The following is a 57671-nucleotide window of genomic DNA, read 5'->3' on the forward strand; positions in this document are numbered from 1 at the left end:
CTATGGGGCTGAATTTCTGATGAAGGCCATCTGTGCACCGCTGCCGGAGAAAGGAGGGGAGCATGCTCTTAAATCTACATAGCTATTATAGCCTGCGTTTTGGCACCCTCAGCCTGCAGGATCTTGTCTCGGGCATGCTTGCTGGCGGTTATGATACCGCCGTGCTTACCGATATTAATAATAGTTCGGGTTCGCTGGACTTCATTAAACTGGGCCGCGCTGCCGGACTGAATCTACTCGCGGGAATGGAATTCCGCGCTGGCGAACAGATTTGTTTTGTCGCTATTGCCAAAAACGAACAGGGCTTTCGTGAGATCAATGAATACCGCACCAAACTCAATCTAGAAAATCGCGCTACACCAGAGCGTGCGCCCGAATTTGAGCATGTCTTTGTCATCTATCCCTTTAGCAAGCTCAATGGTTTTCCATTGCGGGATTTCGAATACATCGGTATCAGACCCAGCGAGCGTAAACGGGCCCAGCTGATGGACCGTAAGGTTCTCGATCGCTGTGTAATACTCGCACCAGTCAGTTTCCGAAAGGCCGATTATACCTTACATCGACAGTTGAGGGCGATTGATAACAACTTGCTGATCTCGCAGCTCGGCGATGAGCAGATAGCTGCCGAGGACGAGGTATTCATTACTCGTGTGAAGCTGATGCGCTTATTTTCCGACTTGCCCCAATTGCTGGCCAACACCAACTGTATACTAGGCCAATGTTCATTCAGCTTTGATTTTACCAGTGTCAAGAATAAAGCAACCTTTACCGGTAACCGCTACAACGATAAGCAGCTTTTGCACAAGTACTGCATGGATGGCTTTACCAGGCGCTATGGTCGCAATGACCGGGTCGCAACCGAACGCATCCAGCGCGAGCTCGAAATTATCGAAAACCTGCGTTTCTCCAGTTATTTCCTCATTACCGACGATATCTGCCGCTATGCACGGGGCCGCAATTTTCACTATGTAGGCCGTGGGTCGGGGGCCAATTCTGCTGTTGCTTATTGCTTAGGGATCACCGATGTAGACCCCATAGCACTCAAGCTTCCCTTTGAGCGTTTTCTCAATCCCAAGCGCAAGAGTCCGCCCGATTTTGATGTGGACTTTAGCTGGAATGAGCGCGACGAGATGTACGATTATATCTTTAACCGTTATCAGACAGGACATACGGCATTGATGGGAGCCATGAGCACCTTTCGCTCCCGGAGTATCTTGCGCGAGCTGGGTAAGGTGTATGGACTGCCCAAGGCCGAGATCGATCGTCTCGTGCATGAGCCCGAGCATATGCTCAACAAAAATGAAGTGACCAATACCATTCTGAGCGTTTACAACCGCATGGCCGATTTTCCCAATCAGCGCACCATCCATGCCAGCGGCGTGCTGATCTCAGAGGAACCATTGACCTGTTATTCGGCGATGGACAATCCGCCCAAAGGATTGCCTACTATGCAATTTGATATGTATGTGGCCGAAGATATCGGTTTTGAAAAGTTTGATATCCTTTCGCAGCGTGGTATTGGCCATATCAAAGATTGCCGTACCATTGTACGGGAAAACTTGGGGGTGGTCATTGATACCGATAACCCCAAGCGTTTCTTTCAGGATGCCCATATCGCAGCGCAATTAAAATCGGCCAATACCATCGGCTGTTTCTATATCGAGAGCCCAGCCATGCGGCAGTTGCTCACTAAGTTACGTTGCGATGATTATCTGACTTTGGTGGCCGCTTCATCCATTATTCGGCCAGGCGTGGCCAGTTCGGGCATGATGGGCGAGTATATCCGTCGGCACCACGACCCCACTACAGTCGTCTATCCGCATCCCGTATTTAAGGAGCAGCTCGAAGAGACCTACGGTGTGATGGTTTATCAGGAAGATGTGATGAAGATCGCCAATGCCTACGGCGGGCTCGATATGGCCGATGCCGATGTGCTCCGACGGATGATGTCGGGCAAATATCGCAGCAAAGACCATCTGATTGAAATTGAGGATAAGTTCTTTTCCAACTGTAAGGAGAAGGGCTACGACGAAAAGATTAGCCGCGAGATCTGGCGGCAGATGGAGAGTTTTGCTGGCTATTCGTTTAACAAGGCACATTCAGCATCTTTTGCCGTAGAGAGTTATCAGAGTCTTTTCCTCAAGACCTACTATCCTTTGGAGTTTATGGTTGCGGTGCTCAACAATTATGGCGGGTTTTACAATCGTAAGGTCTATGTGAATGAAGCGCGAATTTCAGGTGGCAATATCTGCCTGCCCTGTGTCAATCAGTCGGTCTTTAATACGTCCATTCAGGGTAAGGATATTTACCTGGGTTTTGACTGCCTGCTCAATTTGGACGGTAAACTGGCCCATCGCATTATTGAGGAGCGTGAAGCCAATGGCAAGTACACCAGTCTAGAAAACTTTGTCAAACGGACACAGACGGGTATTGAGCAGGTCGTTATCCTAATTCGTGTGGGTGCCTTGCGTTTTACGGGGACGGGGAAAAAGCAATTGCTGTGGGCTGCTCATCTGATGATGAGCAAGCATAAGCCTGTCGCAGCAGGTATGGCGCTCTTTGAGACCGAAAGCCGCAAGCCTATTCTTCCGCCTTTGGAAGAAGATATCTTGGAGGATTATTACGACGAGATGGAGCTGATTGGCTTTTGCGTAACGGGTACGCTATTTGATCTTACCAAAAGCGATTACCGGGGCGATATGCCCGCTCGGGAACTCCATCTGCATGAAGGAAAGATAGTCCGCGTGGTGGGGGATTTTGTTTGTGAGAAATTTGTGAAGACCAAGCGTGGCGACCTGATGAAATTCGGAACCTTCCTTGATGCCGAGGGACGCTTTTTTGATACCGTCCATTTCCCGCAGAGCCTAGCCAAATATCCGCTCCGTGGGGCCGGAATCTATTTGGTTGAAGGCAAAGTTGTTCTGGAATACGGTTGCCCTTCCGTTGAGGTGATCCGCTGTGCCAAGATGCCACTAAAACCCGATCCGAGGAGTGAATAGGACGGAAATGATCTTCATCGGGGAACTTGTTTTAATTCATATACATACTAATATTTTTATGCTAAAAATATTAGTATTTAAATGTTTATTTACTTATATTTGCATTGTTAACCAATTTAAAAACAATGTATTATGAGTGAGTTGAAACAATCGAAATATATCGATATTACAACAGATTATGGATTTAAAAAAGTTTTCGGATCAGATACCAATAAAGATCTTCTGATCGCTTTCTTAAACGAACTGTTTAGAGGCCGCAAAATTATTGCCGACCTGTATTATAACAAAAATGAGCATGTCGGGGATACAGAGGATATCGGTACCGTTATTTTTGATCTGACCTGTACGGCAGACAATGGCGAACGTTTTATTATTGAAGTGCAGCGCACGGCGCAGGATAATTTGAAAAAGCGCATGCTTTATTACAGCAGTAAATTGATAGCGGATCAGGCACCCAAAGGCAACCGAAGGGCTTGGAATTATGCAATTAGTGAAGTTTATATCATTGTACTGATGGATGGATTTGCAATGCCTGATGCGGGGGATGAGAAGTGTTTTCTGCACGATATTTGTTTATGTTATCGAGATCATGGTAAAATATTTTATGATGATCTAGGCTTTATATATGTGGAATTGGTTAACTTTGTTAAAGCTGAGGCAGAGTTAGTTAATGATTTAGATCGTTGGCTTTATGTACTCAAAAATATGTCTTCGCTAAATGGACTTTCCACTTATTTGCGTAAGCCTATTTTTGAGAAGTTATTTCAGTTAGCAGAGTATAGCAAACTAAAACCGGAGGAACGAGAGATGTACAACGTAAGTTTAAGGAATAAATGGGATGCCGAGAGTATCCGAAGTAGTCAGGAGGATCAATTGAAACGAGCGAGCGAAAAAGCAATGGCTGAGGGAAAAGCTGAAGGAAAAGCCGAAGGAAAGGCGGAAGTAATAAAAAATCTTTTGTCTTCGAATAAGTTTTCGATATCGGAGATAGCCGAATTAGCGGACGTCACTGTAGAGTTTGTAAAGCAGATCGAGGCAGAGAAGGCTAAAGGAAAATAAAACAGATTACAATATAAGATTCTAAGGCCACTGAGATAATGTCTAAGTGGCCTTTTTCTTTTTTATAGGTTAAGTTGGTCTTAGACAATACCATTTTGAATAAGCTCTCATTTAAATAAAATAATTGTAAGGTCGAAGAGACGAACTCAACCTTTTTATAAAAAGATCAAACGAATTTTATATTTCTGTTGTTCTTTAGTCGAAAAATGAGAAGATTGCTTTTGCTGGCTTGATTTGCACTTGTTAGGCCAGCTTTTTTTTGAAACCGACTATCCCATTATTGGGATCATAACTATATATATCAGGGTTGGTTTATTCCGGCCTTTTTTAGGATATAAATCCTATCTTAGTCCTATGCTGTACAATCCCTTTGAACAAGTCACCAAAAGTTCGTTTCGCGAGCTCGTCGAGTCGGGCTACGCCGACTTTGTGCTGCAGCGCTTTGAGTGGCCCGATGTCAAGGAAAAGACAGGTTTTCTGCTCACGCCGTATGATGATAAAGAAGCCGCCGATCAGCATGCACATCAACTGGGGGCAAAGGAGGGAAGGGCTTTGCAGCTGCCGCAGGATGCCGATAAGATCGAAAGCTTGTTGGAAACAGGATCAGGCTATCGGATCTTCCTCAATCGCATCAAGGAGGAGAATTGGGATAAGCGTATGCTTAAGCTCTACGAGAAAAATATTGTCAATTACCTGCGTACCAAGACCAGGTTTCAGCGCAAGAATCCCATTGATATTTTATTCTCCCTAGAATATGGTCGGGTAGTGGCTACCATTAGCGATGGGCAGACCCAAAAGAAAGTATTTGCTATCGAGATCCTTCGCTAATCAGATCCGGTCCGAACCAAAAAGCAGCCATTTTCTTGTCGTAGGGCAATCCGTATTTAAAGTACAAATTGCGTATATTCGTATCAAAGCCAAACAAAAAAGGATACCATTATGTGCTGGGATATTAGCCTCCATACCGATATTGAGATTATCAAAAAGACCTTTCCGCAATTGCGGGACGAGCGTTGTCAATTGGATTACAACTATGATTACCTAGAAAACGTCCAGGCCATTACCTTTCCCAAATATCCGATCCTGTATAAGGACAAGGATTCAAGCCAGCTGGCGTTGACCGAGATGGAGTGGGGAGTATTGCCTACCTATATTGACGATCCCAAGCTGCAGGCCGATCGCAGGCGCAATATGATCAATGTGCGTAGCGAGCGTATCCTGGAGGATAAAAAATCCTATTGGTATCGCTTGCGCAAGCAACGTTGCCTTATTCCTGTGAGTGGTACCTTTGAGCATCGTGCGGTAAAGGGCTGGAAAAAGAAAGTCCCTTATTTCATCGGTGAAGCGGGGAGAGAGCTATTCTATTTACCAGGTCTGTACCAGTGGCATGAGACGGTGGATGAAGATGGCGTGGTTGAACGTGTTGGATCTTTTGGTATGCTTACACGGGCAGCCAATGAAGTGATGGCCAATATCCATAATGACGGGCCCAATAAACATCGTATGCCTTTGTTCTTGCCGGAGGACCTCGAGCGTCAATGGATCGAGGATATTAACGAAGAAGATATGCCACCGATTTTCCGGTTTGAAATGCCAAATGAAAAGTTGAAACATTATCCCGTTTATACGTTGAGAGGATATCCAAATCGCCCCGACGGTAAGCATCGTTATGAGCAATTTGATTGGGAAGGATTACCACCATTAGGGAGTGATACAGCGCAGACTTCGTTGTTTTAAATCAGTGTCCAATGGGAACCCCATTTTATGATAATGGACATACTTGGAAATATGATTTTGACATAACATATAGTCGGAAGTAGAAATGAGAAAAAGCTAACTATAGCATGAAGTAAAAACAGGGGGGCAGAATGCTACTGTGGAAAGTGCGCTTCCTTCTCTTTATACAAAAATTGCAAAATGTTATGAAGAACTGGGTAACATTTCAAAGGCAAACGAAAACTATAAGCTAGCGATTTCGTTCAAAAATAACCCCTCAGATAAAGGTCCATTTTATCACGGAACTAAAGCAGATTTACAAATTGGCGATTTACTCATCCCGGGAGGAAATTCAAACTATAAATCTGATTTTAAAATGAATCATATTTATTTCACTGCACTTCTTAATGGAGCCGGTCTTGCTGCTGCATTAGCGAAAGGTGAAAGTAAAGAACGGGTGTATATTATTGAACCTACAGGACACTTTGAAAACGATCCAAATCTTACGGACAAAAAATTCCCAGGCAACCCCACTCGTTCATATCGTTCAGATGCCCCTTTGAAAATTATTGGTGAAGTAGCAGATTGGATAAGGCCAAAGCCAGAAGACCTTCAAAAATTTTGTGAAAAATTGGAAAATAGAAAAGGAGATATTATCAATTGATGTTGACAAACATAAATACGAGCGCTTATCTATTGCGTATCATACTTGCGCGCTATAGTAAATACAAAGCAGCGAAAAGAGGATCGTTTGACTACTACCAGGAGAATTTAGCGGGTTAAATCCTGGAGATATAATCACAAGTGCACTAAATAGTAGGGTACCCATCCAGTGCTTAAAAATATAAGACCATCGTAGACTGTGCAACATAATCGATTTAGGTAACTCGAAAACTAAAAAAAACTTTCGAGTTTGTGTTAATTATTAAAATTACCAAATTTCTTTTATAAAAGTTTCTAAATATTTTTTTACAGCTATCTCATAGAGCGGTTGTGCTTTTAATATGTTAATTTAATATTTAATTAACATAATTTTAATCTAATTTACACTGCTTAATATTCATTAACACAAGTTGTTGTTAGCTTTGAAACAATTAAAAAGCAAACTTATGTTAAGGAAAGTAATATTTTATGGAATGGTCCTGATGGTGGGTATGTCCATAGCTTCATGTTCAAAAGATGAAAAAACAGAATCGGATGCAGGGGAGGTTATTGAAACTGGTACAGCGATAAATATTAGTTCGACATCAAAAAGCGGTCCGGTTGAAGGGAGCCAGGATACTGGAGCCGACGATGATGATCTCGTTGCAAACTCCACATTCAACAGTACCGTAAAGATAAACTTCGATGGCAATTCGGCTACTATCGAAAATGCAGTTTCAGGGGTTACTGTTACCCAATCTGGAGCTGATGTTGTTGTAAACTCTTCAGCCAGCGGTGTTGCCTATGAGCTTACAGGATCAACAACAATTGGGTCATTCAAGATCTATTCAGATAAGAAATTCAAGGTCACTTTAAATGGGGTCTCTATTACAAATAACGAGGGGCCTGCAATCAATATTCAGTCCGGAAAAAGAGCATTTATAGTACTTGCGGACGGGACAGAAAACAAGCTTACAGATGCGGCTACGTATGCCACATCTACCGAAGATCAAAAAGGCACAATTTTCAGTGAGGGGCAATTGATATTTTCTGGGACGGGGGCACTTACTGTTTCTGGCAAAACTAAGCATGCCATAGCCAGCGACGATTATATACGGATTGTGGACGGTACTATTCAAGTTTCCGATGCTATTTCGGATGGCTTACACAGTAACGACGGTATTTATATTGATGGCGGGAAAATAAATATCGTGGCAAGTTCCGATGGTATTGAAGCTGAAAAAGGAAGGATTATTGTCAATGGAGGAGAAATCACCTTAAAAGTTGCTGACGATGGGATTGTTGCTTCTTACGAAGATGGTGACGAGACTATAATACCTGATGTAATTATAAATGGCGGAAAAATAAATATCGAAACCACTGGATCAGGAGGGGAGGGGATTGAAAGCAAGGCGAGCCTTAGCATCAATAATGGTGAAATTTACATCAAAGCTATTGATGATGCGATCAACGCTGGCAAAGCAATTTATATCAATGGAGGGACAATCGTTGCCTATAGTACCACAAACGATGGTATAGATTCCAATGGAACGATGACTATTACAGGAGGGCATATTTTTGCTATCGGTGCAAAGAGTCCAGAAGAAGGATTCGATTGCGATAACAACACCTTTAGGATTACCGGCGGACTGATGGTCGGAGTGGGGGGAGCCACAAGTTCTCCAACTGCAGGTGTCTCTACACAGCCTTCGGCTATTTTGAGTGGCGGTACCGCCAACCAGATCTACAGTATTCTTGACAAGGATAATAATGAGGTATTAACATTTAAATCGCCTGTTTCTTTTTCAACGTTACTGGTCTCCAATGGAAGTTTTTCAGTAGGAGCCTCCTACAAGCTCGTAAGTGTATCTTCAGTTGACGATGCCAATGCGTTTAACGGACTATACTTGAGTGGAAAATTTAGCAATCCAACGGTTACTTCAACGTTTACATTATCAACTATGGTGAGTAGTTTGGGCGGAAGTATTGGCCCAGGTGGCGGTGGCGGTGGCGGTAGATAGAAAAAATTGATGCTCAAAAGGCTGTCCAAGGTCCCGTCCAAAGAGAAATTGACGGGATCTTGTAATTTAAATTTTTAATAGATGGCGATTCCGCTATGTTGTTGCTGTTACTGGCCACTGGGGATTAAAAAGAGTAAATCAGCATGCAATAGACTGTCGCGTATTTCTACATCATTATTTTTGATGGCGCCGTAACGTGTGTTCTGGAGATTTAAAATTTCATCCTTCGTTATCATTTCTTATCCATTATTAATAATCATTAAACTTTTTCTTGAGTTGATTTCCTATCGTAGGTGTTGTATAAATTTTCAGGAATTTCTGCGAGAGTCGATTCATGTACTTTATTACCAAGTGTGTAAAACTCCTGAAAACTCATAATAAGAGGTTTCCATTTATCTGGATCAACCCGGTTTGGATGATTATCCATCGTAATTGATTTATCCAAAAATACCCTGTTTATCTTTAGTTCAAATGTGATAATCTTTCCCTGTTGTAACGGTTCGTCTTCGGCCAATTTATGTATGTCCATAACAACGGCTTCCATTTGTACAGGGCACTCGTTAATCCGGGAGGCATTGATGGTTTCGGCTGGGATTCCCGTCAATCCGGCTATTTCAAATTTATTTTTTTCAAAACGATAGCCCTTTAGTATTTTAGACGGAGGAACAGGATTAGACCCCGTGGTTTTAGCCAGTAAGTTCACTACCTTTGCTTCGTTTACCGATGGTAGGTTTAATACGGCCTCTTTGGTTACCAAAAGGTTTTTGGCCGTTTGAGATGAAGCCCCAAGCCCAATCATGCACCTCCAACCCAACCAGAAAATCGAAGATATAGGCGCAAGATTCGATGTACCATCTGGATTTTTAGTACTGATAAGTACTACCGGCGTGCCGAAGTATAGAATGGAGGGATAACTTTTAATATGCATGAGTAGTACCTTTTAATATTTTACTGATTTTTTATCTTTCTTTTAAAATTAACCACATCCGACATTTATTAAAATCCGTTTCTTGCGTAATTCACTCGTTACACTTACTCCACGACGACCTGATAAATATCCCTTTCCATCGTAATCCCATTTTGCTCTAAAAAGGTAGGCATATTAATCCTTGCCTTTTGCATCTCCGCCCGTATAACCAATCTGGCATTATCCATGTACTGCCGGTCTGACCAGGTGGCAACGGTAATTACCCGAAGGTCACCACGATCCCCTGTCTGTTGAAAAATTTCATATTTTACAAAGCCGGGCTGCTGCCTTAGTGTATTCCTGATGAAAATCGATTTTTCGGAATATGCCGCAATAGCTTTTTTAGGAATGCTGATTTTGTCAATGACGGCCACCTGTTCTTTGACAGTGCGATCTTCGCTGTTATTCTGTTCCATTTTGAATTGATTTTTATGTTGACCAAAAGTTTTCATCACCAAAAGCATAAGCATGATGATTTTTAATGTTTGTTTCATAAGATTTGTATTCATTGTTTCCAATTCAGTTTACCGCTTTTGTCAAACATTTCGATAGATGGGTTGCCTAGGCTATCAACTTTTAAAATAATCCTGGGTATTTCGTTGTTATCCTTCATAACTAAGGCCGCATTTCCATTTTCCGTAAGCAGGTTGATACGATTGATGTTATGGCCAGGTTTACCGGACAGGTCTTTGTCGTTAATCAATAGCCCGGCTCTGAAATAGTTGTCGTTTTTATTGTCCTGCGCGAGTATACCGATAGCATCGGCATTCTGATAGTCAAATGCGAGTGCGTTCAGGTTGGTATCCTCATTATCAGTTATGGCAAGACCGCCTCTTTCGTCACCGTTCCTGTCATAGAATATAAGACCTGCTGGTGCGTAAGCTCTTTTATAGGTTTTTCCAGCAATAATAGGTTGCGGAATATGGTCTGTGTTTGCAATAACAACACGATTTTTACCCGAGGCATCATTAATATTTATTCTTTTTGCGTTAAAATTTTGCCTGTTGTCCAAGTATAAGTACACTATACAAGCCATAAAAACAATATTGGAAAGTATAAGGGCGGATAATAATATCCTTAGCGGTTTAGAAATTGTTTGCATAATTTAGTCTCATTTTTCAGTTTATTATTCTTTTAATATACTGTTTTTCTGGCGCTTATTACAATTCGGTTCCATGCATTTATGGTAACAACTGCCATAATGATCTGTGCAATTTGATTTTCATCAAAAAATTGTTTGGCCAGTCTGTACGTTTGCTCGCTTAAACCGTTTTGACTGATTAAGGTTACTTCTTCAGTCATGGCTAAAATTGTTTTCTCTTCCTCAGTAAATAATCCGGTATCTTTCCAGGCGTTTAGTAGGAAAATTCGCTGTGCGGTTTCGCCTTGTTTTAATGCATCCGAAGCGTGCATATTGATACAAAAAGCACAACCGTTGATTTGTGATGCACGAATCTTAATTAGATAGAAATGCGTTTTAGAAAGCCGCGAATTTTGCAGGTAATTTTCCAGAGCGAACATTGCTTTGAATGCATCGGGCTCCAGCTGTTGTATATCAATTCTCTTTTCCATATTTAATTTATTCTTTTTTCTTTATTTAGCTTTTGAAAGTCTCATTTTTTATTACCAAAAAAAACAATTTACTGGACATGAATTATTATTAAGCCAAGCATACTCTGCGCTCCATGTGCAAACATAACGATGCCTATCGTCAGACGAATAACCAGACCTGTATAATCATTGTGTGTTTTTAAAAAATTCTGTTCCATGATTTCTTAATTATTTGATGATACAATTGTTCAAAATACTTTTCTCACGAAAAGTCCAAAGTTGCTGTAGTTTGTAGCAAGAGTTCCGTACTGATCAAAGTTTGCGGCCAGTCCAAATTGTATGCCTCGGGTATCGATCCCTGCTCTTGTATATTGATAGCTCCGGCTATGTCCGTTCTGATTCCATGTGGTCATATATTGAAATCGGGCATATAGATTTACAGGTCTGTTTACGGCTCCCTGATATTCAATAAAACCCATAAGTTCGAAATTGGGCACAGACCATGTATCCATCCTTGGGTAAATCAGCACAGATGTTGTTTTCCCTTTATGAAAATACTGGAAAAATACAGATGGTCTTACTCGGTTGACGGGAGTGAAGATAGTTCCAACTCCTGCTGTCCATCGTTTGCTCATTGTATAGGAAAGGTAAGACTGGCTCATAATTTCATTTCCACGGTTTTTATCATAAGGTATCAGAACAGAAGAGGTGTGAAAGAACCCGAGGGATTTTCCCGGATTGAACCTCGTAGCAAACGAATGCTGATAATAATATCCGGCATGTCCCGCACTGATTTCAACAGGTATTTGCGCCGGGCTATGCCAGTACCATATGCTAAAAAACAGGCAGGTTAGCACGTATTTTATCGTCGTTGTTTCTTTCATCGTTCCCTTCAGATTTCATTTTTTAAGCTATGCCTAGAAATGGTTGCAGCCAACCACTTTTTAAGTATTGATACATGAGATGCTGAAAACGTGACAACCTATTTAGGATATTTCGTTGCATAGCAGATTTGTCCTATCTTTTCGGAACGAAAGACACACTTATAAGCTGCTAAGCGGGCATTTGTGATAACATTTATCATCCCGCTGGAACAATCGTACCTAAACTTCGTCTTACGTTTTTTGTAACACGATACGAATATAGGAAGTAGAATGGCCGTCAATACCGTAAGTATGGCGGTAAAAAATGTAGTTTTTTCTGTTTTTGATGTAGAACCTGCGATTAGGTAGGATTTTCAACCGTATTTTTGAACTCAGTGGGGAGCTGACCTTCGTAGCTTCTGAATGCACGGGAAAAATGAGAAGAGTCTGTGTAGCCAAGTTGATAGGACACCTCCTTGACAGACATATTCAAAAAGCTCAACAGGTACTTTGCTTCCTGCATGACATGAAACTCAATCCATTTTTTCGCCGAAAGCCCGGTGTATTCAACTAATATTTCGCTCAGGTATTTTGGTGAAATATGCAACTGTTCCGCATAAAAAGCAACATCTTTATACTGCGAGAAATTCTTTGAAACTAATTCTCTAAACTTTACAACGATGTGTTCTTTACCGTTGAGTTCCTTTTTATTGCCCCGATAGAGGTTCCAGAAATATTTCTGTGAAATAATGAGGATTGAATATAGTATTCCCGATACTGCTTCGGGCTTATCAGCGATTGCCCGAAGTGTGTTGAAAAGCTGTTGCATTTCCTCAAATTGCCTATCGGTGAGTTGCATGACACTCTTTTCATCGGGGCAAAAAAATTCGAGGGAATAGAAAAATAACCTGTTGAAATTATTTACAAAAATGTCATCATAAAAAAATAACGTATCATTTGAAGGGAAGCTCGTATTGAGCCATTGGCAGGTCATTCCTGGGCCGATCGTCAACAGGCTTCCCCGTTTTAAATCATAATCGGTAGTGCCTATCCTGATGCAGGCTCCTTCACCATAATATAAACCGATCGTATAAAAGTAGTTTTTAAAAGGCTTTGTGATTTTCAAGTATTCAAGACACGCTTTTGATGCTAAATAATAAGGCACTATATTGCCATCTTTTTTTTGAGACCTTAAATATCTGAGCAAATCAAAGTTGTCTGAATGTTTTTGTTTCATAAAGGAGATGTTTAAAATTAGTATATTCCTGGGAATGCTTCTCTGTCCAAAACCCGTTTTTCAAGAATGATGATATCGCCTTCATTACTGATCTCCTGAAAACCCAATTTTTCAGCAAATTTCAGTGCTTTAAGATTCGTTATTTCCGTCTTTGCTACCAACACATTTGCCTGATACTTTTCTTTTGCCACTGCTATCAACAACTTAAAAGCTGCAGACATTATTCCTTTCCCCCAATATTCGGGCAGTAGAGAACCACCTATCTCAATTTTCTTTTCTTCCTGATTCCAGTGATGTAAGGCGCAGTCTCCAATGACTGTATGCTCATTTTCTACGGTTCGTATACTGTAGAGTTCCTCACAGAGGGATAGAATATGTTCTGTAAACTGTATCGGATTCATTTGCTCCTTACCAGTTGTCTGAGCCTGAATGTTTGGTTCATCTCCACGATACAATCTGTAAAATGACTCAGCGTCCTTTACAGAAATTTCTTTCAATATGATTTTTATATGGTCTCCATCCGATTTCATGACCTGCATAAATTATAATTTTTATGTTTATTTGTCAATAACTGCTGATCGCAGATCTTTCTGTTCCCTCAAAACGATATTCATAGAGTTTCACTGGCTGTAAAGGTATTTCATTTATCAGAAATTTTTTGACATACTATAGTCTACCGCGGTTATCAGCTTATCCGCTATGAAATCTCTGCTTCACCAATAGTCTGGAGCCTTCATGTAGCCACCATTTACGGCCTTTTGTTAAAACTGCTTTGCTGTAAATTGGGATTCGATTTGATATATAAATTTAGTAAAAACTTATCGTTTTAATGATAAGAACATGAGGTTGACCGATTTTAGAACAGCGGTATTGGTTGTCTGTCCGACATGTCGAAGGCAGGCTGTAGCAATCGTTGATTATTTCTCTAAAAAGCAAAATTGAAATAAATTCCCTCCAATAGAAAAAGGTTACAGCGATGAAATAATCACTGTAACCAGGGTATTCCGATTATCCTTCAGACATTGCTAAGGTGAGGTTAGCCGTAAATTCAAGCCCTGTGGTTGTCAGTGCCTTTACGCTTACCCTATAGCTGCCAGCTTTCAAACGATCACTTTTTTTTACGGAAACTATACCTGTTTGGGCATTTACGCTAAACAGCTTTTCGCTATCTGTAAATGCCTGTCCATCTTTTTGTATTGAAACCAGTTCAAATGCAGATTTATATTTTTCCGGATATAGTGTTGGTGCCGCAGAGACATAACCGTTTGAAAGACCGATATGTATCAGGCTAAAGTCGATTGTCAGGTTTAGATCGGGATAATATTGTCCAAACAAGAACTTAATTTGTGGAATCAGAATCACCCTAAAAGTCGTTGAAGCGACAGGGAAACCATCTTTCCTAAGTTCGGGAGTCAGCTCGAAAGACCTTTCAGCTTTTTTTTCCGGATCGCCGGCATCTTTTGATAACTTGATATGTGTATCTGCTATTGAAGCAATATTTTCCTGGCCATCCTTTTTTGCCAAGTGAAAACTAGCGCCAGTAATCGGTAGGCCAAGAGGATCTATTTCAAAATCAGAAGATTGGTCGCCGTACAATACATAGGAATAAGGTAACTCGCCGCCGCTTTTTAGACCTTTGATAGCGATTGTTCCAGCCGTTATCTTGATTGAAAAATTTTCTTTCCCTACCACTGTGCCATGCGATTCTTTGGCTATCACGGTGACTTTATAATCATCGGGAATGCGTGCGCTGCTCGATTGGGCTCCGTTTGGATAGAGTAGGGCACTGTTAATCTCTATGCTTTGTTTTTCGCTATCGTATTTGATGGCTTGGTTCAGTTTGTCACTGAGTTTACTACCGTTGCCCAAATTGATGTCTGCAGTCTGGGAAAAGTCAAAACTGAATGTCAGTCCTGTACTTGCAGGTAGGTCCTTCGGCAGATTAATTTCCTGTGATTCGCCGTAGCGAAGACTGACCTGCGATGGTAACGAAAGTGAGATTTCAGTGGGCGTAGGCGCTGTTTCCTTTTTACAGGATGATGCAGCTCCGAGCATCAGAATCAGCGCGCCCGCTAGAGCGATTTTTGTGTTGATGTACTTCATATGGTGTAAAATTTTGACGAAGGTAGTAATTGTAAATTATTAATGCAACATGATTGCATTTGTTGTTATCTTTTTTAATTTTGCAGCTCAAACAGAAATAGGCTACACAATGATACGGTATCAGAAAGAAGTTTTTTTAGCATCTCTAATGCTATTATCTAGCGCAAAAACTGCACATGCGCAGCGTAAACCATCCGTGGATACATTGCGAAGCTATACGCTTCCGACCGCGGAGACTACTGGCTTTGTACCGGGCCATGGGCAAAAAACGAGGCTGGATCGAAAGCAGCTGGATCGTATACAGGCACAAACCCTTGGTGAAACATTGAGCCATATCGCTGGGATACAAAATGCTTCTTTTGGTCCCAATTCTGGCATGCCCATGATCCGCAGTCTAAGTGGTAGTAGGGTAGGTGTTCTTTCCAATGGTCTTTCGGTCAATGATTTGTCGGGAATCAGTCCTAACCTAAATCCCAATTTCGATATGGACAATCTACGCGAAATAGAATTGTACAAGGGTGCTGCTACTGTGTTATTCGGAGGAAAAGCCATTGGTGGAGCGGTCAATCTTAAAGACAACACCATTCCTACGACCCGTCTACCCAATAAGATTGCAGGCCAGGCCAGTGCGGAGTTAGGAACCAATAGTGGCAATAGCCAGTCGCTGGCCTTCAATACAAACATTGGAAAGTACTGGGTGGGGCATATTGGTGCAATGAGGCTCAGGCACGGAAACCTAAGGATTCCGGGCAATACAAAGGCGGCTATTGCTTATGATCCTAAGATCGATCATTTGACCGCCGCCATGGCACAGGTAAATGTCGATCGCGAGACGATTCGAAATCTGACGCTATATCCCTATTTAAGCCAGTTTGTGCTCAATAATATGGGCGATCCAAAGTGGGGTTTATCGGAGGCCGACCTCTATACCTTTGAAGATTATTCTTTTATCAATGGAGCAAAAGTCCTAAACCCTTTAAATGACAAATATATCGCCGGACAGGATCCCAACACAGCATTGTACACCGAAGTCGTACATGGAATTACAGATTACGCACCGGTCAAGCGTGGCGTGATGCCCAATAGTCATGCCGAGAGAAGCGCTATCAATGCAGGAGCTAGCTATATAAGAGACAACTTTCGAGTAGGTCTAGGGCTTTATGCGCTTGAAAGCTATTATGGTATTCCCGGTTTTGCACAGCGCAACAAGCCTGTCCATAGCCACAGCACAGTTTGGACTCCCATATATGAGCCGATCAATACGCGCACTTATTCATATGCCTGGCAGTTAGAATCTGCTTTCAAGCCAAAAACACAATTGATCTCGGAGATTAAATTTAATTATAGAGGTGAGTTGTCGGACGACCGGGAGCTCTTGGGCAGGTATCGTGTCAATAAGTTCGATAGTGAGCGTCATGCGTTTCGATCGGAGATAACGCAGCAGTTTACCCGTTTTTGGTCTGGGACGAGTGGATTTGATTTTTCATTTGTGGCCTTAAAGGGCGAGGGTGATCGGCGGTATATCCCCAATAATCTGAGTCGGGAAGGAGGAATATTTACGTTGCAAACAATAGCACTTAATCCAGTTGCCCTTCATATGGGCTACCGGCATGACTGGGTTGCCCGACGTGCTTTGAGCGATCCTACCTACCAGCGGAGCCGGGGGATGGCCGGAGGTGATCTTTCGGCCCGGGATTTTAGCTTAAACCACTTTTCGGGAGATATCGTTTATTCGATTTTTGACATTGCCTATTTGCAGGCTACATTTTCACACGCAGAACGAGCACCGGGGGTCAATGAACTTTATGCTGGGAACGACCATTTTGCGATCCTGGTGGAAGAAAATGGAGATGATCGACTGAACAAGGAAAGCTCAAATTCCTATGAGTTATCCGGAGGGATAAAATATGGTGGATTAAAACTGTCAGCGACGCATTACCGCAGCCTCTTTAAAAATTATCTTTATTTGGCCCATACAGGTATTTCCCGTTCTGGTGGTTTTTTAGTCAAGGAATGGCGTGCTTCAGACACCAAGATCCAGGGTTGGGAGTTGGAAGGAGGTTATACCTATGCATGGGCACCCGATTGTCATTTCGCATTAAATGCGTTCGCTGATCTTGTCAAAAATATAAATACATCAGATGATAGTATGCGCAAATGGGCAGAAGGTGACTTTATGCCCAATCTACCGACCAGTAGATATGGAATATCCGCGTTACTTCAATATAAAAAGTTTTTTGGGAACGCCAATTTTGATCGGTATCTGAAACAGCGTTATTTAGGTAAAAATATCAATATTGAACTACCTATGCCGGCCTATTCCTTGCTATCTGGTCAATTAGGTTACAAGATGAATCAAAAAAAATATGAATTTGTCTATTTTATTTCCGGAAATAATTTATTGAATGTTGAAGCACGTCCGCAAAATTCCATACTCAAATATCTGGCCCCACTACCGGGGCGCAATATTTCTATTGGATTAAAGCTATTGCTCTAATGAAGAAAGGTGAGGATCTATTCATTTAAGTCATTTACATCCCGACATGTTTGGAAATAGGGATGAAACAAACTCCAAAAATTCTCTTGGTTTTAATAAGGGTAGAGGTACAATAACAGTACCGCAGACTAGCCAACTAATCTTGCGAACTATGATTTAGATCGAAGCCCAAAGCCGGTTAACATTAAGGTATGAATATTCCCAACCGCAGTGCTTTAGCATGTTAATTTACTATTTATTTAACATAATTTTTATCTAACTTACACTCCTTAATATTTATTAACACGAGTTGTTGTTAGCTTTGAATTGATAAAAAAAGTAGACTTATGTTAAGGAAAGTAATATTTTATGGAATGGTCCTGATGGTGGGAGCTCCATAACTTCATGTTCAAAAGATGAAAAAACACAATCGGAGTCAGGTGGAGATTTCGATTCTGTTGATCATCCGAATTCGAAAATTCATGACCATTTAATTTGGGAAATTTTCACCATTAAAATATTATGCTGAGAAGTTTAAAATCTATTTTATTTATTTTTATGGTCCTGTTTATAGTGGTCAATTTGCGTCGGAATCGCATGGTCCCGATGTCCGAAATCTCCAAGTTATTAAGAAAGATGGTTCTTGCTAAATCAGCCTAATTCACCAAAATTGATGAAGAACAAATTTACTCCGGAATATGCATTTGCTAATTTACCATTAAATTTTTAGTTAGATTGTTCCAAATACGTCTAAAAATAGACCTATCTTCTGTGATGATTTTTCCATTACCAAATAGTCCTGGTTTAAGCTGGATCAATGGATTAAGATTGGTAGTGTCAAGAGAAATAGTCGTAAAAAAAACACTATCCTGAATCGGAATATCTGAAATATAATTCACCTTTCCATGTAGATAACCATATTCTTCGTAGGGATAGCCGTTCACTTTAATCAATACTTTTTGACCTTTCTTTACCTTAGCCGAAGCAATTTGGGGCAATAAAACTTCTCCATAGTATTTTTCGCTCTTAGGATTGATATAAAACAATTTTTGTCCGATTGTAACCTGTTGATTCGTTTGTAAGAATTCACCATAAATTAACTTTCCACCAACAGGACTAGTCATGACATATTGTTTCTTCCAATTTTCCGCTTCACTAATAAAGCTATTTAAGGCTTGAACAAATTTTTTATGTTCTTCTTCGATCTGGTTTTCTATTTCAGCGAGTTCTTTATTTTTTGACAGAATATTTCCTTCATAATTTATTAAGCTATTTTCCATTTGCGGAATCATCTGACGCTTAGCAAGCAACAAAGATTCCTTCTGCTGCAGCTCAGACGGACTGATCACTTTCTTTTGCGCCAAAAGCTTATATTTTTCATATTCGCGCTCAGCAAGTTCAAGTTGTTTCTTTTGTAACTCGTAAGATTCGCTATTCTTTTTAAACTGTTCATTGACGTTTGTAACCTCTTGATTAATGACGGACTTGCGCTTTTGATAGATTCCTTGATCACGCGCTGAAATATAACTTAAGTATGAAAGATAGAAATTCTGATAGGCTCCCTGTAGTTCTCCGAGATTGAGTTTATTGGGTTCGATCAATTCTTCTAAGTTATAGGTAGCATTGGGTTTTTGGCGTATTTGTTGCAACTTATTTAAGAGAATAATAATCTGATCGTGGTCTGCAGTGCTCTCGAGATAAGCAAGTGTGCTTCCTTCTTCCGCCCATTCACCCTCTTTCTTTAATATTTTAATCAGGCTGCCATTTACTTTAGCAGAAATAACTTTGGGAGCATCAGTAGTATTAAATTTAATCTTAGTTTCGACAGTTTCAGGGTAACGGATAAAGACAGACATACCCAAAATAATTAATACGGTCAATAAAATAAAAGTTATTCCCCATCGCAATAGCCATGAAGGTGGTTTTGCGATAATATCCTGTAAATCTTCTGAATGGATGTCTGATTCTATAATTAATGATTCTTTCATAAACGTGTCAATTTCCCAATTCCAGTTGGTTTTTTACTAGTTCGAAGTATTTTCCTTTTGATGCCGTGAGTTCTTGATGCGTTCCCTGTTCAACGACATCCCCCTTTTCCAATACAATAATATTATCCGCATTTTTGACAGTGCTCAATCTGTGAGCTACAACAATTACAGTTCTTTGCTGAAAGAAACGGTTAAGATTTTCGATAATAACTTTTTCATTATTAGCATCAAGTGAGTTAGTTGCTTCATCTAAAAATATAAAATCAGGGTCTTTATACACAGCCCGAGCTATCATCAGTCGTTGTCTTTGTCCCTGGCTGACACCTTTGCCAGCAGTTCCTATTTTGGTCGCCAAACCAAACGGTTGCTCTGCTATAAATTCATTCAAATTGGAAATCTCTATAGCAGCATCCAACCGTTGTTTATTGGAGAATTCCGCATTGACAGTAATATTACGCTCTATAGTATCGGCATATACATAATTGTCTTGTAAGACCGCGCCACATTTGTCTCTCCATAGGGTGAAGTCAAACTGTTCCAGTCGCTTTCCCCCAATGAGAATTTCTCCTTCTTCATATTCATAAAACCGTAATAATAATTTCAGAATTGTCGTTTTTCCACTTCCACTAGTCCCTACAATCGCAGTAGTTTTTCCGGCAGGAAAATACAAGTTTATTCGATTGAAAATAGGTTCATTTCCGGCTCCGTAGTAACGAAAGGTTAAATTACGGATTTCGATATCTTTATTTTCCGGCAAATCGTTCAAATAGTCCTTTTTGACATCCTCCTCGTCTTCGCTCTCATAAATTTCATTGAGCCGTTCCATACTAATCTTTGCGTCTTGATAAGTTTGCATAAAACCGATTAGTGATTCTACCGGACTACTGACCATCCCTACAATATATTGAACTGCCATCATTCCTCCAAGTGTCATATTGCCCTCTATTACTGCCTTTGCACTAATAAATGTGATAATAATACCTTTGATTTGATTAATAGCCATTGATCCAATAGATTGGTATTGGGAGAGGGCTAAGCTCTTCACTTTAAATTTAAAAAGCTTTGCTTGCAATGTTTCCCAGCCCCAGCGTCTTTGCTTCTGTGCATTGTTTAGCTTTATATCTTTGATACTTTGAATCATCTCGACCATATAGGTTTGATTCTCCGAAGATATTTTAAATCGCTTGTTGTCCAATTCCCGTCTGTACTTCATGAAAAATAATATCCATAAAGTATAAAATGTCGTCGCTGCAAAAAAAACTAAAAAAATAATTTTATTATAAATTATTAGAAGAGAACCGAAAATAAGCATATTTACTATCGAAAACAGAGTATTTAAAGTGTTTCCTGTCAGAAAGCTTTCAATCCGCTGTTGGTCGGCCATACGCTGCATTAGATCGCCATGTGTTTTTACATCAAAGAATTTCATTGGCAACTTCATGATTTTGATCAATAGATCCGTAAGAATGGAAATATTCACACGCGTGCTAATATGAAGTAGAATCCATGATCGAATAAATGACACAGCAGTACTCCCAATAAATAACATTAATTGGGCTATCAAAATCAAATTAATAAAGCTGATATTTTTGGTGTTAATACCAATATCAACCACAGACTGAGTTAGGAATGGAGTGATGAGTTGTAGAAGAGTCCCAAGCACCATTCCTAGTATTAACTGGATAAAAAGTCGCTTATACTTATAGAAATATTTAAGCATCTTACCCCATTTTAGAGTTAGGTCGGGTTCTTCCTCATCAAGCTGGTAAAACTCCGGGCCGGGGCCCAAGACCAATGAGAGCCCTAAATGCAGTTCCTTTGCTGAGTACCAATTTTTTGTAAATTCTTTACTATTGTAAGTAACAAGTCCGAGCGCAGGATCAGAAATATAATATTTATCCCTTTTAACTTTATACAATACAACAAAATGATTTTGATTCCAATGAAGGATACAGGGCAGTTCAATTTCCTGGAGCTGTTCCATTGTTAATCGAACACCATATGTCCTAAATCCAAGTTTCTCGGCCGCTTCACTTATACCCAATAAATTAACTCCTGTATCTTTTGTTTGGCAGAGTTTACGGATTTTATGAATAGATACTGACTGTCCATAATATTTAAATATAATGCGAAGGCAAGTTGCACCACAGTCCATCACATCCATCTGTTTATAATTGGGGAATTTTAAAATCACTCGTTTATTTTGGTTTAAATCATTAAAAGGTTTTAATTTGATTTTGTCGATAATTGACTATTACTTATGATAAACTATTGCAATTTAAATAAGCAAGATATGGCTTCAAACAAATAATCGATATTCAGATGCCAAAGTATTTATTTAAAGCAAAAATATTTAGAAATATCATCGTAAAACTTAATAAATATACAATATTTTGTTTGTTTAACAATAGTGCAAATTGAAGGAAGCGTAATTAATATTAATGAAAGTAAGTTTAATAAAATCCAAACTTTATCATATTTTATGTCTTAATTCATTTAAATATAAAGCTGAACACATAGTGTCATAATTTTACAATAAGTTTCGTGATAAGGTCTCGAATTGGGAGATAAAAAATTATAATCGTCTAGAACTTTCACCTTCGGCACAATTGGTGTACTTTCTTATATAAATTTTTGAAAAAATAAGAAATTAATGAGCCGTTTTAAAAATGAAATCGATATTTTTAATGTATTAGTTTAAACATTTCTAGCGCCTCAAATTGATTAGACGTTCTGTTAGTATTTTTAAGAGCATGTTTCTATTTTTAAATGCGTATATTGGTGTAACCATTATAAATTAATTATTATGCAAAATAAGATTATACAAGGTCTGTGGTTTGGTAGTGAAATATCTACGATTGAACAATTGTGCATTAAGTCGTTTTTAGATAACGGACATGAATTTCATTTGTATGTTTATGACTCACAAATAAAAGGTTGTCCACAAGGGACAACCATTAAAGATGCGAATGAAATTATAGACAAAGCACATCTGTTTAAAGATGTTGAGGGTAGCCTAACATCCTTTGCTAATTGGTTTCGATACGAATTACTCTATAGGAGAGGTGGATGGTGGGTGGATATGGACGTTGTTTGTTTGAAACCTTTCGACTTCAATGCTGAATATTGTTTCACGACGGAAATAATGTTTATTGAGAATAAACCTATAACGATTGTTAATAATGCAATTATCAAAGCTCCCAAAAATGCTGAATTTCTTCGTGATATCTTAGACCAGATGAAGGATATAAATTTAGTGTCAGAACCCTGGGGTAAGTACGGCTCCCGTTTTATAACTAAGATATTGGCGACCTACGAAAGCAAGGATTATATTCTTCAGCCTCATGTATTTTGCCCGATCAACTGGCACGAGATTGATCTCTTTTTTGCTGAGCAGATACAACAAACATTTGAAAGTTCATATGCAATCCATTTGTGGAACAATATGTGGAGAAGGCATAATATTAAGAAAGATATAACTTATCATCCAAACTCTTTAATTGAGAGATTGAAATCTAAATATTTAGGTAATCTTGAATTGAAGATGTAAATAGTGATATTGTAGTGTCGAGATGACTACTATGATACATAATGGTCATCTATTGGTGAATTGGTTTCATTTTCCCCGATATCCATAAGTTATTCAGCATCTTAAAATAGAAAATGGGAATTATCTTAAATGATAATGTTTTGGTTGTTTTCATATTGGGAAAAATGCTACACTTTTGTGTAGTATTTTTTTGATATTTATTTATAATATCAAAAAAACAGCTATATTACTTTTAATTTAATTATACATTCAACTTTAAATGTTTTTTATTTTTTAAATTTAAAAACGTACTAATTATAAACAATTATTTGTTCACTTATTTGTAAGAAGCGGTTTTGCTATTTTTATGTTAATATTTTTAATGTTTTAAAATAAATCATCTTCTTCTTTCTTGTTTGTGTATGCTAAGTATCTTTTGGGTAATATAGAACATATTATATTAGAATTTAACTATAAATAGTTTTCAATTATAGGTAATTATTTACCGCAAAGCGATAATAGAATTTTTCTAGAAAATCTTCGATCGGTTGCAAACGAATTGAGGAAACAGCATGCTCGCTGTCAAAACTGTGGCCTCCAATCAATGTCCTGGAGTGTAAGGATATTATAAACTTAAATAATACAAAAATGAAAAAGATCACGTTAAAATCAATTGAAAATCAGGAAATCCTCTCTCATGATGAATTGAAAAAAATAACCGGTGGAAGTGACGGGAGTGGCGACGGAAGTGGTACAGATGCATGTGCTGGAAAAAAGGAATGGGAATCTTGCACACAATCTAACGGAAATACCGGAAAATGTCAATATTTGCCTTTCAATTCTGGCTTAGTTTGTTTTAAAAATTAGTGTATATTAAAAGTATAGCCAATAGTTGTCTATTGGCTATACAAATTGAAAATAGGATGAAAAATGCAATTCGTATCCAAGTAGTTTTTTGGTCTTTAATCTGCTCCATTATACTCAATGTAAACGCCCAAAAGAAGTTGGATAATATTGCCGAGAGTTTTGGAGAAGCTTATTTTAGGTTTGAAGTAAGAAATAGTGAAAATACGAAGACTTTATCACTCAAGTTAACCTTGACGAGCAATTTGACGAGCTATTATGATATAAATATTCCTATTCAGGGAAATTTAGATACCCTTTTAAAAATACCAACATTTAAGCTGACTTCAGCGATTTTAAAATTAGACAATATCGAGAGGTATATTTTTTTTTCGCCAAATGATACGACTAAAGTATTTTTTAAATTCGGTTCTAATGCAAATCCCGATATTCAATATAAAGGACCTTACGAGATGATATTTAGTGAAACAAAAGCAATCCAACATTTATTCACTAGTATATTCAACGAGGGAACATCATCAAATGATTATATATTCGAACCCAATTCTTATCGGGATCGCGCATTGACATCAATGAAAGAAAAGGTTGCTAAGATTAAAAATGCAACATTATCTACGGATTCAAAAATCTCGTTATGTAGGACATTTGAAGCAGTATACGCGAGAATGTTTTTATTAGATCCGAATAATGGAATGTATATTGATAACGTGAATGCGGGGATGGACAAAGAGAGAGCTAAAATAAAAAATAGGATTAATTTAGATTATTACACCTTTTTAAAAGATTTAGATCTCAATAATAAAGATTATCTACTATCAAATTATTATAATGAATTAACAAAGTCTTTACTGGCTGATAGCGTCCTAAACTTACCAAAAACAGATCAAATTTCATCAAAACATTGGATGAAAACAACAACTAGAATACTCGCACCGCTTTTGGGATATTCTCAGGGCTACTTTTATGATATTTTATTGGCAAATGCTTATCTGGATCAAATTGCTAGGGGTAAATTACTCTCAGATCGACAATCTAAAGATATTGTCAGATATTTTAATGATAAATCATTTTCTGATTATTTATTATATCAAAATAATATAAATAAAATTAGAATTACTAATGATAAAGGACGAGTTTATGATTGGTCTAATCTAGATAAGGATAATATACTCTCAGAAATCATACGAAAATATCCATCTAAAACTGTAGTCATAGACTTTTGGGCAACCTGGTGTGCACCCTGTATAGCTGCCATGGATAAAATTAAGCCAATAAAGGAAAAAAATGCTGATGTTGTTTTTGTCTATATTACAGATTTCTCATCTCCTAGAACTTTGTGGAATAATCATGTAAAAAATATAGCAGGAAATCATTTTTATCTTTCATCTAAACAAATGGAGGAGCTTCAAAAACAAATGAATTTTTCATCGATCCCAACCTATTTAATTTACAATAAGAAAGGTGAATTAATGAATCAAATGACAGGATTCCCTGGAGTAAAAAGATTTGAAGAAGTTCTGAGAGATACACAAAAGTAAACTTAATTAAAACTTGACTGACAGCTTTGTAGCTTATCATTTAGTGATTTATGGAGAAAAAGTATGACTTATTCATAATAAATTTAAAGGACAGAATAGATAGAAGGAAACACTGTCTGAATCAATTTAAAGACAAAACTGAATTCGGTGTCACTTTTGTTGACGCGATAAGACACGAAATTGGGGCGATAGGCCTTTGGCAAACCATGCGGGAGATTATAAAATCAGCAGATAACAAACAACTATCATATGTAATTATCTGTGAAGATGACCATTCATTCACTGACTTTTATAAATATGAATTTTTAGAAAGTTCCATCTCTAATGTCGAAAATCTTAATGGTGATCTTTTATTAGGAGGATTAAGTTATTTTGAAGATGCAGTACAGATAAGTAAGAGTTTCTTCTGGGTAAATAGATTTACCGGTTTTCAGTTTGCAGTCGTATTTAAACGTTTTTATAAACGATTTTTAGCATTGGAGTTGAGCGATGACGATAACATTGATATCCAGATGAGATGTATTAGTGATAAAATCTTCTGTGTGTATCCCTTTATTTCTATTCAAGCAGAATTTGGATACTCCGATGTGACTAAAAAGAATGAGGGAATAGGAATCGTTAATAGGTATTTTGAGCAATCTCAAGAACGATTCGATACTTTATTCCGTCTAAGGCGGTATTTTGATGATTTTAAATAGGATTATGGACGACATTATCATTCCGACTTACATAATTAACGTTTCACAAAACCTTAATTGTTTTGAAACCATATTATCTCAATTTGAAGGTAAAGATGAATTTGATATCAAGATTTTTAGTGTTGCAGAAGAGCAAACAGAAGATCTAATGTATTGGAATGCTGTACGCAACGTTATTGAGGCTGCTATATATAATGATGAAGATGTTATTCTAATATGTGATGAAAATCACGTTTTTACATCCTTTTATACAAAAGAACAGTTGATATCTAGCATTTACGAAGCTCATCGCCTCCAAGCGAGTATTCTTTTAGGAGGGGTAAACGGTGATTTTAGAAACTTACTTCCGCTCAAATCAGGAATATCCTGGTTAGAGGCGTTTTCACAGAGTAATTTTATTATAATATTTCAGAGCCTTTATGAAAAATTTTTGAATGAATCATTTTGTTCTACTGATAATTTTTTTCAGAAATTGTCATCTTTGACTAGTAATAAGTTTGTTATGTTTCCACCAATTTCTCGCTTTAACCAGGATAATATCAAATATAAATATGAAGATGCAAGCTTGCAGCTCTTTTTGAGGAACTCCCTTGAGAGTTCGATTGCTAGAATAAATAAAATTCATGAAATTTATCACAATATTTGTTTGAATGGTGGTAAAAATAGCAGTTGATCTTTCAAATTGTATAAGAGTTGAAAGATTTTTTTCTATTATGATAAAATAGCGTTCTTGAGTTGTTGGGCTCAATTCAAAAGGATATGCTAAATATTGAGTGATTTAGTATTTGAAAATTCGTTCTAATTCTTTGCTCAAGTCATCGCCCCTAAGTCCTTTAGCAAGAATTACTCCATTTGGATCAATTAGAAAATTATCAGGGACAGCTTGAATAGAGAGCTGTTGAGCGACTGAATTTTTAAAAGATTTTAGATCTGATAACTGCGTCCATTTTAATCCGTCATTGCGAATAGCTTTTAGCCATTCTTCTTTATTTTCATCTAATGATATTCCTATAATCTCAAATCCTTTACCTCTGTATTTTTGATAGGCTTTAACCAAATTAGGATTTTCTCTTCGACAAGGCGCACACCAGGATGCCCAAAAGTCAACCAACACATATTTACCTCTAAATTGGGATAATTTAACGACTTTCGATATCGTATCAGTTTGTTCTAACTCAGGCATCATTTCACCAATTTCAAATATTTTACTAATTTTTATTTTTTGGAGAATTGATTCTCCAAGATATGTTTTCTGTAAATCATTCGAAATCTTTTTGAACATGTTATTTCTATCATTTAGTTGTTTATTTGTATTATCTGGGAAATTACTTATCAAATAAAGTCCGTAATAATTATTAGGATGATTACATATAAATGAATCGGAAAGTTCGCGAATTACTTCAATCAACTCATTGTTTGCCAGGTTACGGCCGAGTTGTTCTTTTTTTGCTTTAATTGCTGTTAATTTATTTTTGTTGAATAATCTCTCAATACTGTCTAAAGACGAATTTTTAATATCAAATTTATTAGAAATCGGAATTAAACCCTTGGCGCCATTAATCAGCCAGCCTTTATAGCCATTAAATTCAATCGTTTTTTCTGGTTCTATCCAGAATGAATAAATTACAAAATCACCGATATAATTTTTATTATAAATATTTTTAATAGATATGTTGAAAATTGTCGGCTCTGAGATTATAGCTGTATATTTAAAATTGCTTTTATCATCTAATGCTACCGTATCAGAGATCGTATTTCCTTGATTTTTATATTTAACAAAATAGATTGCGTGAGGAATAGTATCTATCAATCCCTTAATAACTGATTTATTGTTTGATTGACCTTTTGCGGAGCATAAGATTGAAAAGAAAATCGAAATTAAAATCAAAAATCTCATTGTAAATTTATTAGCACTAATGTTTTAAAAATTCCTGCTATGATTTAAGCAGGAATTAAAATTACTTATTCGGATTAATACTGTCCTGCCGTCCCGTCCCAATCACATATTCCTGCATAACCACGTCCATCTGAGTCGCAAGCCATACATCCTTGTGGCTTAGATGGATCTGTTGTTGTACAATCGTCTTTAGTATTACAGTTACATTTGTCGCCTGCAGGAGGTAATTCTCCTCCTTGTATGCCTTTCAATTGCTCACGAGATAGTTGTTCGAATTCTTGAATGTTTAGGTTCTTTAATGAAATCTTTTTGATAATTTTATTTTTTTAATTTAATGAATTTTGCTATTCACTAATTCCCGGATAGCATGGCAAGGCCTTTTACAGGGAGCCTTTCTGTTTGCCTGAGTACATTTCGAACTGGCTCAGGCATTTTTTCTAGAAAAAGTTTCTTAGTTCAGTGATTTTGTAACTTTCAGGCATTTCGGCACCATTAATGTAAATTGTTGGTGTAGCTCTTATTTTCATAATATTGCACCAGTTCCTCATTGCTACAATTTTATCTTTTTGTTGTTTTAGTTCTCCATTCATGGGGTATTTTCTTGCGAAAACCTCATAGTCTTTTACTTCTGCGAGATACCAATCATCTAAAGCACGTTGTACAGTTTCTTGTCCATCCTTTTCTTGAATCGCCAACAAGTGTTGCACGGGAATACTTAGGAAATCTCCATTTTCTCCAGAGGCTGTAAAAATGATGCGAACTTTGACATCTGAATTATTTTTGATAATATTTTCTAATTCGGGATGAGCCTTAGCGCATGGCCCACAGTAGGGATTGCAAACTTTGATGATCTCATTTTTTGCTTGCGGATTCCCAACTACAATACCAAGTTGATCTGTTGGAGACGTAATTCTTTCTGATTTGTCGAGGAGTGCCTTAAATATTTCAGGATTATATCGTAATTTTTTCCATCTTTTTTCCGTATTTCTGTTGTCGCGAGCATTTCTTAATATCGGGATCAACGTATATGCTGCAGTGATGAAAAAGAAAGCTAATAATAGTGTGATGAAGATTGAATAGCTTGAGATGGATGCTAGATTGATTCCTTTTTTGTAAATAAAGAAAATAACCGCTGCACTATTGATGATTAATACTCCTTGTACGGCAAGACAAAGTGGACACCATTGTTTTATAACTTTAGCTTGATAATACACCGAAAAGAATATATAGGGTGTAGCAATTAGTGAAATGATGGCACTTAAATACAGGAATGGCAAGTTTCCTGAAAAAAAAACTTGAATGGAAAATAAAGTTGCCATAAATGCAAATCCCCATATCGCCCAGCTGATTCCCAAAAAAGACGATTGAGAGGAATTCAATACATCGTCACAGTTTGCTTTCTTGCCCTGTCCACCACAAACCTCTCGGATGAGGGGGTTGTGTGCATCTATTTCATGCCACAAAAGGAGGGATGAAACCGCTAATCCAATAAAACTGGTCATTGTTAATATGATATTAACCCATGATATTCCTGTTTGATAATGAAGAAAGGTATATCCTAAAGAGAGTACTAGTGTAATCAAGCTCAGGTAAATAGGCGTATTGCGCGCAATGATTTGATTGCGTTGCTCAATTAAATGAGCAGCGAGTTTTGATTCATCTTTTTTATTTGAATCATCCATTAGTAAGATAATTCCTTTGTCTATTTTCTCAAATTGAGAAAGTGGGATTTCTTTTAATTTGTTAGTTTGTGGATCAAGATAAGTAATATTGGTCTCGTCAACTTGAGATACTACAGTGAACCTTGCTTTATACCAATCTTCCTGTTGGATAGAGCAAATGAATGGGGGCTCAAAATCGTAGTAGTTGTAATCTGCCTTTCGAATAGCTGCCGATTCAACGCCATATTCAAATAAGGTATCCTTGATGCTCAATAGAGAAGAATTATCTACATGTTCTTCTAGTACTTTTTCAAGATGTAAATCACTGTATTTGATATTGTACGAATCAAATAGGTTTTTACACACTTGTTTTAGATCATTATCTTGTTTTGGCTTTAGCAAATTAAAGATCTTCATAATAGCTTATTATAATTGTTGTTTAAAGATAATGATAAAATATTTTAGTAGGGAAATTTTTTTTCATTAATTTTTAAATTGACTGTCAATTTATTGATTAGTTCCTGTAATTTAATTATTCTTGAGTTGTTAATTATTGCGTTACGAGTATGAAAAATAGGATAATGAGTAATTAAAACGCGAATTGGTGAGAAAGTTGAATTTAAATAACGAGAAAAAAATGAAATAAAGCGCAGCAAAATTTTAAATATGATGAACAGTAACAAACTTTGTGTCATTCCTAGGGCTCTATCCAGAATAAATAAATTACAAAATCACCGATATAATTTTTATTGTAAGTATTTTTAATAGATATGTTGAAAATAGTCGGCTCTGAGATTATAGCTGTATATTTAAAATGGCTTTGATCATCTAATGCTACCGTAACAGAGATCATATTTCCTTGATTTTTATATTTAACAAAATAGATTGTGTAAGGAATAGTGTCTATTCTATTACTCCCTTAATAACTGATTTATTATTTGATTGACCTTTTGCTGAGCAAAAGATTGAAAACAAAATCGAAATTAAAACTAAAAATATCATTGTAAATATATTTGCACTAATTTTAAAAATTCCTGCTGTGATCAAGCAAGAATTAAAATTATTTATTCAGATTAATACTGTCCTGCTGTTCCGTCCCAATCACATTTTCCTGCGCAACCACCTCCGTCTGCGCAAGCCATACATTCTTGTGGCTTAGTTGGATCTGTTGTTATGCAATCGGCTGTAGTATGACAGTTACATTTGTCGCCTGCAGGAGGTAATTCTCCTCCTTGTATACCTTTCAATTGCTCACGAGATAGTTGTTCGAATTCTTGAATGTTTAGATTCTTTACTGAAATCTTTTTTATAACTTTATTTTTTTAATTTAATGAATTTTGCTATTCACTAATTCCCGGATAGCATGGGAAGGCCTTTTACAGCGAGCCTTCTGTTTACCTGATTACATTTCGAACTGGCTCAGGCATTCTTTCTAGAAAGAGTTTCTTAGTTCAGTGATTTTGTAACCGCAAGGAAGCAAGACTATCAATATGAAGATCGTTTCGGTATTCATTTCCATAATAGGTTAGCTATTTTTAAAAATTACGCCAAACTTCCTTTTACAAAGGTGCCGTCCAATTCGGTTATTTTATTGTTGCAATTCTAGTTTTCAATTTTTAGGCATTTCTTTACAGAAAAGGGCTCGAAAGACTAACCGACAATTTAATTGTTAGACCTGATATATTTCATTGCCCTCAGTAGCATAGGAGCCACTATAATTCAATTCAGCATTTAGCTCTATCGCAAAAGTTTTTGTGAGATATTCTAATTCTTCCATTAAAAAGGCCACTAAGACCGTTCGGATCTTTTCTATTTTATACTCTTTAGAATTTATAGATGCCACTAAGTACCTGTCTTTTGTTTCCTCCATTGGGGAAAGAGAGATACGATCGTTGTTGACTGAGTAGATTTCTATCCTGTCGTTGTCCGAATCTGTATTAAAAAACAAGTATCGACTCTCGTAAAAGGAGGCCGAGCCTACTTCATTTTTTAACTTCCCACATATCCGGAATGAAAAGTAGTCGGGCAAATTCCCGTCGGATTCATAGATAAGATCTAAATTCCGATTAGCTAACAGCAGCACAAGATAAGGTGAGCGAATTACTTTTTTTACCTCATTTAGAATAGTATAGAAGTCTTTTCTATAAAATGGTGCAAAAGCAATTCTAAATTCTGAAGGCTCATTACAGACCTGATGAAAGGTTTTTAGCTTGGCTTGAAGAGATTTATACATTGGGTATTTTGTTGATTTAGTTATATAATTTTAAGCTATTCATTATGACAATTAATTGAAAGCCCTGTCAAGATAATAATTCTACTGGAGAAATAAAATTATAAACTTTAAGACCGTCGGCGCAGAAGATGTAGTTCATTTATTAGCAAAAGTGGTCATCCCTTAAGTAGTTCATATTCATTTAAGGGGAAGTCATGTTTAGACCATTTTTTCTTATAACCTTCTATTCCTTCCTCATTCCGTATTCTAATCAAATTCTCCCTTACCAAGTTAATGTATTTTGTTAGGGTAGTAGTTCCCGAAAGTATAGTCTCAAAATGATCTTCACTTAATAAATTCCAACTCGCCCAGCCTTTGTACCATCTTAGTTCATAGATAATGCTTGTGACGTTTCTTTTTAGGACAAGTCTATGTTCGCCTGGCTCATCCATAAAAACCACTGATGTTTCATCTTTGGATCTTAATACAATTGCAGATAGTGCTAACTCTTTCAGCGAATCGTGAAAAAATGAAATGTTGAGAGTTACAGCTTTTTCCATGTGGCCAATTTCTAGTACGGCCCAACCGCCATTGAGTACTGTGTATTTAAGGCTGAAAGATGATTTCATTGATATCGAGCAAATTTCTTTCACAATTTAAAAAGAATATATTATATCTGTGGGATCTTGTATTTCAAAACTCGACTTTTCGGTATCTCCCGAGTACGCGTACCTACACCTTGTTTTCTCCAGATAGCCATGGTAGCAACCATACTTTTGTCATACACATAAAAACAAAAGAATATGGGAAATCAATTTTTCATTAAAGACACGATGGCAGCTATGCGAGGGATTTCTGCTGCTGCCTGTAATCGCCTGAATATGTAGAATGACTTTCACACGATTTCTACAGTGAACTCAAGTGATTTCATAAAAAAATAACTAATATTATTAGTATTTTTTTTATGAATTTCCGATTTAATGTTTTTCACTTTTTATGCAATCGGATGATTGCGCTATTTGGGTGAAATGAACAATGGCTATTTCAAATAATGTGCTTATTTTTTGTAAAGACAAACTACATATAGTTAACGGCTATGTAGACCAGCTCATTAGCCAAATAGCTTCCCTCTGCCGGTTAGAGGGAAGCTATTTTTGTTTTAGAGCTATTATATACGTATATAGCTGGCGTGAAGCCCATTATCGAGTAGTAATAACTTACATACTTTATTCTCTTCTAATCTTTTCATTATTTGATACACTATTATATCCATGTCTACCATAGAACCAATAAATAATCAATCCAATAAAAGAACCAAATATAAGTGCTAGTATCCAAAGTGACTTTTTTATAACATTTAGTTTTCTATTCGTCAATACATGGTAAATTGAATATAAAAATGGTGTGATTACACCGATGAGAAGAAACGTTTCTTGCCAAGTTATAAATATTGTAATTAGCATATTTTTGAATTTATAGTGGTTGGCACTGTGAGTAATTTGAGTTTATAAAAACACATTTGTTTCCCGGGGTACAAGCCGTTGGCCCCGTCCAAGTATTTCCACCGCACTGGCCCCATACCGGCGAAGTAGCTATAGGAGAACCATAGCCGCTACAGGATTTCGCAACAGCAGTGCATACAGCAAGGTAACTTCCTATAACTGTAGCACAATCACAGCCAATTATTGAGCAACAGCCTATACAGTACGCGTTGGAACAACAGCCAGAATTGACTTCAACTGTCGCATTTTCACATGCCATAATTTGTGAAAGGTGAAAGCTTTGTCCACTCCGACAGTAGTTATTGCAAGGAGGGGCATCTACAGCCATGAGTGTAGACTTCGATTGTCGTAATTTATTATTGAGGGCAAGTGATTTTGCTTTAATGAGTTTATCTGCATTTTGTAAATGAATTTTCCTTGGAGATTGAGGTATTAAATTGCCCTTATCCAAAACCGCATAAACCTCTGGAATTGTAAATAAATCTTGTTGATCTATCTTAAGATCTTTATACCATTCCTTATTAAAAGGTTGATCATCTTCTTTATTATAGAAAGCTCCGCTTTTGAAATAAAAATTTCTTTTTTCTCCAAACTCATCTTGATACTCGAACTCTTTTTTATCATTATCAAATCTCATTAGAAAACATGCACCGGTAATTTTTCGAATTTCCAATGACGCATTATCGGAGGTGGTGACCATCGCTTGTTGATTATCTCCCCAGTTCAGATAAACGGTATTATGTGAAAGAGCATAATTCATTTTAGTTTGAATTTTGAGAGGTAACTTTTTTAGGGTTGATGATAATAAAGGTTTGAATGTTAAATCTTTTGGGAAATTTTGCCCTTTTTCAAAATCGCTAGATTTTGAGCATCTTAAAAATATTGATAATAATGATATCAATAAAACAAATTTTAATACTTTCATAAATTTACGTTTTTATTTTTAGAACTTGAGAATGAACACAATTTAAGCCACTTGAATAGTTTGTTTTTTCGTCTAAAATCCGGTTAAGATCATTTCGAATTATCTAATTAAGTTACTTTACGAAATAGGTTATTAGCTATTCTGTTATTATATACAGCGCCGAATTAAAAAAGTACTAAAAGAGGGGAAAAAATATTTTTTGGAAGCGATAATTGCTATTATATAGATCAACAAAATCGTCCAGTTGCCATAGATTTTATACGTCTATAGCTTTACAGTTTTGGTCAAAAACGTAAAGGAAACTTGATGTTCAAATTATTCATAGATAGTATCGTAATTGAGCCTGATGAGTATTAAGATTTTGTCTCAGGAACTCATCTTCATAGTTTGGAACTCATTAAAGCCAAAATATTAGAATATTTATCCAGTTTGGATCAATTACCTAAAAAGGTGAAAGATTTTGACAAACAAAGGTTCAGAATAGATATGAAGAACTTACTTGAGCAAACAGATGACATAAATGTATCAATACGCGAAATAATAAGATACATTATTTATATTTACAAATGTCATTTAACTTAACTTTAATGAATAATATTCAGACTTCGATTCTAATACCCAGTTACAATTGTGAACCACTACTTTTGGAGTGTATAGGAAGTATTTTAAGACAAGAGTATAAGAGATATGAGATAATAATCATTGATGATTACAGCACAGATAATACTATGCAAGTTATTGATGGAATAAAAAAGATTACAGACAATATTTTTTATTTCAGAAATCCTGGCAAAAAGGGTCTTATTTATGCGCTTAATTATGGCATTTCAAAATGTAGGGGAAAATATATAGCTAGAATGGATGCCGACGACCTTATGGTTGGAAATCGTCTGACAGAACAGACCTTATTTTTAGAGAATAACCCAGATTATGTTGCTGTATGTTCCTCCATGCAGCTCATAGACAAAAATGGATTATTCCTCTCCAACAAGATATTATTTGAAGATGACAGTTTCAATATTTTTATGTTATTATTTTGTAATGTGTTTGTCCACGGTAGTATGACTATAAGAAAAGAAGTCCTCGAAGAGAATCCTTATGACGAAGAATTTATGTATTGTGAAGACTATGAACTTTGGACAAGGATTACTAAAGTTGATAAAATCAAATGTCTGAGTTCAATCCATCATCTTTATAGAATTTATGAAAGTTCAAGTAAGACAGCAGAGTCTATGAGGATTCAACGTGCAAATGTTTTGAAATTATATGCGTCAATTTTAAACAACTATGATATAGATTTTGATAAAGACGAATTACTGCTCCATTTTATGCTTTTTAATTCAAGTAGTAGTCTTATTCCCAAAGAACGAATTATATCTTGGTTAGATAAAATTCTCTATTCGCCAAATATTCACAAAGTTTTTGGAAAGGAATTTCTAAAAACTCAGCGAGATTATCTTCATAGGAGTTTATCCCTAACGACCAATTAAATGCTATATTTTTATTGATTTTTCAACTTCCACATTAATTCATCTTCAAGATTTTCCATATGGATCATTCGATCTTTTGTATTTTGGTAATCTCTGCTTTCTGAATTTAACATTTTAAGTTTGCCTAAAAATGGGGCCATCATGCCAACGTGTTCTGAAAGTGAATTTAAGTACTGTTCCAAACGCATGTCTTTATTGAAGCTCTTGGATAGTATTTTGCTGAACAACGATTTGTGTATCAAAAAAAATGGACTATTCGGAAGATATTCAACATGAAATAACCTAGCATTGATAATTGTTTCTTTTCCGTAATTTCTATCACTAATCGCCGATAGCATCTGTAGACCATAACGGCTCATTTCTTCTACGGTGCGCCAAAATATATCTATATTATACTTTTTAAAATCTAAATTTTCATTTATTAGAATTACAAAATCAAATTTAGAACGTTTACTCTTCGTTATAATTTGATTAAAAACAAGATGAAATGCATTACTATGATCTACCTCTATAGGTGTTATTGAAACGGGTTCCGATATTGACAATTCCTCCCGTGAATGTAGGATGTCAACATTTTCCTTGAGTGAGCATATTCCAAAAGATAAATTTTTTATGGTGGATTTCCTGCCGTACCCACGCGTTACACTATTGCTTCCGTGAGCTATACTTCGTTTTACATCATCAATGGTAGCTTTAGTTGCTCTTAAATATCTGTTCAAAGAGTTTTTTCGATATATTTCAATATTGAAATCCCAAAAAAACAGTTTAAATGCTGGCTTTCGTATCGTGATTATTGACATCCCCATAAGTCGGCATCGGGTCTGCCTTTCAAGATTGAATCCGTCTTCCTGATAGAAATGCCATTGAATGTTATTGCCGCCACATTTAAAAAATGATTGTTTACTCATAGCGAAACTTTCAATATAGTCAATTCGTTTTTTTTCTTGAGAATCGTCTCTTCTATCCAGCCCCCTCGCTAGTGTATCTCTAAAAAGATCGTATTGTGTGTTTGAAAGTTCGATTACTTGATCCATAGGCAGTACTATGCTATTACTATTTTTTTTGAGCATCTCGAAGCTTGATAATATATTTTCAATAGGTAGTAATATGTTTACATCGACATATATAAAAAACTCTTTTTTTATCCTTTTTAGAATAAATTGATCGATTTTTTCGTTATTAATAAATGCATACTTCGCCTTTCCCTTCGCTAAATTTTGATTAAATACGGGCCAGTCACCTCGCTCGACTATATGAATCTCAACGGTCAGATGCTTATGTAAATAATTTATATAGTTTTCAATTTTATCCTGCTGCTGGGAAGTTACCGCAGATCTTAAAAGAAGAATAATAGCACAATCATTAATGGCTGGTTTTTGCTTTTTTGTTGAAATGCGGTTAATTTGTTCAACATACACCATTGAGCACCTGTCTTTTTTAAGCTTTGAAAAGTCAAGGTGGTAGGGGTCTGTTACTTTAAACAATAACTTGCAAAAGTAGTTGGTTTTGTCACTGTCAAAAACACCTGAATTGTGTAATATCTTACTCTTATAGTATTGGGAAATATGCTCTTTTGGCCATGAGAAATTTAACTCATTATGTAATCTAACTTCTCGATTATGCTTCCATGCTGTCCAAAGTACTGCCCACATATCAGCACACCAAGCTTGGACTTTATTCGTGTTATTTCGGATAGATTTATTGAAATTTTCCATATAATCAAATATCACTTCCGAATAGTATTCTACCTCTGACCAGAATATTTCATCTACACCTTTCATAATGTGCTGTGCTCCACCAGAATGATCTTTATTTTTCTCGACTATCGCTGGATCTATATCCACAGCTGCACATAAATTAAATAAAAATTCCTTGCCATAGCGAGCTAGATAGTCGTAAGAAATATAATTTCTAGTGTCCCCGAAATACCAAAAAGGCGTACTCGACAGGAGCGATTCATTTAGTCGCTCCCTAAAGAGAATATCACTATCATGATAACAGATGACTTGTTGTGTTAAAATTGGGTGTTCCCTAAAATGTTGAACTAATATATGTGGCCGAATGGAAGAAAGATAATTTCTTTTCTTTCTATGGTCCGGATAAAAGAAGAATTGACCTTGATGATTTATTGTGGCGAAATTTCTAAAGTTATCGGGAATGCCAATTTCTGGATTGTACGCCAGTAAAACGTGAATATTTTCAGCTAAGATACCCATATCTTCAAAGTTTTGCAATTGTATCTCTAACTGCCACAAAAAATATTGTTCAGCCGGTTGTGCGGAAATATAAAACATAAATTAATAACGAGGAGTTAGGAGAATCTCATCCCAAGAACTGTATTCCTGATTTAAAAATGAATTTATTGTCAAAGACAGTAGGAAATGATTGGATGTGTAATTCTTATGTGTAAGTATTTTGGTAGAATTAATTAATTCTTGTTCGATAAGGCACTTCATTTTTAGATCGGATGTAAATCTGCTCCAGTGTAGTAGTGTATTAATGAGATAAAAATAATCTCTATTTATATCCTTAATTGTACGTTTCCAACTTAAAAGATGCTCCACGATAAGCGGTGTTATATTGAATTTTGTTTTTTTTGACAACGCTTTACAGAGAATGGGATAAGCCAAAAGATTCGCCAATGCTATCTCGGAAAACAAATTGCGGTGTTGTTTGATCATTAGTTCCATTTCCGATAAAATTCTATAAAGTGTCATTTCAATGGGAAAAGTATAAATCTCTAAATTGTACAATTGTATTAAGGCATAAAGATGATTGGCAATATTTAGTTGGCGCGTAGTGTCTTGAGCTAAATATGCGATTATCTTTTCGGCAGTTTGGCACATTGCGATACTGAATGTAGGATCAGCTGGGGTGGCGCTGCGACGTTGACGGTTTATAAGCAACTGCAGGTAAAAAGGTAAATCCTGTATTTCATGCCATCTGCTTTTGCTGAGATAGTCTATTAGTTTTTTATCATAATCGGTTAAAACTTCCCCTAAATCAGCATCAAAAAAATCATTTTTTTCCAGTATTTCTAAGGCAAGAATTAAGTCGGCACGATTTTGAGTAAAGCTGTATTCATCAAAATTGCATTTAGAATTTTTAATGATTTTAAAAGTTTCAAATGCAATTTTTTCGACCGTTGAATCACCTAATTTGCAATTATAGAATTTATGCAAAACAAAGCCGAATTCGATTTTTTCCGGCTTTGTTTGGATATACTTGAAATTATTAAGATAATTAGCGAGCATTATTAAGGTTATATTTTTTAGATAAGAAAAGATAACTTTTAACTTATTATTCGGCTAGTGCGGATTTCCAAAATACGTAGTTCCAGGATTGGTAACGGGTACCGAAACCGAAGACATGTCATCCGATGTTGTTCCATCAGTTGTTGATCCAGGCATCATATAAAGTTCGTTATACAATGAATCAAAATCGTTTGCATTTAGAAAATTAGAAAGGCCTACGATATCGACTTGGTATAATTTTACCGAAGCGTTTTGATTTGTATATCTTCCTTTATCCACGCTAATATCAGTTGTCACATCCTGTACACCATATCCGTTGTAAAATGATGTAAGCAATCCATCAGTCGTATTTGGATCATGATTGCCCTGCTTTTTTGTCGGAAGAATTAGGTTAGTAATAACCTCCTGCGCCCCAACCATATTAGTCTGCACATCAATTTGCATACCTTTGGCGCGAAAATAGTTTCTTAGCTCTTCTGCCGATCTAACAATCAAGTATTTTGTGCCTAAAGCTGTTGATCCATTGGTTCCAATATTTACTTCGTTAAACATGCTCCCAGCGTCTTCTTGCATTTTCTTTTGCTCCTGATCTTGCTCTAAATTAGACATTGGCTGCGGTGCAACAAATTTTTTTGCTCTTGAGACAAGATCCACAGACACAGCATAACTTTTGTAAGTTCTACCTAGACTACTATTAGGATCTTCGTATTTCTTTAAATAGGCCAGCTTTTCTTCCTTCGTTTCATTAATATTTCCTGGATATTTAAGATCAAACTCCATAAGCATGCTCCATTCCTGCGTGTCACGCATACTTTCGTAAAATCCAACATATGACACTTTTTCCTCTGCACTCATCACTCCACCTAATATGGTGGTTAACTTTTGATTTGTTAAAATGTCGAGCTCTTTCTCTAAGGATTTGAAATCCAGTTTAATTTTTGTTTTCATAATGTTAAAAGATTTATAATTTGTTATCTAATATAATTTAGAATGTGCGTTTAAAAAAATACTTTTTTTACGCAATCGATTGTTTTAATTTAAATGTTGTGTTTAATACTTGTATAATATATTTTAGTAATAATATATAGACTTAATTATGAACCTAAAATCATTTCCAATAGATCGTCAACTTGACGTAATGGATTGTGGACCGGCTTCGTTAAAGATGATCGCCAAGTATTATGGCAAGTATTATTCATTACAATATCTAAGGGATCTTTGTGGAAATACGAGAGAAGGGGTTTCGCTCGCAGGAATTTCTTATGGTGCAGAAGCCATTGGACTACGAACCTTGGCGGCGAACTGTACTGTTGATGAGCTAGTGCAAAAAATCCCATTGCCGGTGATCATCCATTGGGACAATAGTCATTTTGTTGTACTTTATGCTATTAAGGAAAATAAAAGAAATGCAATTTTTTTTATTGCGGATCCGGCAAAAGGAAAACTATGTTATACTAGAGGTGAATTTGAGAAAAAGTGGATTAAGCAGAATGAAAATAAAAATTCAGGAATCGTGTTAATCTTGGAGCCACAGGCTGATTTCAAGCAGCGGCAGGCAGGAGAGAAAGCAGAACGAGGCCGTTATCTGGAAAATATTACGGGCTACTTTTTACCGTATAAAAAAAGCTTTTTGTATTTGGCTATGGTCATGTTACTTATCACGGGCATGCAGGCGATTCTTCCTTTTATTTCCAAAGCTGTTATAGATGTTGGTATACAGACTCAGGATGTAAGCTTTATAAATATTGTGCTGATAGCAAATTTGGCCCTTATTGTTAGTATAACTTTAAGTTCAGCAGCGCGTGACTGGATTCTGCAGCATATGTCTTCACGCATCAATATAGCTTTGATTTCGGATTATCTCATTAAGCTCATGAAATTACCTGTATCTTTTTTTGAGAATAAAATGCTTGGCGATATCCTTCAACGTGCCAATGACCATGAGCGGATCCGAAGTTTTATTATGAATAATTCGTTAAATCTAATTTTTTCAACTCTAACATTTTTGATTTTTAGTATTGTTCTCCTGATTTATAATACAACAATATTCTATATTTTTATTATTGGGAGTTTGCTTTATATTTTATGGATAATGGCTTTTTTGAGGCTGAGGAAAAAATTAGACTGGGATTATTTTGAGTTGACTGCAAAAAATCAAAGTTATTGGGTAGAAACAATTGGCGGCATTCAAGATATAAAAATAAATAACTACGAACAGGCTAAGCGATGGAAATGGGAAGGAATCCAGGCCCGACTCTTTAAAGTCAATTTAAGAATGCTGAGTATCAATAATATTCAGAATCTTGGTGCAAGTTTTATTGATAGTGTTAAGAATTTATTGATTACTTTTTTTTGTGCTAAGGCTGTCATTGCTGGTGATATTACTTTCGGAGTTATGATTTCCACTCAATTTATTATTGGCATGCTGAACGGGCCTGTTCAACAATTCATCATGTTTATGGTGAGTTTTCAATTCGCACAGATCAGTTTTCTACGCTTGAATGAGATTCAGGTATTAAAAGAAGAAGATGAGGGTACAGGAACCAATGACCTAGCATTAACAGCAGGTAGAGATATTGTCGTTGACAATGTGTCTTTCCAGTATACCAATGTTTCGCCCATAATCCTTAAAAAGATATATCTCGTGATTCCTGCTGGAAAAGTGACGGCAATTGTCGGTGACAGTGGTTCGGGTAAATCCACACTTCTAAAGCTGCTTCTGCGTCTTTATAAGCCAAGTTATGGTGAAATTTTGCTTGGAGGAATGAATATCAATAATATCGGTTTGCGTCAATGGAGGGATCGTTGCGGTGCCGTTATGCAGGATGGAAAAATCTTTAATGATACCATTTTAAATAATATTGTACTTGATAGTGAAAAGATTGACAATGAGCTTCTTCGTAAAGCGGTGACAGCTGCCAATATCGGGTATGAGATTGAACAACTACCACTGGGTTACCAGACTAAAATGGGAGAAGATGGCCGGGGCCTCAGCGGCGGGCAGAAACAACGTGTATTGATTGCACGTGCATTATATAAAAATCCCGATATCTTATTTTTTGATGAAGCGACCAATGCATTAGACACAATTAATGAACAAAAAATTACACAAGCTTTAGATGAGATTTTCAACGGAAAAACAGTTATTGTCGTTGCACATCGTCTGAGCACTATCCGAAAAGCAGATCAGATTATTGTCATGAAAGATGGAGAAGTTGTCGAAGTAGGTAATCATGATTCGTTAGTACAGCGTAATGGTCGATATAGTCAACTCGTAAATAGTCAAACTGAAATGAGGACTTTAGTAAGCTAATTAAAAATGGATGTACAGGAAAAAGAAATCAAATATCAGCGGACAGAAGAAGTTCGCGACATTATATCGAATATGCCTACCGCATTCGCTCGTACAATAGTCTACCTGGTACTGTTTATGGTTGGGCTCCTTCTGATTTTCGGTTATATTGTTAAATATCCCGATATTGTGAGCGGCGAGGTGACTGTATCGGCTCAGAACGCACCCGTACAAATTGTTTCTCCCCAAAGTGGAAGGCTGCGTCTTCGCGCGTTCAAATCGCAGGATAGGGTTAATTCAAAAGATATTCTAGCCTGGGTAGAAAATACGGTAGATCCTGAGCAGGTTATTTACATTAGGGGATATGTAGATTCCTTAAAGTTACCGTTTACTAACGCTCGTGAGATTTACAATCTACTCCCAAAAAATTTGAAATTGGGTGATCTTACAGTTCCCTATTCTACATTCTTATCGAGTCTACGTCAATTGGCCGATTATCAAGAACACAAATTGTACGACAAGCAAGATCTCTCGTTATCGAAGGTGCTTAATGAACAGAATATAGCTCTTAACACGCTTCAAGAGAAAGAGCGCTTAAGCAAAGAAAACCTTAAACTTTCGGATAAATTTTTAAAACGTGATTCCATTTTGTTCAGCAAAAGGTTAATCAGCGAAGCAGAGTATGAAGAATCTCTGGCAGGGCATCTAACTGCCGAAGATCAGGTAAAAAGTTCTTTACGCAATTCAGGGTCTGTACGGGAAGCAATAAGTAATACCGAAAATACCATGCAGCAAAATCGAATCACAAAGACCGAAAAAGAACTGCAGCTCGATCTTGACTTATTGACATCTTACAATAATCTTATTGATAAAATCAATATTTGGGAAAAGAAGTATCTTATCGTATCACCTATTTATGGTCATGCACAGTTTTTAAAATTTTGGACAGATAACCAGTTTATACAAGAGGGAGAGCCAATCTTTTCCATTGTCCCAAAGGAGGGTAAGACTATAGGTAAGGTAATGCTTCCTATCCAAGGTGCTGGTAAAGTAAAAGTTGGTCAAAGAGCAATTATCAAACTAGCTGACTACCCCTATATGGAGTACGGATATATCGAAGCCGAGGTTCAAAACATCGCGTTAGTTTCAAGTATTGTTAAAGCGGGAAATGGTACCTCAGTTGAATCTTATTTGGTAACATTAATATTTCCTAATGGTTTGAAAACTAACTATGGTACATCATTAGCTTTTAGATCTGAAGCAAAGGGCTTAGTGGAAATCGTCACCAAAGAGCGAAGATTGATTGAACGCTTTTTTGATAACCTCAAATATATAGGGTATACTAAATGAAAAGAATAATAGGAGTTTTTCTTTTACTGTATTTATTGTTACCAGAGGTAGTTATCGGGCAAAAGAAAATCAATTGGGAAATCGCGAAGTCTATCCTATATGCCAATAACATCAATTTGAAACAGAGCTTTTTAAAGGAAAAAATTGTAAAAAACAATATAAATATAGCTCGCGGAAATCTCTACCCAAGCCTTAGCTTTTCAGCTAATAATCAGCACACCATGGGATTAGTATTTGACCCTGTGTCAGGTAGATTGATCACTGGAAATCAATGGTCTAACTATGCCACAGGGAGCTTGGGTAGTAGTTTAGTCATTTTTCAAGGTGGACAAAAACAGAATGTACTAGAGTCGGAAAAAATTAATCTTGAATTGGCGCAGCTTGATACGGAAATGTTGCTTCAGGAATTGGAATTGCAGTTGCTTCAATTATTTACGCAATCGCTTATTAACAGAGATTTATGGCAAGCAGCGGGCAGTCAACAAGAATTGTCCAAGGAACAATTGAGACAAGAAGAAGAGCTTATGAAAAGTGGAAAACGCACACTGATCGATGTTGGACAGGCCAAAGCTAAGCATGCAACTGATAATTTAAATACGGTAAATGCAAAAAATGCTTATGAGATTAGTATTTTAAAATTACGGCAAATTCTAGATCTGAATGATTCTGAGGAGATTCAACTGCAATCAATAAGCCAAGATAGTTTGTCAGTAACGGGGGAATATAATATTCATAATGATGTATATATTAAGAAGATCGATAAACAACTTGCCCTTCAGGAAATCAGTATTAAGTTGGCTCGATCCACCTACTTTCCAACTTTGGTCTTTAATAGTAGTTATGGTACTAATTATTCATCGCAACGCATGGATGGTTTATCAGGTGAAACGATGGCCTTTTGGAGACAGATTAACCAAAATAGGACGCTATATGGAAATCTTGCTCTTACACTTCCACTATTCGACGGTAATCGAACCAAGAACAACTTAAATTCTGCCAAACTGACCAAACGTAATCTGCTTTATGAAAAAGAAAAACAATTTGTTGACCGAAAACAAAAATATGCACAGGCAGAATTAGAATATCGTTATTCTGAAGAAGAGTTAAAGGCTCTGCAATTAGCTTACGAAGTGAATAAAACTAACTACGAAGCAATAAATGAGCGCTACAAAATAGGTAAAAACTCGTCTATTGATCTTTATAAAGCTTTAACAGAATATAATATTTCGGAATACAAATTGATTAGTAGTCGCTATAGAGTGTTTTTTCAAAAAATTAATCTGCGAATTATTCGCAATATGGAAAATTAATTTTTTTCTAATTCATGTGCGCAAAATTTTCTCTACAAGTAAGTGAATCCTTTTCGCTTTGCCGATTATTTTTTCGTTCAAAGCCTTTTCCGCGTTGCGGGATGAGCGTCGTCAATTGGATTACAATAATGATTATCTGGAAAACGTCCAGGCTATTACCTTTCCCAAGTATCCGATACTGTATAAGGACAAGGATTCCAGTCAGCTTGCCTTGACCGAAATGGAGTGGGGGGATTGCCTACCTATATTGACGATCCGAAGGTGCAGGCCGATCGCCTGCGCAATATGATCAATGTACGTAGCGAGCGTATCCTGGAGGATAAAAAATCCTACTCGTATCGCTTGCGCAAGCAACGTTGCCTTATCCCTGTGAGTGGTACTTTTGAGCAGCGTGCGGTAAAGGGCTGGAAAAAGAAAGTGCCTTATTTCATCGGTGAAGCGGGGAGAGAGCTATTCTATTTACCAGGTCTGTATCAGTGGCATGAGACGGTGGATGAAGATGGTGTGGTTGAACGCGTGGGTTCCTTTGGAATGCTTACACGAGCAGCCAATGAAGTGATGGCCAATATCCATAATGATGGGCCCAATAAACATCGTATGCCTTTGTTCTTACCGGAAGATCTCGAGCGTCAATGGATCAAGGATATTCAGGCTGACGATATGCCGCCGATATTTCTGTTTGAAATGCCCAATGAAAAGCTGAAGCACTATCCGGTGTATACGTTGAGAGGATATCCAAACCGCCCGGATGGAAAGCATCGTTACGAAGCTTTTAATTGGGAGGGATTGCCATCATTGGGAAGTGATACGTCGCAGACTTCGTTGTTTTAAATCAGTGTCCAATGGGAAGTTTAACAAAATATGTATCAGATGATCGCCCTGAGTTCGCGGTGTTTATCGAAGATGACGATAAGGTTTGCTATGCTTACCTTTGGAAAGAAGGTGAACTATACAATGTAGCGCCCACTCCGAGTGAGCCAGAATTGCAAATAGAGGAGAATCATCCCTTTTTAAATTCTGCGGAATTTGTTAGCGAAAATCTTAAACCATTCGACGCTTGTGCGCCTGTTGAAGTCACTTGGGATTTTGGGGAAGAAATAGTAGCTAAGATATTTTTATCTGAAAGGTTGATCGCGAAACTAATCGTTGGGACAAGCCCTGGTTGGTCTAGTTTGGTCACTAAAGATGGACCTTTGGCGCAGAAGATGTAGGGCTTAAATATTACTCCAATAAAACTGATCATCCCTTAAGTAGTTCATATTCATTAAAGGGGAAGTCATGTTTAGACCATTTTTTCTTATAACCTTCTATTCCTTCCTCATTCATTATTCTGATTAGATTCTCCCTTACCAAGTTAATGTATTTTGGTAGGGTAGTAGTTCCCGAAAGTATAGTCTCAAAATGATCTTCACTTAATAAATTCCAATTAGCCCAGCCTTTGTACCATCTTAGTTCATAGATAATATTCGTACCGCTTCTTTTCAGTATAAGTTTATGCTCGCCTGGCTCATCCATAAAAACCACTGATGTTTCCTCTTTGGATCTTAATACAATTGCAGATTGTGCCAATTCTTTCAGCGAATCGTGAAAAAAGGAAATGTTGAGGGTTACAGCTTTTTCGATATCGCCAATTTCAAATGCGGCCCAACCGCCATTATGTACCGTGTATTTAAGGTTGAAAGTTGATTTCATTTAGTTAGATCATTTAGGTAAATGTGCAATCAATTCAACTTCTAATTTAGCATCTGACATATACAATCGTTGTACTTGTATCCAGGTAGCGGCAGGAAAGTCATTATTGTAAAACTTTTTCCTGACATCATTATATTTCTTCATTGCTTCAATGTCTGTCGTGTACAAATTCTCTTTTACCACATGTTGAAATGTTGCTCCAAAACTGGCCAAAGACGCTTTTAAATCATTGTATACTGCTTGAATTCCTTTAGGGGAAAGATCCGTTGTTACAGCGCCCGATATATAAAGAACATTATCAACTTTTAAAACCTGACAATATCCTGCTGTTGTATCCTGTTTCATTTTGTTGTTATTCCAATGCCATTTTTCTTTTTTGATGTTCTTTTCCTGTGAAAAAGTATTGCTAAAAATTAATAGAAATGGAAGTAAAATAAGGTATTTCATAGCTTTTTGATCTTTATTTAAATAAATATCTTCATTGTTTAGTTATTTCCCTAAATTAAGGAATTTAGGAATTGGTTACATCTTTTCAGAAACTTCTATCGTAATTTCAAGATGAAGAATACTGGCTCCTCGTTAAAAAAGTTCGATTTTAATGTATTTCAGGCAGTATAAGACTCTTGCTACACACTAAAATGTCTTTTATCGGTCGCTTCATCTCAATTGAAGAAAAAAAATTATCCTTTAACAGACTTTTCGGTATCTCTCATATACCGCTTACATACACATTGTTTACCTCAAATAGCCTACGCAGCAACCATACTTTTGCTATACACATAAAAACAAAAGAAATATGGCTAATCAATTTTTAATTAAGAACACGATGCAGGAGATGAAGGCTCTTGATTCTACGGAAATCAATGCATTGGAAAGTGGGACCTATGCAGGCGTCCAATTATTGGGTTATTATGAAAAAGGGGATACACCGGCGCCAATAGTTTACAATTATATTGATCTTCAAAATGCTGCCGACCCCGGTCCCGATAACGGCGGAAGTATTATCGTTCTAAATCTTGGAGAAAAACTGCTTCACAATTTTGATGTTGATGTAGATGTACGTTATTTTGGAGCAAAATCAAATCAGTTAACTGACAACTCCAATATTATACAGAAATGCATTAATACATTAACGTCTAAGGGTGGCAATATCCATATCCCTATTGGTTGTTATTTTTACTTAGATAAATTAGTTTTTACAATCAAAGTAAACCTTATTTTTTCTAAAACAGATGATCGAAGTAGACCGTCGATTGTCGCAAGTGGCACGAATGAAACAGTTTTGTTTTTGGCTAATGCGAATAACGGAGGAATCGTTAATGAATACCAGTTATCAGCTGCATTTCATCCAGGTCATGTAGTTGACGTAAGGGATGATATTACCGGACAGGATAATTGGTTAGGGGTTGATCAAGAGCGCGAAAATCCATCTAGAGCATCTTACAATATTAGAAGACAGGGCGTAAATAAATTTAGAATCGTATATCAACATTCTAAAGATCGCTCAAAAATTATCGGCAATGGGACAACATTTCAGCCATGGAGAAGCGAAGTAGTACTGAATGGAATTTCTCAATCATCTTTTATTAATACAATTGCAATAGGTGATATGGTAACTGGTAATACCTCCAAAGGATATGGAATAATTAAATCTATCGAGACATCAAGTATTGCTATTGTGTTAGAAGGATTTAAATTTATTGTCGGTGAATCTGTCGTAATAAATGGTGAAAACTCGTCGACGGTTATAACTGGTCAACTTATCAGTGCAAATATTCCTTTACAAGCAATGTCAGTTGATGATACAAAGGGGTATTGGGGATTTGGAACTGCTCCATATGAGAATAGAAGCTTGTTAAGTATAGCTGGTGAACTGACAGTTGCACCTACTAGATCTGCAGGTCAATATATAGAAGATAATTTAGTGAATTCTACAATTTCATTCATTCCGAGTGTAGCAAAAGATTCTTATAGTCCTAGTAATGGATTAAGTATTACGATGGATAATTCAAGACCTCAATCTTCAAGGAGGTTAACGCTAACAAAACGAAATTCGAACGGTGCTATAGGGCATATTGGTGCAGTTAGAGCATATGGAAATCTAAATACTTCCACTCTCGTAAATACATCATCTTTTAATGTTTCCTCAATTGTCAGAAATTCTTCTGGGGACTTTACTGTGCAGTTTACGACGCCTTTTGCAAGGGCTGATTACATTGTGGCGTTGTCTTCATCTAATCCAATGGAGCTACCTTATGTTTTTACCAAAACTATTGCATCTCTAAGAATTCGAATAGCAAATACTGGAAGCTCCAGTTTAGTTGAGCCAACTGGAGCTATTGGATTCATTTGTATCGGAGGCGATATTTAATAATATCTATTATAATCTATATATTAACTGTTATAAAAATTAATTTAAATCATGAAAATTTTAAGAAAAATCAGCTATTTAGCAAGTATTGCTCTAATCTTATTAACTTTTTATTCTTGTATAAAGCGGGAAATCGAGAAACATGGAAACTATAATGCCAGCATTGCGTCAGCAACAATAACATTGGAAGAAGCTTTTGATATGATTGGCCAAAAGGCGGGAATTAAAATCAAATCTAATTCGAGCAATTTTGAGAACACCAATACAAGCTTAACAACTAATGCCATAACTTGCCCAAGCTATCCATATACTGCATCTAGACAAAATGATATAAAGGTAACAAGTTATAGTAAAAATGAAGCGCCCTACACTGGTGCCGGGGTAGCTGTACCCTATAAATTTACCCAAGGCAGTACATACGTAATTGAAATTATGATCGGCAATGTTGCTTATGGAACTGAGGGAAGGACGCATGCGAGTCAAGATCGAAATCCATCTATGCAAGTAGGTTTGGCAAATACACAGAATTTTCCAGCAGAATGTAATGGATCTATAAATTTAGCACTTTTAGGCATTCCTTTCACAAATCTGGGAAAGTTACCAATACAAAAGTATCCTTATACATCGGCCGATTTTACTACAACTTACACAACTAAGGTAATGACTTTAACAGCTACAGAATGTTTCAACTATCTTTGGATTAACTTTATGCCTCCAGACGGAGGATATAAAAATGAACATCATATATCTTATATAAAAATCACTAGATCTGGACAAAACTTTTCTATTGAAGGCCCCTCAGACATTACGTCAGTCACTTCTGTATATAAGGTTAAATCTAATTCATTTTTGCTCGATCATCCATTTGTATGGAGAACAACAGGTAACATTGAAATTGTTGGTGACTCAATAGGGGCTAGCTTAACTGTGAAAAAATCGAACACAAGTCCGTTGCAGGGAACCATCTCGGCGCTTTTAGCAGGATGTGGCGAAATAGCTTTAAAGAAATTTAATGCTTGCGAGACTCAAAACTCGTTTGCAACCATTAATGGTCCCGAAATTATAAAAATCGGTCAGCAAAATAGAACCTACAGTTGGAACTTAACAGATAACAGATATACAAACTTAAACTGGAATATGAGTTCCTCTTATATTTCTGTTAATTCATCCACTCCAAATACATTACTTATATCCGTACCTCGAACTTATCAAATACTTGATCCATCGAATGGCGGAGATTTTGTGACTTTGACGTTAAGCGCTCAGGGGCCGTGTGGTATAGGTTATATCTATTTCCCTATCTTTATTTCTAACGGCAACCCGCCAATAAATCCTCAGCAATAGGTCATATATTAGTAGTTACCAATAAAAAAGTATCCTCTATCTTAAAAGGAAATTAGATAGGGGATACTTTTTACAAGATGTATATTTTTTTTGGCTTTTCGAATTTAACATAAAATGTTAGCCAAACTTGGCTAACATTTTATGTTAATGTAATTACATAGTGAATATTCTATTTGTATGTTTTGAAAGCCTCGCCGTGATTAACGAAATACGGTCCGAAATTTCCGCTTATGTTAGATGTGTAAGCATAGACGCCAGATTTCGTATTATACCATTGATTTATTGATACCAGTTCAGGATCGCTATTATTGCTTTTATAAGCGGAAAAGGCTGTTCCATGATTAACGTAGTTTGCACCAAAATTTCCACTTGGGTTAGTAGAGTAAGCATAAACGCCAGTTTTGGTATTATACCATTGATTAACTGGAACAGTTTCATTGGTTGCTTGTTTTGGAGTCCAGAATACTATACCATGATTTACATAATTTGCGCCGAAATTTCCATTAATATTCGCCGTGTAAGCATAGATGCCGTTCCGAGTATTATACCATTGATAAATTGGGACTACTTCAAGAGATTGCAATTTATTCTTCTCTAGATATCTATTTACTGCTGCAACTATTTCAGCTTTTTTAGTTGCAAAAGAGGCCGGAATAAAATCGTAAATAGGGTATGTATTGTCCCAATCGATTTTAACTAATCCAGCATTATTTACGTTTACAGATTTTTCCCAACTTCCCTTGTTTACTTGAGGAAATACAGCATCCTTTCCTTGGTTATAAGTAACATCAACACCTTCTCCGGCTTTATATTTAATATATAAATTTTGCTCCACATTTTGAGATGCCAACGTTTCATTTGTGGTAACAGTCTTATCGACATCCAATCCTAAACCAATCTTAGGTAACATTGCCTTGAAGCCAGCTTTTACAGTATTTTTTTTATTTGTGGTGTTTGATTGATCTGTTGAAGAACTTTTGTACAACACCCGTAGTGTTCCCCCAAGAGTGATATCTGTTAAGACATGGGTACCGTATGCCGCTACAAATGCATCTGCGCTTAGAGTTTGTAAGTCTGTTATAAATTTTGAGGTAACATAATTTGACATAACTATAGGCGTTTCCTCAATTCGCATAGAGCTAACGTATTTTAACACATCGATGGAAGCAAAAGCATATTTTGTGGAATACGAATATTTTGTGGTCAGTTCACTATTGCTAGTTATATTTCCAGTAAAAAACTTTGGTAAAGCGCTAGTTCCTGGATCTACCTTAGCTGAAACATTTGTTTGTTTGATTATATCCTGCAAATAATCATTAGAAGAATAGCCGTAATAATATAAATTAGTTCCTCCTGTTTCAGGGTTTACTATAACGGAATATTGCAAGTCATTCGAAAGCTTCTCAACATCAATAACAACCCTTCGGTAAGAGTCTTTATCTAAATATTCTTTGGTCGCGTCATAGCTAAATCCTAGCATACGATATTTTGAGTCCCCTACGGAAGTCTTCAAATTGGAATTAGCTTTGAGCACCTTATCTGCGACGTTTTCGGGGGATTGTAATATTTCCTTTTGGCAGCCTACGAAAAATAATGGCATAAATAGCCCGATGTACTTGTGTTTCATGAATTTTACGTTCTTTATTTGAAAATTATCTATTGTTAGTAGTGTTGGTATTGCTTGCTAAGGTAATATTTTTTTTCAAGAGTAATGTTTTGTTTTTATTTAATTATTGTTGTTGTATAATTTCTTTTATTGATTTGTGTGATGTTTGTGGTGATAATTTATTTTGTTTTATATCCTCCGGTATACCTCCTAGATCCTTATTTTTCAGTATTGTTTATTTTCACAATTCTGCTTCCAATTACGGTTATTAGTATCTAATTATCTAATTGTCAATAAATTATTTATGCAATACGGCTTTATTTAATTGTTATGCTTTAATAAAGGATATTTATACTTTTCGGGAGAGTTTCCCACTGAAGTGGGGGAAGTTATTTTTCTTTAACAGTTCCATTTTTTATTGTTATAAATATTAACTTTTCGGTCACATACCATTTAGACCGTTAGTTGCCTTAACCTAAGTGATCTATCTGCGTGCTTTTATAAGCCTGTGTAAGCTTCAATTTTTATAAAAATTATCTACCTAATAATAATTGTCTGCCTGAAGATTAACTCGGTTGTGGTTTCCCCGAATCAATTGTACTTTGAGACTTTTCGGTATCTCTTACATACCGCTTACATACCCCTTGTTTTCCTCAGATAGACCTAGCTACCACTATACCTTTGCTCTACACATAAAAACAAAAGAATATGGCAAATCAATTTTTAATTAAAGACTCCATGCAGTTGATGAAGAATTTAAGTTCTACTGAAATCGCTGCACTGCAAGACGGAACCTACGCCGGAGTAGAATTATTAGGCTATTATGAAAAAGGTGACACACCGTCTCCGATTATCTATTATTTAGCGCCAACTACACCTGACCCCGGAATTGACGACGGTGGAAGTGTAATTGTTACCACGGTCGGGAGTAAACTGGTTCATCATTTCGATATAGTTTTCCCTGAATATTTTGGGGCAAAAGGAGATGGCCTGACGGATGATTCAGCCGCTATTATTAAAGCAAATCGATATGCCGTAAAAAGCAAATCAACAGTCTTTGAATTTCTTCCAAAAACGTATAGTGTAGGAAAATTTTCAACGCCCAATAATATACTATTTGTGATGATATCTAATCTTACCGTAAATGGAAATGGGGCGATTTTGAAATTGCAGGACCATGTTTTGGACACTGCTGCGGCAAATGTAAAGTTCATTTATGCAGAAGGCCCGATTAATAATTTTAAAGTTTTTAATTTGACTTTAGACTTTAATGGGGTCAATAACTTGGTGCCGGGAGTGAAAATGAATTTTTGTATTGCTATTGGATGTTTTTTTAACAGTGATGGAATCATAATTTCGGGAAATACAATTCTAAATAATCCAGCACGTCAAAGCCTTTTGTTTGGCGATGGAGTTCAGGGTAAGTTTGCGAATAATATTCTTATAACCGACAATGTCTTTAAAAATTTTGGGAATGCGATTAGTGGAAACAGTTCCCAAGACGATCACTCTGTCATCTATTTGTGTGGGGAGAACCCGATAGTCACAAATAATAGTTTTATTAATGAAAGAGATTTTATTGCAGAAAGACTTATGCCATTGTCAACAGCGGTTGAATTGCATTCTTCAGCTTCGGTAGTGACAGGCAATGTTATAAAAAATTTCAAACAGGCATTTGTTATTGCCGCAATGAACGAAGATCAAAAAAGTTCGATATATGCTAATAATGTATGTAATAATATCGGCAGGCTGGCAGAAGTATGGTCAAGAAATAATAGTGTGTTGGACGATATATTGATTGCTGACAATATTGTCACTCAATCCTATTATTTACCTCTTATTGATGCCTATACCAATACGCTTACTCCAGTAGGTAAGATTGTTATCGAAAATAATATTGTCGAAAACACAAGAGAGCGATCAACGAGTCTTTCAAATCCCTCATTTTACGTTAAGAACGTTAAAAATGTTATCATACGAAACAACCAGCTAAAGAAAATTCCAGGCGGATTGGGGTTGTTTAATGGCAGTTCGGAGATTGATATCACCGTTGATGTTTCCAATAACTCATTTACAGATTGTGGTAATACCGATCATACTGCTGCTTATATGTCACATCGTGGGTTTCTTTTCAATTTGGGTAAATTTAAAGAGTTGCGTTTCTATGGTAACAGTTTCTATAAAACCGAAATTAATAAGAGCTATATCGACTATATGTTTCAATCCGATTCTGCTGTTGATGTCTTACATGTAACAGAAAATATATCTCGGAATATAAATGATATTCAAGTCCATTCGACAGCAGAATATAGCGAAATTGTGATTAAACATGCAGGCAGTTTAGATCCGAGAAATATTCATCTTAGGGCATCATTTGGAAGTACTATAACAGATATTTCTTCCAATGTCAAATGGGAGAAGATAGGAGGAAATCAGAGTTGGAACGGTTGGCGCAAAATTACCTATGCAGACAATGTGCCTACAAATGGAAATTATGTTGCCGGAGATTTGGTGTATAATAATTCAATTACAGCTGTAAATCCTGAATTAGGGTGGACTTGTATAACCAACGGTACCCCAGGCGTATGGAAGGCTTTATAACTCGGATGTGCGAACAAAGATATCCTCTTTATTAGCTGATTTTTTCTTAAACTGTTAAGCTTCCCTCTGAGGAACTGAGGGAAGCTTAACAGTTTAATGGCTTTTCTCTTTATAACTAAAAGATTGATGAGTCAATCTATTTGTCCGCTTTAAACGTGAATGTGGAAGTGAAAGAAGTTGATGACTAAAATTTAATAAGTTTTTTACTACTCTTTTTTACAGATAGTTGATATAAAGTTATCCTAAATTGAATATCTAAAACGATCATGGTTAAAAAAGTCAGGTTGAATCTTTTTCTACGTTTTCGAAATTCTTCCTACATTCGAAGGTTTAATCTAGAAGACATTGCATCTAGTGATCTTTTATGTAAATGAGGTGTAGTTTTTATTTAAATTTAAATCAGCCGTAATTATCTATGAATTTTAATATTGCTTTGACGATAGACTCCAGGGCAGGAGGTAAGTCCCATATTCTATCGAATCTTTCGATCTATTTGAAGAAATATTTTAGAGACAAGGATTATGGTGCCGATCTACTAAATTATACTTTAGGGTTCACAAGTGTTTTAGCTCCGGAAGGATATGAGCATTTTTTTGAGAAGAAGAAGCCATTATATGTTTCGGATAGAACGACCAAGAATAGATTTACCGGTGAGCAACACCATATGTACAAACTTTTCATAGATAGTATAGTGATCGAGCCTGATCAGTATGAAGATTTTGTATCAGGAACTGACCTTCATAGTTTGGAAATTATTAAAGCGAAAATATTGGAATCTCTATCCAATTTGGATCGTCTACCTAAAAAGGTAAAAGATTTTGACAAAGAAAGGTTCAGAATAGATATGAGAAACCTATTAGCGCAAACAGATGACATGCAAATTATTTCTTCTCAACCTTAAACACCAGTCCGCAAACAACTGTGATAAGATCCATATTTATTGAGATTTTATTATCGTTAAATCGCCATCATCAAATCCCACCGTTATTGCTATAGCTTGGGCAAAAATTGAAGTTTTGAAATCTTCGGATTCTACATATGCTTGAACTAGCGATTCAGCATATTTTAAAATATCCTGCCAGTCTTTATCTTTTAAAAATTCATTACCGAATGAAAAATATTTCTGTTTAGGCTCAAAGTCGATATTGGTAGCCCAATCGTCATCATCTTTATCGAAAACTTTGGATCCAGTGAGATACATAGTGAAGCCCTCTTTTGATTCGAAAAGGCCGAAATTGAACGCAATTATTGATTTATCAATCCTTTCAGTTTTGTTGATGTTATCCACCCATTCGTGGAATCTTTGATCGACTGGTTTAACTTTATGCAGATAGCTCATCATGGTGCAGTAGGAGTAATGTCGTCAAAAATAATAATTAATATGTGTCTATTCTGGTTTTATTTTCGAGCTGAGGAGAGGTTCGAGTGATTTTATCTCATTGAACTGCAAAGTGGAATCTGCCGATGCTCAATTATTGGCTTATCATGAAAAGGATGCCATGCAAGGAACTATCATATGATGTGAAATATTTCGGCGCTATTACAGGCGTTGATAATACTGATCTTATTCGCTAAGTGTTGATCAAGTTTAAGAACTATTTTAGGCCTAAGATTATTCAGCGATCATGACCTTTTCCTCCTTGATATTATTTAGAAAATCCGTGTATTTTATGGGTAGCTTTTTTCTGTGGTAATAAAAATAGAAGTCAAATGAGCCCCCGATGATTCCCTTATCCAGAGCATATACAAATCGATCAATTCCTCGCTCAAAATCATAATTATACTCATGTTGTGTCCAATCCACATAGGTCCAAAACTGATATCCCGTTGCATGCTGTGCTAAGGTAATTTTTTTGGATAGATATTCTCTTCTGTCCCGGGACCAATCTAAAAAGGAGAGCGGGTCTTCACCTATCCGATATAAAGGGAATTGTAAACTAGGATAAGCGCCTTTAAATATTTTTTCGAATTGAAGTACACTATAGGCCGAATCTTGGGTATTGATAGTCCCATAGACATTCGTAAAAGCTTGCGGACGATTGCGGACTGCGTAAAACTGTAACAAACAGTATTTTGGGGCATAATAAGTATCTCCTTTTTTTATAATTAGCTTATACGCATTAAAATACTTTGTTGTTTGCTTCACAGTAGTGTTGAAGTACGATAACGTATTTTTTTTATGAAGCACTTCCAGATCTTTAAAGTTAATCATCGAAGAACGTACAGTATCAGGGTTGATTTCATACCAATCTTCTGAAGCATCTAAATCTGGTAGAATGCAAAATAGCATGATATTATAATCATGTTGTCCATTATATATACCTTGATTACAAATAAACGTTGGTACCTTACTCATTACATTAAAAAGATGCACTTCACGCTTAATCTTATATAGCGGATAGGTGTTTAACCTAAAGGATGAGGCTGTAAACTCTTTGCTATCCTCTTCAAAAAGGAAATATTTGGTCTGACTCAATCCTTCATTGAAGTACAATAGGGAGATAAGGATCAACAAAATTTTAAAGCACTTAGTTTTAAGCATAGCAGTGTTCATTTTGTTTGTTAATTAATTTCTTTCAATTAAAAATTAGTTGCATTTAGTACCTGCTTTGAAATAGCCTGACATGATGGAAAAAGAGAAGTTGTTAATTCTGCGGCTTTTCTTCTGTTGAATGCTTAGCAATTCCTTTTTCAATGTGCGGTAAGGACAATGAGAAAATTTGACAAATAACAGTTGTGACTTTTAAATGGGATATTTTATATGAAAAATTCTATATTCGAAAAACAAATCAGCTGCAGTAAACCCCATTCGATACATTTGCAGATAAATTCACCTACGCTTTTTGTTCCCGTTTTCCGAAATAGATTTTTCCGATGTGTCCTTACGGTATCTGGCGAGATAAAAAGTTTTTC

The 57671-nt window shown here is 36.5% G+C and carries 49 protein-coding genes (2 of these 49 only partly in view); 23 read left to right on the plus strand and 26 right to left on the minus strand.

Translation table 11 applies throughout. The features are described from left to right. The 7 genes from dinB to K2F45_RS11220 all read left to right on the plus strand — a co-directional run. Window positions 1-82, plus strand: the final stretch of a protein-coding gene (gene dinB, locus K2F45_RS11190) for a DNA polymerase IV (RefSeq protein WP_248933581.1). It extends 1100 nt beyond the left edge of the window; the window shows 82 of its 1182 coding nt (coding positions 1101-1182); the start codon falls outside the window, past its left edge; its stop codon occupies window positions 80-82. Next, window positions 63-2999, plus strand: coding sequence for a DNA polymerase III subunit alpha (locus tag K2F45_RS11195; protein ID WP_248933582.1), 2937 nt, complete (start codon window positions 63-65; stop codon window positions 2997-2999). The genes dinB and K2F45_RS11195 overlap by 20 nt, the downstream gene beginning before the upstream one ends. Before the next feature lie 132 nt (window positions 3000-3131). Beyond that, the gene (locus K2F45_RS11200; RefSeq protein WP_248933583.1) at window positions 3132-4058 is read left to right on the plus strand and encodes an Rpn family recombination-promoting nuclease/putative transposase; all 927 of its coding nucleotides are present in this window, start codon (window positions 3132-3134) and stop codon (window positions 4056-4058) included. Between the two features lie 354 nt (window positions 4059-4412). Next, window positions 4413-4886, plus strand: coding sequence for a hypothetical protein (locus tag K2F45_RS11205; RefSeq protein ID WP_157626046.1), 474 nt, complete (start codon window positions 4413-4415; stop codon window positions 4884-4886). A gap of 111 nt (window positions 4887-4997) precedes the next feature. Continuing rightward, entirely contained in the window at window positions 4998-5795 is a 798-nt protein-coding gene (locus K2F45_RS11210; protein ID WP_248933584.1) for an SOS response-associated peptidase, read from the plus strand. A 235-nt stretch (window positions 5796-6030) separates the two neighbouring features. Continuing rightward, window positions 6031-6438, plus strand: coding sequence for an NAD(+)--rifampin ADP-ribosyltransferase (gene arr, locus K2F45_RS11215; protein ID WP_276521467.1), 408 nt, complete (start codon window positions 6031-6033; stop codon window positions 6436-6438). Window positions 6439-6883: 445 nt separating this feature from the next. Further along, window positions 6884-8437 carry a carbohydrate-binding domain-containing protein gene (locus K2F45_RS11220; protein WP_248933586.1) on the plus strand — a complete coding sequence of 518 codons (1554 nt, stop codon included), beginning with the start codon at window positions 6884-6886 and terminating at the stop codon, window positions 8435-8437. A gap of 107 nt (window positions 8438-8544) precedes the next feature. On the opposite strand, the gene K2F45_RS27365 is transcribed toward K2F45_RS11220, so the two are convergent. The 9 genes from K2F45_RS27365 to K2F45_RS11260 all read right to left on the minus strand — a co-directional run bounded on the left by K2F45_RS27365 (window position 8545) and on the right by K2F45_RS11260 (window position 15158). Then, window positions 8545-8673 carry a hypothetical protein gene (locus tag K2F45_RS27365; protein WP_276521453.1) on the minus strand — a complete coding sequence of 43 codons (129 nt, stop codon included), beginning with the start codon at window positions 8671-8673 and terminating at the stop codon, window positions 8545-8547. A gap of 23 nt (window positions 8674-8696) precedes the next feature. Then, window positions 8697-9365: a flavin reductase family protein gene (locus K2F45_RS11225; RefSeq protein WP_248933587.1), complete on the minus strand. Its 669-nt coding sequence runs from the start codon at window positions 9363-9365 to the stop codon at window positions 8697-8699. Window positions 9366-9469: 104 nt separating this feature from the next. After that, complete coding sequence (locus tag K2F45_RS11230; RefSeq protein WP_157626048.1) at window positions 9470-9898, minus strand: antibiotic biosynthesis monooxygenase family protein; 429 nt, start codon at window positions 9896-9898, stop codon at window positions 9470-9472. Window positions 9899-9909: 11 nt separating this feature from the next. Continuing rightward, window positions 9910-10440 (minus strand): hypothetical protein, encoded by a 531-nt coding sequence (locus tag K2F45_RS11235; RefSeq protein ID WP_075992255.1) that lies wholly within the window; start codon window positions 10438-10440, stop codon window positions 9910-9912. 98 nt (window positions 10441-10538) lie between these two features. Next, window positions 10539-10976 carry a carboxymuconolactone decarboxylase family protein gene (locus tag K2F45_RS11240; RefSeq protein ID WP_075992256.1) on the minus strand — a complete coding sequence of 146 codons (438 nt, stop codon included), beginning with the start codon at window positions 10974-10976 and terminating at the stop codon, window positions 10539-10541. A 227-nt stretch (window positions 10977-11203) separates the two neighbouring features. Next, complete coding sequence (locus K2F45_RS11245) at window positions 11204-11839, minus strand: hypothetical protein (RefSeq protein WP_248933588.1); 636 nt, start codon at window positions 11837-11839, stop codon at window positions 11204-11206. 340 nt (window positions 11840-12179) lie between these two features. Continuing rightward, window positions 12180-13055, minus strand: a complete 876-nt coding sequence (locus K2F45_RS11250; protein WP_248933589.1) for a helix-turn-helix domain-containing protein — start codon at window positions 13053-13055, stop codon at window positions 12180-12182. 17 nt (window positions 13056-13072) lie between these two features. Then, complete coding sequence (locus K2F45_RS11255) at window positions 13073-13594, minus strand: GNAT family N-acetyltransferase (RefSeq protein ID WP_248933590.1); 522 nt, start codon at window positions 13592-13594, stop codon at window positions 13073-13075. A 469-nt stretch (window positions 13595-14063) separates the two neighbouring features. Continuing rightward, entirely contained in the window at window positions 14064-15158 is a 1095-nt protein-coding gene (locus tag K2F45_RS11260; protein ID WP_075992260.1) for a cadherin repeat domain-containing protein, read from the minus strand. 148 nt (window positions 15159-15306) lie between these two features. Here K2F45_RS11260 and K2F45_RS11265 point away from each other — a divergent pair, with 148 nt between their 5' ends. Then, window positions 15307-17655, plus strand: coding sequence for a TonB-dependent receptor (locus K2F45_RS11265; protein ID WP_237242126.1), 2349 nt, complete (start codon window positions 15307-15309; stop codon window positions 17653-17655). Between the two features lie 686 nt (window positions 17656-18341). Here the strand turns inward: K2F45_RS11265 and K2F45_RS11270 are convergent. Both K2F45_RS11270 and K2F45_RS11275 read right to left on the minus strand, forming a co-directional pair. After that, window positions 18342-19622: a putative HlyD family type I secretion protein gene (locus tag K2F45_RS11270; protein WP_248933591.1), complete on the minus strand. Its 1281-nt coding sequence runs from the start codon at window positions 19620-19622 to the stop codon at window positions 18342-18344. 7 nt (window positions 19623-19629) lie between these two features. Then, window positions 19630-21816: a peptidase domain-containing ABC transporter gene (locus K2F45_RS11275; protein WP_257787023.1), complete on the minus strand. Its 2187-nt coding sequence runs from the start codon at window positions 21814-21816 to the stop codon at window positions 19630-19632. 612 nt (window positions 21817-22428) lie between these two features. Here K2F45_RS11275 and K2F45_RS11280 point away from each other — a divergent pair. From K2F45_RS11280 to K2F45_RS11300, 5 genes are all read left to right on the plus strand, one after another. Continuing rightward, a complete protein-coding gene (locus tag K2F45_RS11280; protein WP_075992262.1) occupies window positions 22429-23172 on the plus strand; it encodes a glycosyltransferase in 744 nt (247 codons plus the stop codon). 627 nt (window positions 23173-23799) lie between these two features. Beyond that, entirely contained in the window at window positions 23800-24018 is a 219-nt protein-coding gene (locus K2F45_RS11285) for a hypothetical protein (protein WP_248933592.1), read from the plus strand. A gap of 56 nt (window positions 24019-24074) precedes the next feature. Then, on the plus strand, window positions 24075-25553 hold the full coding sequence (locus K2F45_RS11290) for a TlpA family protein disulfide reductase (protein ID WP_075992264.1): 1479 nt from the start codon (window positions 24075-24077) through the stop codon (window positions 25551-25553). A 50-nt stretch (window positions 25554-25603) separates the two neighbouring features. Continuing rightward, window positions 25604-26251 (plus strand): glycosyltransferase family 25 protein, encoded by a 648-nt coding sequence (locus K2F45_RS11295; protein ID WP_248933593.1) that lies wholly within the window; start codon window positions 25604-25606, stop codon window positions 26249-26251. 4 nt (window positions 26252-26255) lie between these two features. Further along, the gene (locus K2F45_RS11300; protein WP_248933594.1) at window positions 26256-26924 is read left to right on the plus strand and encodes a hypothetical protein; all 669 of its coding nucleotides are present in this window, start codon (window positions 26256-26258) and stop codon (window positions 26922-26924) included. Between the two features lie 105 nt (window positions 26925-27029). On the opposite strand, the gene K2F45_RS11305 is transcribed toward K2F45_RS11300, so the two are convergent. The 6 genes from K2F45_RS11305 to K2F45_RS11325 form a co-directional block, all read right to left on the minus strand. Continuing rightward, window positions 27030-28148 (minus strand): TlpA family protein disulfide reductase, encoded by a 1119-nt coding sequence (locus K2F45_RS11305; RefSeq protein ID WP_248933595.1) that lies wholly within the window; start codon window positions 28146-28148, stop codon window positions 27030-27032. A gap of 437 nt (window positions 28149-28585) precedes the next feature. Then, on the minus strand, window positions 28586-30226 hold the full coding sequence (locus K2F45_RS11310; protein ID WP_248933596.1) for a vitamin K epoxide reductase family protein: 1641 nt from the start codon (window positions 30224-30226) through the stop codon (window positions 28586-28588). Between the two features lie 1252 nt (window positions 30227-31478). Then, entirely contained in the window at window positions 31479-32042 is a 564-nt protein-coding gene (locus K2F45_RS11315; RefSeq protein ID WP_075992269.1) for a hypothetical protein, read from the minus strand. A gap of 155 nt (window positions 32043-32197) precedes the next feature. Beyond that, window positions 32198-32650 carry a hypothetical protein gene (locus K2F45_RS11320; RefSeq protein WP_248933597.1) on the minus strand — a complete coding sequence of 151 codons (453 nt, stop codon included), beginning with the start codon at window positions 32648-32650 and terminating at the stop codon, window positions 32198-32200. Window positions 32651-33247: 597 nt separating this feature from the next. Further along, the gene (locus K2F45_RS27430; RefSeq protein ID WP_075992272.1) at window positions 33248-33484 is read right to left on the minus strand and encodes a PLDc N-terminal domain-containing protein; all 237 of its coding nucleotides are present in this window, start codon (window positions 33482-33484) and stop codon (window positions 33248-33250) included. 10 nt (window positions 33485-33494) lie between these two features. Then, on the minus strand, window positions 33495-34448 hold the full coding sequence (locus K2F45_RS11325) for a hypothetical protein (protein WP_075992273.1): 954 nt from the start codon (window positions 34446-34448) through the stop codon (window positions 33495-33497). Between the two features lie 587 nt (window positions 34449-35035). Between K2F45_RS11325 and K2F45_RS11330 the strand changes: the two genes are divergently transcribed. After that, window positions 35036-35938 (plus strand): glycosyltransferase family 2 protein, encoded by a 903-nt coding sequence (locus K2F45_RS11330; RefSeq protein ID WP_172840676.1) that lies wholly within the window; start codon window positions 35036-35038, stop codon window positions 35936-35938. Between the two features lie 11 nt (window positions 35939-35949). Here K2F45_RS11330 and K2F45_RS11335 read toward each other — a convergent pair whose 3' ends face one another. From K2F45_RS11335 to K2F45_RS11345, 3 genes are read right to left on the minus strand one after another with little or no spacing between them, the layout of a single operon-like run. Beyond that, window positions 35950-38232 (minus strand): hypothetical protein, encoded by a 2283-nt coding sequence (locus K2F45_RS11335; protein WP_075992276.1) that lies wholly within the window; start codon window positions 38230-38232, stop codon window positions 35950-35952. Window positions 38233-38235: 3 nt separating this feature from the next. Then, entirely contained in the window at window positions 38236-39192 is a 957-nt protein-coding gene (locus K2F45_RS11340) for a hypothetical protein (RefSeq protein WP_075992277.1), read from the minus strand. A gap of 54 nt (window positions 39193-39246) precedes the next feature. Further along, window positions 39247-40140, minus strand: coding sequence for a hypothetical protein (locus tag K2F45_RS11345; RefSeq protein WP_075992278.1), 894 nt, complete (start codon window positions 40138-40140; stop codon window positions 39247-39249). A 148-nt stretch (window positions 40141-40288) separates the two neighbouring features. Here K2F45_RS11345 and K2F45_RS11350 point away from each other — a divergent pair, with 148 nt between their 5' ends. The 5 genes from K2F45_RS11350 to K2F45_RS11370 all read left to right on the plus strand — a co-directional run bounded on the left by K2F45_RS11350 (window position 40289) and on the right by K2F45_RS11370 (window position 46355). Continuing rightward, window positions 40289-42505, plus strand: a complete 2217-nt coding sequence (locus K2F45_RS11350) for a peptidase domain-containing ABC transporter (protein ID WP_248933598.1) — start codon at window positions 40289-40291, stop codon at window positions 42503-42505. A 6-nt stretch (window positions 42506-42511) separates the two neighbouring features. After that, a complete protein-coding gene (locus K2F45_RS11355) occupies window positions 42512-43834 on the plus strand; it encodes a putative HlyD family type I secretion protein (RefSeq protein ID WP_075992279.1) in 1323 nt (440 codons plus the stop codon). Then, window positions 43831-45144: a TolC family protein gene (locus K2F45_RS11360; RefSeq protein ID WP_075992280.1), complete on the plus strand. Its 1314-nt coding sequence runs from the start codon at window positions 43831-43833 to the stop codon at window positions 45142-45144. The genes K2F45_RS11355 and K2F45_RS11360 overlap by 4 nt, the downstream gene beginning before the upstream one ends. A 225-nt stretch (window positions 45145-45369) precedes the next feature. Further along, window positions 45370-45975, plus strand: a complete 606-nt coding sequence (locus K2F45_RS11365) for an SOS response-associated peptidase (protein WP_075992281.1) — start codon at window positions 45370-45372, stop codon at window positions 45973-45975. A gap of 11 nt (window positions 45976-45986) precedes the next feature. After that, window positions 45987-46355: a hypothetical protein gene (locus K2F45_RS11370; RefSeq protein ID WP_075992282.1), complete on the plus strand. Its 369-nt coding sequence runs from the start codon at window positions 45987-45989 to the stop codon at window positions 46353-46355. A 28-nt stretch (window positions 46356-46383) separates the two neighbouring features. On the opposite strand, the gene K2F45_RS11375 is transcribed toward K2F45_RS11370, so the two are convergent. Together K2F45_RS11375 and K2F45_RS11380 are read right to left on the minus strand one after the other, a co-directional pair. Continuing rightward, window positions 46384-46836 carry a hypothetical protein gene (locus K2F45_RS11375; RefSeq protein ID WP_248933599.1) on the minus strand — a complete coding sequence of 151 codons (453 nt, stop codon included), beginning with the start codon at window positions 46834-46836 and terminating at the stop codon, window positions 46384-46386. Between the two features lie 9 nt (window positions 46837-46845). Then, window positions 46846-47283, minus strand: coding sequence for a RidA family protein (locus K2F45_RS11380; protein ID WP_075992284.1), 438 nt, complete (start codon window positions 47281-47283; stop codon window positions 46846-46848). 349 nt (window positions 47284-47632) lie between these two features. Between K2F45_RS11380 and K2F45_RS11385 the strand changes: the two genes are divergently transcribed. Further along, window positions 47633-49207 (plus strand): hypothetical protein, encoded by a 1575-nt coding sequence (locus K2F45_RS11385; protein ID WP_075992285.1) that lies wholly within the window; start codon window positions 47633-47635, stop codon window positions 49205-49207. Between the two features lie 51 nt (window positions 49208-49258). After that, window positions 49259-50551 (plus strand): hypothetical protein, encoded by a 1293-nt coding sequence (locus K2F45_RS11390; protein WP_075992286.1) that lies wholly within the window; start codon window positions 49259-49261, stop codon window positions 50549-50551. A 169-nt stretch (window positions 50552-50720) separates the two neighbouring features. Here K2F45_RS11390 and K2F45_RS11395 read toward each other — a convergent pair whose 3' ends face one another. Then, window positions 50721-52178, minus strand: a complete 1458-nt coding sequence (locus K2F45_RS11395; protein WP_248933600.1) for an MAC/perforin domain-containing protein — start codon at window positions 52176-52178, stop codon at window positions 50721-50723. 687 nt (window positions 52179-52865) lie between these two features. Here K2F45_RS11395 and K2F45_RS11400 point away from each other — a divergent pair. Beyond that, window positions 52866-54758 (plus strand): hypothetical protein, encoded by a 1893-nt coding sequence (locus K2F45_RS11400; RefSeq protein ID WP_248933601.1) that lies wholly within the window; start codon window positions 52866-52868, stop codon window positions 54756-54758. A gap of 415 nt (window positions 54759-55173) precedes the next feature. After that, complete coding sequence (locus tag K2F45_RS11405) at window positions 55174-55659, plus strand: hypothetical protein (protein ID WP_248933602.1); 486 nt, start codon at window positions 55174-55176, stop codon at window positions 55657-55659. Window positions 55660-55695: 36 nt separating this feature from the next. On the opposite strand, the gene K2F45_RS11410 is transcribed toward K2F45_RS11405, so the two are convergent. From K2F45_RS11410 to K2F45_RS11420, 3 genes are all read right to left on the minus strand, one after another. Beyond that, window positions 55696-56100 (minus strand): hypothetical protein, encoded by a 405-nt coding sequence (locus tag K2F45_RS11410; protein ID WP_248933603.1) that lies wholly within the window; start codon window positions 56098-56100, stop codon window positions 55696-55698. Between the two features lie 270 nt (window positions 56101-56370). After that, window positions 56371-57300 (minus strand): hypothetical protein, encoded by a 930-nt coding sequence (locus K2F45_RS11415; protein ID WP_248933604.1) that lies wholly within the window; start codon window positions 57298-57300, stop codon window positions 56371-56373. Between the two features lie 215 nt (window positions 57301-57515). Further along, on the minus strand, window positions 57516-57671 hold the end of the coding sequence (locus K2F45_RS11420; protein ID WP_201670957.1) for a LuxR C-terminal-related transcriptional regulator. It continues 654 nt past the right edge of the window; 156 of the gene's 810 nt are visible here — the last part of the coding sequence; its start codon lies beyond the right edge, outside the window; its stop codon occupies window positions 57516-57518.

Source organism: Sphingobacterium siyangense (assembly GCF_023277505.1).
GTDB classification, from domain to species: domain Bacteria; phylum Bacteroidota; class Bacteroidia; order Sphingobacteriales; family Sphingobacteriaceae; genus Sphingobacterium; species Sphingobacterium siyangense.

Bases quoted from the DNA above. Each gene is read 5' to 3' on its own strand.
- K2F45_RS11195 (WP_248933582.1), top strand. From the start codon at position 63: ATGCTCTTAAATCTACATAGCTATTATAGCCTGCGTTTTGGCACCCTC.
- K2F45_RS11200 (WP_248933583.1), top strand. From the start codon at position 3,132: ATGAGTGAGTTGAAACAATCGAAATATATCGATATTACAACAGATTAT.
- K2F45_RS11205 (WP_157626046.1), top strand. From the start codon at position 4,413: ATGCTGTACAATCCCTTTGAACAAGTCACCAAAAGTTCGTTTCGCGAG.
- K2F45_RS11210 (WP_248933584.1), top strand. From the start codon at position 4,998: ATGTGCTGGGATATTAGCCTCCATACCGATATTGAGATTATCAAAAAG.
- K2F45_RS11220 (WP_248933586.1), top strand. From the start codon at position 6,884: ATGTTAAGGAAAGTAATATTTTATGGAATGGTCCTGATGGTGGGTATG.
- K2F45_RS27365 (WP_276521453.1), bottom strand. From the start codon at position 8,673: ATGATAACGAAGGATGAAATTTTAAATCTCCAGAACACACGTTACGGC.
- K2F45_RS11225 (WP_248933587.1), bottom strand. From the start codon at position 9,365: ATGCATATTAAAAGTTATCCCTCCATTCTATACTTCGGCACGCCGGTA.
- K2F45_RS11230 (WP_157626048.1), bottom strand. From the start codon at position 9,898: ATGAAACAAACATTAAAAATCATCATGCTTATGCTTTTGGTGATGAAA.
- K2F45_RS11235 (WP_075992255.1), bottom strand. From the start codon at position 10,440: ATGGCTTGTATAGTGTACTTATACTTGGACAACAGGCAAAATTTTAAC.
- K2F45_RS11240 (WP_075992256.1), bottom strand. From the start codon at position 10,976: ATGGAAAAGAGAATTGATATACAACAGCTGGAGCCCGATGCATTCAAA.
- K2F45_RS11245 (WP_248933588.1), bottom strand. From the start codon at position 11,839: ATGAAAGAAACAACGACGATAAAATACGTGCTAACCTGCCTGTTTTTT.
- K2F45_RS11250 (WP_248933589.1), bottom strand. From the start codon at position 13,055: ATGAAACAAAAACATTCAGACAACTTTGATTTGCTCAGATATTTAAGG.
- K2F45_RS11255 (WP_248933590.1), bottom strand. From the start codon at position 13,594: ATGCAGGTCATGAAATCGGATGGAGACCATATAAAAATCATATTGAAA.
- K2F45_RS11260 (WP_075992260.1), bottom strand. From the start codon at position 15,158: ATGAAGTACATCAACACAAAAATCGCTCTAGCGGGCGCGCTGATTCTG.
- K2F45_RS11265 (WP_237242126.1), top strand. From the start codon at position 15,307: ATGCTATTATCTAGCGCAAAAACTGCACATGCGCAGCGTAAACCATCC.
- K2F45_RS11270 (WP_248933591.1), bottom strand. From the start codon at position 19,622: ATGAAAGAATCATTAATTATAGAATCAGACATCCATTCAGAAGATTTA.
- K2F45_RS11280 (WP_075992262.1), top strand. From the start codon at position 22,429: ATGCAAAATAAGATTATACAAGGTCTGTGGTTTGGTAGTGAAATATCT.
- K2F45_RS11285 (WP_248933592.1), top strand. From the start codon at position 23,800: ATGAAAAAGATCACGTTAAAATCAATTGAAAATCAGGAAATCCTCTCT.
- K2F45_RS11290 (WP_075992264.1), top strand. From the start codon at position 24,075: ATGAAAAATGCAATTCGTATCCAAGTAGTTTTTTGGTCTTTAATCTGC.
- K2F45_RS11295 (WP_248933593.1), top strand. From the start codon at position 25,604: ATGGAGAAAAAGTATGACTTATTCATAATAAATTTAAAGGACAGAATA.
- K2F45_RS11300 (WP_248933594.1), top strand. From the start codon at position 26,256: ATGGACGACATTATCATTCCGACTTACATAATTAACGTTTCACAAAAC.
- K2F45_RS11305 (WP_248933595.1), bottom strand. From the start codon at position 28,148: ATGAGATTTTTGATTTTAATTTCGATTTTCTTTTCAATCTTATGCTCC.
- K2F45_RS11310 (WP_248933596.1), bottom strand. From the start codon at position 30,226: ATGAAGATCTTTAATTTGCTAAAGCCAAAACAAGATAATGATCTAAAA.
- K2F45_RS11315 (WP_075992269.1), bottom strand. From the start codon at position 32,042: ATGTATAAATCTCTTCAAGCCAAGCTAAAAACCTTTCATCAGGTCTGT.
- K2F45_RS11320 (WP_248933597.1), bottom strand. From the start codon at position 32,650: ATGAAATCATCTTTCAGCCTTAAATACACAGTACTCAATGGCGGTTGG.
- K2F45_RS27430 (WP_075992272.1), bottom strand. From the start codon at position 33,484: ATGCTAATTACAATATTTATAACTTGGCAAGAAACGTTTCTTCTCATC.
- K2F45_RS11325 (WP_075992273.1), bottom strand. From the start codon at position 34,448: ATGAAAGTATTAAAATTTGTTTTATTGATATCATTATTATCAATATTT.
- K2F45_RS11330 (WP_172840676.1), top strand. From the start codon at position 35,036: ATGAATAATATTCAGACTTCGATTCTAATACCCAGTTACAATTGTGAA.
- K2F45_RS11335 (WP_075992276.1), bottom strand. From the start codon at position 38,232: ATGTTTTATATTTCCGCACAACCGGCTGAACAATATTTTTTGTGGCAG.
- K2F45_RS11340 (WP_075992277.1), bottom strand. From the start codon at position 39,192: ATGCTCGCTAATTATCTTAATAATTTCAAGTATATCCAAACAAAGCCG.
- K2F45_RS11345 (WP_075992278.1), bottom strand. From the start codon at position 40,140: ATGAAAACAAAAATTAAACTGGATTTCAAATCCTTAGAGAAAGAGCTC.
- K2F45_RS11350 (WP_248933598.1), top strand. From the start codon at position 40,289: ATGAACCTAAAATCATTTCCAATAGATCGTCAACTTGACGTAATGGAT.
- K2F45_RS11355 (WP_075992279.1), top strand. From the start codon at position 42,512: ATGGATGTACAGGAAAAAGAAATCAAATATCAGCGGACAGAAGAAGTT.
- K2F45_RS11360 (WP_075992280.1), top strand. From the start codon at position 43,831: ATGAAAAGAATAATAGGAGTTTTTCTTTTACTGTATTTATTGTTACCA.
- K2F45_RS11370 (WP_075992282.1), top strand. From the start codon at position 45,987: ATGGGAAGTTTAACAAAATATGTATCAGATGATCGCCCTGAGTTCGCG.
- K2F45_RS11375 (WP_248933599.1), bottom strand. From the start codon at position 46,836: ATGAAATCAACTTTCAACCTTAAATACACGGTACATAATGGCGGTTGG.
- K2F45_RS11380 (WP_075992284.1), bottom strand. From the start codon at position 47,283: ATGAAATACCTTATTTTACTTCCATTTCTATTAATTTTTAGCAATACT.
- K2F45_RS11385 (WP_075992285.1), top strand. From the start codon at position 47,633: ATGGCTAATCAATTTTTAATTAAGAACACGATGCAGGAGATGAAGGCT.
- K2F45_RS11390 (WP_075992286.1), top strand. From the start codon at position 49,259: ATGAAAATTTTAAGAAAAATCAGCTATTTAGCAAGTATTGCTCTAATC.
- K2F45_RS11395 (WP_248933600.1), bottom strand. From the start codon at position 52,178: ATGAAACACAAGTACATCGGGCTATTTATGCCATTATTTTTCGTAGGC.
- K2F45_RS11400 (WP_248933601.1), top strand. From the start codon at position 52,866: ATGGCAAATCAATTTTTAATTAAAGACTCCATGCAGTTGATGAAGAAT.
- K2F45_RS11405 (WP_248933602.1), top strand. From the start codon at position 55,174: ATGAATTTTAATATTGCTTTGACGATAGACTCCAGGGCAGGAGGTAAG.
- K2F45_RS11410 (WP_248933603.1), bottom strand. From the start codon at position 56,100: ATGATGAGCTATCTGCATAAAGTTAAACCAGTCGATCAAAGATTCCAC.
- K2F45_RS11415 (WP_248933604.1), bottom strand. From the start codon at position 57,300: ATGCTTAAAACTAAGTGCTTTAAAATTTTGTTGATCCTTATCTCCCTA.